The 57671-nt window shown below is 71.5% G+C and carries 51 protein-coding genes, 1 tRNA gene and 2 pseudogenes (1 of these 54 running past the window's edge); 47 read left to right on the forward strand and 7 right to left on the reverse strand.

The window, feature by feature from the left end; all coding sequences use genetic code 11:
- Positions 1-92 precede the first annotated feature (92 nt).
- From IE94_RS41090 to IE94_RS0117385, 4 genes and pseudogenes are all read left to right on the forward strand, one after another.
- Positions 93-269 (forward strand): annotated as a pseudogene (locus tag IE94_RS41090) (ABC transporter permease); the annotation flags it as partial.
- A pseudogene (locus tag IE94_RS35745) lies at positions 264-2620 on the forward strand (exo-rhamnogalacturonan lyase family protein); the annotation flags it as partial. The pseudogenes IE94_RS41090 and IE94_RS35745, both read left to right, overlap by 6 nt.
- A gap of 38 nt (positions 2621-2658) precedes the next feature.
- Entirely contained in the window at positions 2659-3117 is a 459-nt protein-coding gene (locus IE94_RS0117380) for an SRPBCC family protein (RefSeq protein WP_030184952.1), read from the forward strand.
- A gap of 39 nt (positions 3118-3156) precedes the next feature.
- Positions 3157-3228: transfer RNA gene (locus IE94_RS0117385), tRNA-Val, on the forward strand.
- Positions 3229-3293: 65 nt separating this feature from the next.
- On the opposite strand, the gene IE94_RS0117390 is transcribed toward IE94_RS0117385, so the two are convergent.
- Positions 3294-4019, reverse strand: a complete 726-nt coding sequence (locus IE94_RS0117390) for a 3'-5' exonuclease (RefSeq protein WP_030184953.1) — start codon at positions 4017-4019, stop codon at positions 3294-3296.
- A 171-nt stretch (positions 4020-4190) separates the two neighbouring features.
- Here IE94_RS0117390 and IE94_RS0117395 point away from each other — a divergent pair, with 171 nt between their 5' ends.
- The 4 genes from IE94_RS0117395 (at position 4191) to IE94_RS0117410 (ending at position 8748) form a co-directional block, all read left to right on the forward strand.
- On the forward strand, positions 4191-4757 hold the full coding sequence (locus tag IE94_RS0117395) for a DUF4365 domain-containing protein (RefSeq protein ID WP_030184954.1): 567 nt from the start codon (positions 4191-4193) through the stop codon (positions 4755-4757).
- Complete coding sequence (locus IE94_RS0117400) at positions 4754-6028, forward strand: hypothetical protein (protein ID WP_030184955.1); 1275 nt, start codon at positions 4754-4756, stop codon at positions 6026-6028. Before IE94_RS0117395 ends, IE94_RS0117400 begins: the two co-directional genes overlap by 4 nt.
- Before the next feature lie 92 nt (positions 6029-6120).
- The gene (gene thrS, locus IE94_RS0117405) at positions 6121-8097 is read left to right on the forward strand and encodes a threonine--tRNA ligase (RefSeq protein ID WP_030184958.1); all 1977 of its coding nucleotides are present in this window, start codon (positions 6121-6123) and stop codon (positions 8095-8097) included.
- Positions 8098-8187: 90 nt separating this feature from the next.
- Positions 8188-8748, forward strand: a complete 561-nt coding sequence (locus IE94_RS0117410) for an HIT family protein (RefSeq protein ID WP_030184960.1) — start codon at positions 8188-8190, stop codon at positions 8746-8748.
- Positions 8749-8835: 87 nt separating this feature from the next.
- Here IE94_RS0117410 and IE94_RS0117415 read toward each other — a convergent pair whose 3' ends face one another.
- Positions 8836-10491, reverse strand: a complete 1656-nt coding sequence (locus tag IE94_RS0117415; RefSeq protein ID WP_030184965.1) for a hypothetical protein — start codon at positions 10489-10491, stop codon at positions 8836-8838.
- Positions 10492-10730: 239 nt separating this feature from the next.
- Positions 10731-12929, reverse strand: a complete 2199-nt coding sequence (locus IE94_RS0117420) for an elongation factor G-like protein EF-G2 (protein WP_030184967.1) — start codon at positions 12927-12929, stop codon at positions 10731-10733.
- Between the two features lie 207 nt (positions 12930-13136).
- Between IE94_RS0117420 and pgsA the strand changes: the two genes are divergently transcribed.
- From pgsA to relA, 15 genes are all read left to right on the forward strand, one after another.
- On the forward strand, positions 13137-13862 hold the full coding sequence (gene pgsA / locus IE94_RS0117425; RefSeq protein ID WP_030184972.1) for a phosphatidylinositol phosphate synthase: 726 nt from the start codon (positions 13137-13139) through the stop codon (positions 13860-13862).
- Positions 13859-14788 (forward strand): phosphatidylinositol mannoside acyltransferase, encoded by a 930-nt coding sequence (locus tag IE94_RS0117430; RefSeq protein WP_030184973.1) that lies wholly within the window; start codon positions 13859-13861, stop codon positions 14786-14788. Before pgsA ends, IE94_RS0117430 begins: the two co-directional genes overlap by 4 nt.
- Positions 14785-15948 carry a glycosyltransferase family 4 protein gene (locus tag IE94_RS0117435; RefSeq protein WP_030184975.1) on the forward strand — a complete coding sequence of 388 codons (1164 nt, stop codon included), beginning with the start codon at positions 14785-14787 and terminating at the stop codon, positions 15946-15948. Before IE94_RS0117430 ends, IE94_RS0117435 begins: the two co-directional genes overlap by 4 nt.
- A 288-nt stretch (positions 15949-16236) precedes the next feature.
- On the forward strand, positions 16237-16779 hold the full coding sequence (locus tag IE94_RS0117440; protein ID WP_030184977.1) for a LemA family protein: 543 nt from the start codon (positions 16237-16239) through the stop codon (positions 16777-16779).
- 123 nt (positions 16780-16902) lie between these two features.
- Positions 16903-17814, forward strand: a complete 912-nt coding sequence (gene pdxS, locus IE94_RS0117445) for a pyridoxal 5'-phosphate synthase lyase subunit PdxS (protein WP_030184980.1) — start codon at positions 16903-16905, stop codon at positions 17812-17814.
- Positions 17815-17826: 12 nt separating this feature from the next.
- A complete protein-coding gene (gene pdxT, locus IE94_RS0117450; protein WP_030184982.1) occupies positions 17827-18435 on the forward strand; it encodes a pyridoxal 5'-phosphate synthase glutaminase subunit PdxT in 609 nt (202 codons plus the stop codon).
- Between the two features lie 49 nt (positions 18436-18484).
- Complete coding sequence (locus tag IE94_RS0117455; RefSeq protein ID WP_030184985.1) at positions 18485-19237, forward strand: YebC/PmpR family DNA-binding transcriptional regulator; 753 nt, start codon at positions 18485-18487, stop codon at positions 19235-19237.
- 109 nt (positions 19238-19346) lie between these two features.
- A complete protein-coding gene (ruvC, locus tag IE94_RS0117460; protein ID WP_030184987.1) occupies positions 19347-19904 on the forward strand; it encodes a crossover junction endodeoxyribonuclease RuvC in 558 nt (185 codons plus the stop codon).
- Complete coding sequence (gene ruvA / locus IE94_RS0117465; RefSeq protein ID WP_030184990.1) at positions 19901-20506, forward strand: Holliday junction branch migration protein RuvA; 606 nt, start codon at positions 19901-19903, stop codon at positions 20504-20506. Before ruvC ends, ruvA begins: the two co-directional genes overlap by 4 nt.
- Positions 20507-20553: 47 nt before the next feature.
- Positions 20554-21627 carry a Holliday junction branch migration DNA helicase RuvB gene (gene ruvB, locus IE94_RS0117470; protein WP_030184992.1) on the forward strand — a complete coding sequence of 358 codons (1074 nt, stop codon included), beginning with the start codon at positions 20554-20556 and terminating at the stop codon, positions 21625-21627.
- A 175-nt stretch (positions 21628-21802) separates the two neighbouring features.
- Complete coding sequence (yajC, locus tag IE94_RS0117475; RefSeq protein ID WP_030184996.1) at positions 21803-22315, forward strand: preprotein translocase subunit YajC; 513 nt, start codon at positions 21803-21805, stop codon at positions 22313-22315.
- Positions 22316-22456: 141 nt separating this feature from the next.
- Entirely contained in the window at positions 22457-24265 is a 1809-nt protein-coding gene (gene secD / locus IE94_RS0117480; RefSeq protein ID WP_063829717.1) for a protein translocase subunit SecD, read from the forward strand.
- 3 nt (positions 24266-24268) lie between these two features.
- A complete protein-coding gene (gene secF, locus IE94_RS0117485; protein WP_030185001.1) occupies positions 24269-25390 on the forward strand; it encodes a protein translocase subunit SecF in 1122 nt (373 codons plus the stop codon).
- Positions 25387-25935 carry an adenine phosphoribosyltransferase gene (locus tag IE94_RS0117490; RefSeq protein ID WP_030185004.1) on the forward strand — a complete coding sequence of 183 codons (549 nt, stop codon included), beginning with the start codon at positions 25387-25389 and terminating at the stop codon, positions 25933-25935. The genes secF and IE94_RS0117490 overlap by 4 nt, the downstream gene beginning before the upstream one ends.
- 184 nt (positions 25936-26119) lie before the next feature.
- On the forward strand, positions 26120-28663 hold the full coding sequence (relA, locus tag IE94_RS0117495; RefSeq protein WP_030185007.1) for a GTP pyrophosphokinase: 2544 nt from the start codon (positions 26120-26122) through the stop codon (positions 28661-28663).
- A 79-nt stretch (positions 28664-28742) separates the two neighbouring features.
- On the opposite strand, the gene IE94_RS0117500 is transcribed toward relA, so the two are convergent.
- Together IE94_RS0117500 and IE94_RS0117505 are read right to left on the reverse strand one after the other, a co-directional pair.
- Entirely contained in the window at positions 28743-29972 is a 1230-nt protein-coding gene (locus IE94_RS0117500; protein ID WP_030185009.1) for a DUF349 domain-containing protein, read from the reverse strand.
- A gap of 135 nt (positions 29973-30107) precedes the next feature.
- Positions 30108-30935 carry a peptidylprolyl isomerase gene (locus IE94_RS0117505; RefSeq protein ID WP_030185010.1) on the reverse strand — a complete coding sequence of 276 codons (828 nt, stop codon included), beginning with the start codon at positions 30933-30935 and terminating at the stop codon, positions 30108-30110.
- 183 nt (positions 30936-31118) lie between these two features.
- Between IE94_RS0117505 and IE94_RS0117510 the strand changes: the two genes are divergently transcribed.
- The 5 genes from IE94_RS0117510 to rpsD all read left to right on the forward strand — a co-directional run bounded on the left by IE94_RS0117510 (position 31119) and on the right by rpsD (position 36307).
- Complete coding sequence (locus tag IE94_RS0117510; RefSeq protein ID WP_030185013.1) at positions 31119-31835, forward strand: MBL fold metallo-hydrolase; 717 nt, start codon at positions 31119-31121, stop codon at positions 31833-31835.
- 11 nt (positions 31836-31846) lie between these two features.
- Positions 31847-33109 carry a histidine--tRNA ligase gene (hisS, locus tag IE94_RS0117515; protein WP_030185016.1) on the forward strand — a complete coding sequence of 421 codons (1263 nt, stop codon included), beginning with the start codon at positions 31847-31849 and terminating at the stop codon, positions 33107-33109.
- 200 nt (positions 33110-33309) lie between these two features.
- Positions 33310-33972, forward strand: a complete 663-nt coding sequence (locus tag IE94_RS0117520) for a vitamin K epoxide reductase family protein (protein ID WP_030185019.1) — start codon at positions 33310-33312, stop codon at positions 33970-33972.
- Positions 33973-34041: 69 nt separating this feature from the next.
- Complete coding sequence (locus IE94_RS0117525; protein ID WP_030185021.1) at positions 34042-35397, forward strand: replication-associated recombination protein A; 1356 nt, start codon at positions 34042-34044, stop codon at positions 35395-35397.
- A gap of 295 nt (positions 35398-35692) precedes the next feature.
- Entirely contained in the window at positions 35693-36307 is a 615-nt protein-coding gene (gene rpsD, locus IE94_RS0117530) for a 30S ribosomal protein S4 (protein WP_030185023.1), read from the forward strand.
- A gap of 33 nt (positions 36308-36340) precedes the next feature.
- Here the strand turns inward: rpsD and IE94_RS0117535 are convergent, their stop codons facing one another.
- Complete coding sequence (locus IE94_RS0117535) at positions 36341-38530, reverse strand: ATP-binding protein (RefSeq protein WP_030185026.1); 2190 nt, start codon at positions 38528-38530, stop codon at positions 36341-36343.
- A 165-nt stretch (positions 38531-38695) separates the two neighbouring features.
- On the opposite strand from IE94_RS0117535, the gene IE94_RS0117540 reads away from it, so the two are divergent.
- The 13 genes from IE94_RS0117540 (at position 38696) to nusB (ending at position 52014) form a co-directional block, all read left to right on the forward strand.
- Positions 38696-39145, forward strand: a complete 450-nt coding sequence (locus IE94_RS0117540) for a DUF948 domain-containing protein (RefSeq protein WP_076973493.1) — start codon at positions 38696-38698, stop codon at positions 39143-39145.
- 7 nt (positions 39146-39152) lie between these two features.
- The gene (locus IE94_RS0117545; RefSeq protein WP_030185032.1) at positions 39153-39509 is read left to right on the forward strand and encodes a hypothetical protein; all 357 of its coding nucleotides are present in this window, start codon (positions 39153-39155) and stop codon (positions 39507-39509) included.
- On the forward strand, positions 39509-42181 hold the full coding sequence (gene alaS, locus IE94_RS0117550; RefSeq protein WP_030185036.1) for an alanine--tRNA ligase: 2673 nt from the start codon (positions 39509-39511) through the stop codon (positions 42179-42181). The genes IE94_RS0117545 and alaS overlap by 1 nt, the downstream gene beginning before the upstream one ends.
- Positions 42182-42216: 35 nt before the next feature.
- Positions 42217-42681, forward strand: coding sequence for a Holliday junction resolvase RuvX (gene ruvX, locus IE94_RS0117555; protein WP_209441073.1), 465 nt, complete (start codon positions 42217-42219; stop codon positions 42679-42681).
- Between the two features lie 128 nt (positions 42682-42809).
- On the forward strand, positions 42810-44558 hold the full coding sequence (gene mltG / locus IE94_RS0117560) for an endolytic transglycosylase MltG (RefSeq protein ID WP_037922882.1): 1749 nt from the start codon (positions 42810-42812) through the stop codon (positions 44556-44558).
- On the forward strand, positions 44539-45378 hold the full coding sequence (locus IE94_RS0117565; RefSeq protein ID WP_030185044.1) for a shikimate dehydrogenase: 840 nt from the start codon (positions 44539-44541) through the stop codon (positions 45376-45378). The genes mltG and IE94_RS0117565 overlap by 20 nt, the downstream gene beginning before the upstream one ends.
- Before the next feature lie 440 nt (positions 45379-45818).
- A complete protein-coding gene (gene aroC / locus IE94_RS0117575; protein ID WP_030185049.1) occupies positions 45819-47003 on the forward strand; it encodes a chorismate synthase in 1185 nt (394 codons plus the stop codon).
- Positions 47000-47515: a shikimate kinase gene (locus IE94_RS0117580; RefSeq protein WP_030185052.1), complete on the forward strand. Its 516-nt coding sequence runs from the start codon at positions 47000-47002 to the stop codon at positions 47513-47515. Before aroC ends, IE94_RS0117580 begins: the two co-directional genes overlap by 4 nt.
- Positions 47512-48603: a 3-dehydroquinate synthase gene (gene aroB / locus IE94_RS0117585; RefSeq protein ID WP_030185055.1), complete on the forward strand. Its 1092-nt coding sequence runs from the start codon at positions 47512-47514 to the stop codon at positions 48601-48603. Before IE94_RS0117580 ends, aroB begins: the two co-directional genes overlap by 4 nt.
- Before the next feature lie 167 nt (positions 48604-48770).
- Positions 48771-49682, forward strand: coding sequence for a Pro-rich N-terminal domain-containing protein (locus IE94_RS35750; RefSeq protein WP_037922885.1), 912 nt, complete (start codon positions 48771-48773; stop codon positions 49680-49682).
- Between the two features lie 164 nt (positions 49683-49846).
- A complete protein-coding gene (locus IE94_RS0117595; protein WP_030185062.1) occupies positions 49847-50953 on the forward strand; it encodes an aminopeptidase P family protein in 1107 nt (368 codons plus the stop codon).
- A 63-nt stretch (positions 50954-51016) separates the two neighbouring features.
- The gene (gene efp, locus IE94_RS0117600; protein WP_030185065.1) at positions 51017-51583 is read left to right on the forward strand and encodes an elongation factor P; all 567 of its coding nucleotides are present in this window, start codon (positions 51017-51019) and stop codon (positions 51581-51583) included.
- A 2-nt stretch (positions 51584-51585) separates the two neighbouring features.
- Positions 51586-52014 carry a transcription antitermination factor NusB gene (gene nusB / locus IE94_RS0117605; protein ID WP_030185069.1) on the forward strand — a complete coding sequence of 143 codons (429 nt, stop codon included), beginning with the start codon at positions 51586-51588 and terminating at the stop codon, positions 52012-52014.
- Between the two features lie 124 nt (positions 52015-52138).
- On the opposite strand, the gene bldD is transcribed toward nusB, so the two are convergent.
- Positions 52139-52642 carry a transcriptional regulator BldD gene (bldD, locus tag IE94_RS0117610; RefSeq protein WP_007447547.1) on the reverse strand — a complete coding sequence of 168 codons (504 nt, stop codon included), beginning with the start codon at positions 52640-52642 and terminating at the stop codon, positions 52139-52141.
- 296 nt (positions 52643-52938) lie between these two features.
- Here bldD and pyrR point away from each other — a divergent pair, with 296 nt between their 5' ends.
- The 6 genes from pyrR to carB form a co-directional block, all read left to right on the forward strand.
- Positions 52939-53508, forward strand: coding sequence for a bifunctional pyr operon transcriptional regulator/uracil phosphoribosyltransferase PyrR (gene pyrR / locus IE94_RS0117615; RefSeq protein WP_030185072.1), 570 nt, complete (start codon positions 52939-52941; stop codon positions 53506-53508).
- Positions 53509-53622: 114 nt separating this feature from the next.
- A complete protein-coding gene (locus IE94_RS0117620) occupies positions 53623-54603 on the forward strand; it encodes an aspartate carbamoyltransferase catalytic subunit (RefSeq protein ID WP_003977339.1) in 981 nt (326 codons plus the stop codon).
- Positions 54604-54607: 4 nt separating this feature from the next.
- The gene (locus tag IE94_RS0117625) at positions 54608-55894 is read left to right on the forward strand and encodes a dihydroorotase (RefSeq protein WP_030185076.1); all 1287 of its coding nucleotides are present in this window, start codon (positions 54608-54610) and stop codon (positions 55892-55894) included.
- A complete protein-coding gene (locus IE94_RS0117630) occupies positions 55891-56466 on the forward strand; it encodes a PH-like domain-containing protein (protein ID WP_030185078.1) in 576 nt (191 codons plus the stop codon). The genes IE94_RS0117625 and IE94_RS0117630 overlap by 4 nt, the downstream gene beginning before the upstream one ends.
- Complete coding sequence (carA, locus tag IE94_RS0117635; RefSeq protein ID WP_030185080.1) at positions 56463-57605, forward strand: glutamine-hydrolyzing carbamoyl-phosphate synthase small subunit; 1143 nt, start codon at positions 56463-56465, stop codon at positions 57603-57605. Before IE94_RS0117630 ends, carA begins: the two co-directional genes overlap by 4 nt.
- Positions 57598-57671, forward strand: the beginning of a protein-coding gene (gene carB / locus IE94_RS0117640) for a carbamoyl-phosphate synthase large subunit (RefSeq protein ID WP_030185083.1). Its footprint extends 3235 nt past the window's final position; only the first 74 of its 3309 coding nucleotides appear in the window; the start codon lies at positions 57598-57600; its stop codon lies off the right edge, out of view. The genes carA and carB overlap by 8 nt, the downstream gene beginning before the upstream one ends.

Genomic DNA, 57671 nt, shown 5'->3' on the forward strand with positions numbered 1-57671 from the left:
TTGAGACGTCAGACACCTCGATCAACAGCTCGGGGGCCTCGCTCGTTGCGCTTGTCGGCCCATCACCCGATCGGTGGCGACCTCGAAGAAGCTCACTGATCGGCGCGAGCGTGTCCGTGGCCATCGTGTGGAAGGCGATCTTCTCGGACGACGCGGTCGTCGACCGTACGCAGCAGTTCTTCGGGATCGACGCCGGCGGCTGGACCGGTGACCCGGAACTGATCATCTACAGCCTGGTGGCGCTCACCGTCTGGCAGTTCGGCGCCCCGAGGAAGGTCACCGTCACCCGGCACGGCGCCACCATCGACATAGCGACCGGCGTCATCACCGCGAGCATCGGCACGTCCGGATCGGCGCTGGTCAAGTCGGTCACCCGGGGCTCCACCGAGATCGCCAAGAACGGCCGCCTCGTCCTGCTCCGCCAGCCCGAGATCGAGGACGGCGACCGGGGCACGGTGACGTGCGAACGCTTCGACGGCGCGATCGAGGAGGTGAAGGTCGAGCAGGAGGGCCCGGTCCGCGCCGTCGTCCACATCGACGGCAAGCACCGCAAGGGCCACCGCCGCTGGCTCCCCTTCTCCATCCGCCTCTACTTCTACGCGGGCGCCGACTCCTTCCGCATGGTGCACACCCTCACCTTCGACGGGCACCAGGAGCCCGGCAGGGCGAACGGCGACTTCATCCGGGGCCTCGGCGTCCGCTTCACCGTCCCGATGCGCGACGCGTCCTACGACCGCCACATCCGCATCGGCGGCGAGGGCACCGGCCTGCTCCGCGAGGCCGTCAAGGGCATCACCGGACTGCGCCGCGACCCCGGGGCGGACGTACAGGCGGCGCAGTTCGCCGGGGAGAAGCTGCCCGACCCCGCCACCTGGGACCAGCGGGTCACCACCCGCCTGGCGTACATTCCCGAATGGGGCGACTACACCCTCGCCCAGCTCTCCGCCGACGGCTTCACCCTGCGCAAGCGCACCAAGAAGGGCCACGGCTGGATCGGCGCGGGCGGCGGCCGGCGCGCCTCCGGCTTCGGCTACGTCGGCGGCGCGAGCGGCGGCCTCTCCTTCGGCCTGCGCGACTTCTGGGAGAAGTACCCCGCCCAGCTCGACATCCGCGACGCCCAGAGCGAAGAGGCCGAGGTCACCCTCTGGCTCTGGTCCCCCGAGGCCCAGCCGATGGACCTGCGCTTCTACCACGACGGCATGGGCCAGGACACCTTCCCCGAGCAGCTCGAAGCCTCAACATCACCTACGAGGACTACGAGCCGGAGTTCGGCACCCCCTACGGCATCGCCCGCACCTCGGAACTCCTCTTCTGGGCCAACGCCGCCACCCCGAGCGCCGAGCAACTCGCCGAACAGGTCGGGGCGGTGCGCGTCCTGCCGCAGCTCGCCGCCCCGCCCCCGCAGCTCATCAGGGCCGGGGTCTTCGGTCCCGGCCTCTACTCCGAGCCCGACCGGTCCACCCCCGCCAAGGCCAGGATCGAGGACCACCTCGACTTCCTCCTCGCCTACTACAAGGACCAGGTGGAGCAGCGCCGCTGGTACGGCTTCTGGGACTACGGCGACATCATGCACACCTACGACGCCGCCCGGCACACCTGGCGCTACGACATCGGCGGCTACGCCTGGGACAACTCCGAACTCTCCCCGGACCTCTGGCTCTGGTACGCCTACCTGCGCTCCGGCCGCGCCGACATCTTCCGCTTCGCCGAGGCCATGACCCGGCACACCGGCGAGGTCGACGTCTACCACCTCGGCCAGTGGGCCGGCCTCGGCACCCGGCACGGCGTCCAGCACTACGCCGACAGCGCCAAGCAGCAGCGCATCGCCAACACCACCTACCGGCGCTTCTACTACTTCCTCACCGCCGACGAACGCGTCGGCGACCTCATGCACGCCAACGTGGACTCCGACGAGACCTTCCTCGCCCTCGACCCGCTCCGCAAGATCCGCACCGACCCCTACACCCCCGACCGCAACGCCCTGTCCATCGGCTCCGGCACCGACTGGTGCGGCCTGGTCTCGGCGTGGCTCACCGAGTGGGAACGCAGGGGCCCGAAGTGGGAGAAGGCCAGGGACCGCGTCCTGTCCACCATGGAGACCATCGCCGCCCAGCCCAACGGCTTCGTCCAGGGCAGCGGCCTGTACGACCTGGACACCGGGCGCTTCGCCGTCGCCGACACGCCCAAGGTCGAGGTCTCCCACCTGTCCGCCGTCTTCGGCCTGAACGAACTGTGCGCCGAACTCGTCGACCTCGTCGACATGCCCGAGTTCGAGGAGGCGTACTACGACTACTGCCGCTACTTCAACGCGAGCAAGACGGAACAGGCGGAACGCTACGGATCGAACTTCGGCAGTCTCCTCCTCTTCCAAGGACACTCCCGCCTCGACGCCTACGCGGCCGTACGCACCGAAGACGACAAGCTCGCCACCCGGGCGTGGCAGAAGTTCCTCGACTCCGACGGCTACAAGGAGTCGGCGCCCTGGGCCACCCGGGAACTGGGCGGACCCCTCGCCCTGGTCCCGGGCAGCGAGGCGAGCTGGGTGTCCACCAACGACACCGCCCTCTACGGCCTCGCCGCCATAGAGAACCTCGCACTCCTGGGGGACAGGATGCCGTAACCGGCCCTGACCGGCGCGGGCGCGGGCACACTGCACGGGTGGACTGGAACCATTACCGCTTTCGCAGCCTGTGGCCGCTGCCCGCGCCCGCGGCGGACGTCTACCGCGCCCTGGAACGCGTCGAGGACTACCCCCGCTGGTGGCCGCAGGTCCGCGAGGTGACCCGGCTCGACGACACCAGCGGCCTCCTCCGGTTCCGCTCCCTGCTCCCGTACGAGCTGACCGCGACCGTGCGGGAGGGACGCCGGGAGCCGGCCGCGGGGGTGCTGGAGGTGGCGATGAGCGGCGACATGGAGGGCTGGGCGCGCTGGACGGTCGCCCCGCGCGGCTCTGCCGCCCTCGTCCGCTACGACCAGGAGGTCGTCGTGCGCAAGCCGCTGCTGCGCCGCCTCGCCGTGCCCGGGCGCCCCCTGTTCCGGGTCAACCACCGCCTCATGATGAGGGCGGGACGGCAGGGCCTGGCCGCGCACCTGGCAGGCGGTCGGCAAGCGGTTTGATGGAAGCGCCGGGGGCCCTGTATTGTTCACTGCGTTCCCGGGCGATTAGCTCAGTGGGAGAGCGCTTCGTTCACACCGAAGAGGTCACTGGTTCGAACCCAGTATCGCCCACCCGGGAAGAGCCGGTCCGTCACGCGACGGACCGGCTTCCTCGTGTTCCGGCGTTCCCCGTGTCATCACGCCGCCGCCGGCAGGTCCGGGCGCAGGGGCCAGGCGGGGTCCACCGGCTCCTCCGTGCCGTTGAGCGCGAACCACGCCTGCAGCCCGCGTGCCTGACCCGCGTGCCACACGGCCTGGAGGGTGTGCAGCTCGGCGGGGGAGAGGCGCTCCAGCCGTGCCTGGAAGCGGCGCCCCACCGCCCGCACGACCTCCAACGCCGCCTGGGCGTCGGCCGCCGCGTCGTGCGCGCCCTCCAGCTCCACGCCGTAGTGCGCGCACAGGTCGGTGAGAGTGCGGCGCCCCTTGCGGTAGCGGTCCAGGTGCTTGTCCAGCACCCGCGGATCCAGCACGTGCAGCGGCGTCCGCTCCAGCCAGCGGCCCAGCGACGAGGCGCGGTGCCGGCGCAACTCCCGGTCCAGCAGCGTGAGGTCGAACGGCGCGTTCATCACCACCAGCGGACGCCCGGCGCGGGCCTGCTCGGTCAGCGCCTCGGCTATCTCGTACATCACCGGCGCCGGCCACCGGCCGTGGCGCTGCACATGGTCCTGGGTCAGCCCGTGCACCGCCGTCGCCGCCTCGGGCACCGGCACCCCCGGGTTCACCAGCCACCGGGTCACCCGCGGGCGCAGTCCCGGTGCGTCCTGGACGACGAGGGCGGCCGACACGATCCGGTCGGTCTCGATGTCCACACCCGTCGTCTCCGTGTCGAAGGCGGCCAGCGGCCCCTCGAACCAGCTCGTCATACGGCACTCAACTCCTCGTCCGAGCACGGCAGCTGACGCGCCGTCCCTTGTCCCGGTTCGGTGATACCCGGGCTGTTTGCGACGTACGCCGGAAGGACACAACAGGAGTACGGGTCTTTGCAGTTCACAGACCCGCCACGGGGATTCACCAGTTCTGGAAGGCTGTTGGTCATGGCCATTGCGCAGCCCGAACGGGGCGGGCTGCTGCCCGAGCGCACCGCGCCCTCACGCGGCTCTCTCGCCACCACCGCCTGCATGGAGACCTTGCAGGTCGGCTACCTCCACGCGGTCGCCGCCGCGGCCGGCTGCTCGCTCTCCCAGCCCTTCCCGGACAACGGCATCGACTGGCACGTCAGCCACAGCGCTCCCGGGCACACCGTCGACGACGAGGTCACCATCAAGGTGCAGCTCAAGGCCACCTACCAGCTCGCCCCCGGACCCCCCGGCCGCTCCTTCTCCTTCACCCTCGACAACGACCACCTGGCGAAGCTCGCCCGCACCCCGGTGTCGGTGCACAAGATCCTGGTCGTGATGATCGTCCCCCGGTCCCGGGACCAGTGGCTGCGCGCCGGCCACGACCGGCTCGACCTCAGACACTGCTGCTACTGGACGAATCTCGCCGGGCACCCCGTCACGGGCCGGCGGCGCACCACCGTGCGGATACCGACCGCGCGGATCTTCGACGACCGTGCGCTGTGCGAGATCATGACGCGGGTCGGGACGGGAGGGAAACCATGACGCACCGCCCGACCGGCGAACCCCCGCGGTCCGTCGAGCCCCTGCGCTCCGTACGACCGCACCCCGCCGACGCCCTCGACGAGCTCCCCCGCGACGGCGGCCGGCCCGAGCCCGCCGCCGTCGACCCGGCCGTGCTGACGGCGCTGCTGCACCGGCACGGCTGGCGGCGGCGCGGCGGCGCCCCCGGCCGCTACGGCCGCTGGACCCCGCCCGGACCGGCCGCGGGTGTCACCAGCCTCCTGGTGCCCGTCAGCCGCGCCTTCCCCGACAGCGACGACCTGCTCGGCGAGGCGCTGCACGCCCTGTCCCGCAGCGGCACGCCCGACGCCCGCGAGATCCTGCTCTCCCTCGCCGTCCCCAGCGACGAGATCCGCTGGGAGCGCGACATACCGACGGGACCCGGCGACACCGCGTCCTGGACGGCACAGGAGCACCTGCGCTCCGCCGCCCGCCGGATGCTGCTCGCCGGAGCGCTCGCCACCCGCGCGCGGGCGGGCTACTACGGCGCCCGCCACCGGCGCGCCGCCTCGGCGGCGCTGGAGAACGTGGTGGTGGGCCCGGTCCCGGCCGGCCGCACCCTCACGGCGTTCCTGCCGGTCGGCACCGGCCGCCCCCTCGCCGTACGCCTGCACCAGGCCCTCCACGCCGCCCGTGAGGCCGTCGACTACCGGCGGGCCACCGGGGGCACGGAGGCCTTCGACTCGGCCGTCGCGGCGGGCGTCAGCCATGAGCTGACCGAGTCCCTCGTCGCCCTGGTCCGGGGCACCCAGGGCGCCCGGATCGCCGTCGGCTGGGCACCGGCCGCGGGCGTCCCCGAGGGCTGCGGCGCCCTCACCGAACCCGTCGAGTTCTCGCCCGGCGACCTGCCCGCCCTGCGCGAGGCCGCCGCCCGCTATCTGCGCGCGGAGCCTTCGGTGCCGGTACGGATCACCGGCACCGTCGTCCGCATGCGCCGGCCCGGACCGCGCGGCACGGGCACCGTACGGCTGCGGGTGCTGGCCGGCGCCGAGGTGCCGTACGTGCGGATCGCGCTGGACGAGGAGGGCTACCGGATCGCCGGGCACGCCCACCTCGTCGGGCTGCCGGTCAGGGTGCTCGGGCGGCTGGAGAGCCGGGGCGGGTTCCGCAGGCTCACCGGCGCCTCGGAGATCACCCCCGTACAGGTCGACGACGCGGAGCGGGACCGGCTGCTCAAGGCGGTCCAGGAACACGTGGAGGTCGCCGCCTTCCTTGAGGAGACCTGCGGGGACGGAGGCGAGGGCCGGTATTGATTTCGCGGTGGGCGGGCCCGGGTCGGTACGATCGCCCTCATGCGTGCGCTCCGGTATGGCGCCGCGGCCCCACCTTCAGTCAGGAGAGACCGGTGTCAGACGTCCGTGTGATCATCCAACGCGATTCGGAGCGGGAAGAACGCGTGGTGACGACGGGCACTACGGCCGCCGAGCTCTTCGCCGGCCAGCGCTCGATCATCGCGGCGCGCGTGGCCGGTGAGCTCAGGGACCTCGCCCACGAGGTCAAGGACGGCGAGACCGTCGAGGGCGTCGAGATCTCCTCCGAGGACGGCCTGAACATCCTGCGCCACTCCACCGCGCACGTCATGGCCCAGGCCGTGCAGGAGCTGTTCCCCGAGGCCAAGCTGGGCATCGGCCCGCCCGTCAAGGACGGCTTCTACTACGACTTCGACGTCGAGAAGCCCTTCCACCCCGATGACCTCAAGGCCATCGAGAAGAAGATGCAGGAGATCCAGAAGCGCGGGCAGCGGTTCTCTCGCCGCGTGGTCACCGACGAGGCCGCTCGCGAGGAGCTCGCCGACGAGCCGTACAAGCTGGAACTGATCGGTCTCAAGGGCTCCGCGTCCAGCGACGACGGTGCGGACGTCGAGGTCGGCTCCGGCGAGCTGACGATCTACGACAACCTCGACCCGAAGACCGGCGAGCTGTGCTGGAAGGACCTCTGCCGGGGTCCCCACCTGCCCACCACCCGGAACATCCCGGCCTTCAAGCTGATGCGCAACGCCGCCGCCTACTGGCGCGGCAGCGAGAAGAACCCGATGCTCCAGCGCATCTACGGCACCGCCTGGCCCACCAAGGACGAGCTGAAGGCGCACCTGGACTTCCTCGCCGAGGCCGAGAAGCGCGACCACCGCAAGCTCGGCAGCGAGCTGGACCTCTTCTCCATCCCGGAGCAGATCGGTTCTGGACTCGCCGTCTTCCACCCCAAGGGCGGCATCATCCGCCGGGTCATGGAGGACTACTCGCGGCGCCGCCACGAGGAAGAGGGCTACGAGTTCGTCTACACCCCGCACGCGACCAAGGGGAAGCTCTTCGAGACCTCGGGCCACCTGGACTGGTACGCCGACGGCATGTACCCGCCCATGCAGCTCGACGAGGGCGTGGACTACTACCTCAAGCCCATGAACTGCCCGATGCACAACCTGATCTTCGACGCGCGCGGCCGGTCCTACCGTGAACTGCCCCTGCGGTTGTTCGAGTTCGGCACCGTGTACCGGTACGAGAAGTCGGGCGTCGTGCACGGCCTGACCCGGGCCCGCGGCTTCACCCAGGACGACGCGCACATCTACTGCACCCGCGAGCAGATGTCGGAGGAGCTGGACAAGACCCTCACCTTCGTCCTGAACCTGCTGCGCGACTACGGCCTGAACGACTTCTACCTGGAGCTGTCCACCAAGGACCCGGAGAAGTTCGTCGGGTCCGACGAGGCCTGGGAGGAAGCCACCGAGACGCTGCGACGGGTCGCCGAGAAGCAGAACCTGGAGCTGGTGGCGGACCCGGGCGGTGCCGCGTTCTACGGCCCGAAGATCTCCGTCCAGGCCAAGGACGCCATCGGCCGCACCTGGCAGATGTCGACCATCCAGCTCGACTTCAACCTGCCGGAGCGCTTCGGTCTGGAGTACACCGCCGCGGACGGCACCAAGACCCGCCCGGTCATGATCCACCGCGCGCTGTTCGGCTCCATCGAGCGCTTCTTCGCGGTGCTCCTGGAGCACTACGCGGGAGCGATGCCGCCGTGGCTCGCTCCGGTCCAGGCGGTGGGCATCCCGGTCGGGGACGCCCACGTGCAGTACCTGGAGGAGTTCGCGGCCGAGGCACGGCGCAAGGGGCTGCGTGTCGACGTGGACTCCTCCTCGGACCGGATGCAGAAGAAGATCCGCACGCAGCAGAAGCAGAAGGTCCCCTTCATGATCATCGTCGGTGACGAGGACATGCACGGGGGCACGGTGTCGTTCCGCTACCGCGACGGTTCGCAGGAGAACGGCATTCCGCGTGACCGGGCGCTGGCGAAGCTCGTGGATGTGGTGGAGCGCCGTATCCAGGTGTGAGCAGGTGCCCGCGTCCGCGGGGTTCGGCCCCCGGGAGAAGCTCCCGGGGGCCCTTTCGGCTTCCCGGCGCGTACGCCATATGCTGCACGCATGACGAGTGAGCCGGAGCAGCAGCTGGGGGTGGGGACGCCGGACGCGTTCCAGCGTCTGTGGACGCCCCACCGGATGGCGTACATCCAGGGCGAGAACAAGCCGAGCGGCCCGGGCGCCGACGACGGCTGCCCCTTCTGCTCGATCCCGGCCAAGTCCGACGAGGACGGCCTGATCGTCCGGCGGGGCGAGCACGTGTACGCGGTGCTCAATCTGTACCCGTACAACGGCGGCCACCTGATGACCGTGCCCTACCGTCACGTCGCCGACTACACCGAGCTGACGGACGTGGAGACCGCGGAGCTGGCCGAGCTGACCAAGCAGGCGATGACGGCGCTGCGCACGGCCTCCGGGGCCCAGGGGTTCAACCTGGGGATGAACCAGGGCGCGGTGGCGGGTGCGGGCATCGCCGCTCACCTGCACCAGCACGTGGTGCCGCGCTGGGGCGGCGACACGAACTTCATGCCGGCGATCGGCCACACGAAGGTGCTGCCCCAGCTCCTGGGCGACACCCGCAAGATGCTGGCGGAGGCCTGGCCCTCCAGCCCGTCCGGCGTTTGAGGACGAGGCCGTCCAGGCCGAAGCGGGGGTCCGGGGGCGCGGCCCCCCGGGACGCCCACCCCGACGCCCCGCCCCACCGCCGGAGGCCTACGCGTCGTAGACGTCCGCCTTCTTCGGCACCGCCTCCTGCACCGCCCCGCTCAGGCCGCCCGCGCGGGCGCCGAACTTCTCCGTGTCCACGCCGTTCTCCTTCAGCACCTTGATCGCCGCCGAGTGCACCGCCCGCAGGACCGGGGTGGCCGCGCGCAGCGCGTCGTCGGCCATGAAGCGGTGCCGCCACGGCCGGTCCGCCCAGGCATGCCGCACGCCGAAGGGCTCGGGCAGCGTGAGCTTGCCGCCCAGCCAGTACAGCAGCGGGGGGTACCAGGTCAGCGGGGCCCGCGCGGCCAGCCGCACCACCTCGTCGGTGTCGACCAGCGGGAGCTTGACCGTGCGGGTCTCCCAGAACTTGACGGACTTCTGGACCGTCTTCTCCTTGGCCGCGGGCTTGCTGGTGAACAGGGAGTGCACCGGCCCCAGGGCGTGCCCGGTGACCTCGATGCGCAGCGTCTCGTGCAGCACCGTCACCGTGATCAGCATGGAGATGACCAACTGGCCGTCCCACAGCGTCCACTGCACGCCCAGGTAGTGCCGGTCGCCCGCGCCGAACTGCTGCTTGTCGCAGATCTCCTGTATCGCGTGCTGCTTGACCTGGTACGCCTCGACGTCCGTGCCCTCGGGCCGGGACACCGAGTCGGCGTTCTCCCCGATCGGGGTCACGATCCAGTGCCGCACCGTCGGCTTGGTGAAGCCGCCGGTGTGCAGCGGGCCGCGCTCCAGCATCCGCAGCCGGTCGTGGATGGCCTTGATGACGTCCCAGCTGCGGAACGGGTTGATCTCCCGGTCCGGGTCGGCGGGGACCAGCTCCTCCGCGAGCTGCCAGTTGCCCCAGCGGGTGCCCATGCCGAGGATCCCCTTGGGACCGGCGTAGAAGACCGAGTTGGACTGCTGCTCGGCGCTGAGCCGGGCCAGGGACTGCCGCAGCTCCTCGGCCGCCGTCTCGCCGGGGCTGCTCGGCACCGCCTCGGGCACCTTGGCGCCCACGCCCGCGCCGGACAGCAGGCCGCTCCAGCGCTCCCGGAGGTCCCGTGCCGTGCGCTCGCAGATCCGCTTGGCCCAGAACCAGCCGATCACCGGGGCGACGACGCAGGCGCGCGCGTACAAGGCCCAGAAGCCGCTGAAGGGCATCTTGAGCAGGAAGAGCACGGCGAGGACCGCCATCGCGAGCAGAAGCGCGGTGGCGAGCGCGCCGGCCCGCTTGTCCTCGCGCCGGCCGACGGAGGTGCGGATCTGGAAGACCAGGAGCCAGATCAGCAGTCCGGGCAGGAACAGCAGCCCGCACAGCACCATGACGGCGCTGAGCCAGTTGTCCCGGTCCCTGCGGATGCGGTGCGCCGCGAGACTGTGCTCCACCACGACCTGGGGCTGGGTGCCGAAGGACTGGATGAGCGGGGCCCGCTTGGGGCCCAGCATCCGGTCGATGATCGCCCGGGAGTACGCCTCGCCGAGATTGGGCCGGAACAGCTTGATCCGGGGCTTGCTCACGGACGACTTGTGCCACTCGCTGTTGGCCTTGAGTATCTCGTCGGCCTCGCTGTCCCGGTAGGCGGCCGAGGCCAGCGCGAAGGTGGCCGTCTGGCCGCCGTCGTCCGTGCGCGGCACCTGCGGTCCGAAGAAGTCCGCGTAACCGCCGTCAACGGTCATTCCCGCCCCCGATCGCCACCACTGTCGCTCCTGCGGCCTTCCCGACTTCCCTGCCCCGCACACCTGTTGATCTGGTCATCAGCGTATCCGTCGACAACGTCGTGCGTCACGGGACGCCCGAATACGCCCCCGCGCGCGGATCGAGCGCCGGGCCGCGCCGTCGCGCGCCGGGGCCGCGGACCCCGGCGCGGAGAACCCGGCCCCGGTACGGCGGACCCCGTACCGGGGACCGGGCCGCGCTAGGAGGCCGCCCGCACCTCCTCGCGCATCCGGTCCGCGACCTGGGCCGGCATCGGTTCGTGCCGGGCGTAGCGCCGGTCGAAGCGCGCCGTGCCGTGCGACAGGGAGCGCAGGTCGACGGCGTAGCGGCCGATCTCGATCTCGGGCACCTCGGCCCTGATCAGGGTCCGGCCGCCGCTGGTCTGCTCGGTGCCCAGCACCCTGCCGCGCCGTCCGGACAGGTCGCTCATCACCGCGCCCACGTAGTCGTCGCCGACCAGCACGCTCACCTCGGCCACCGGCTCCAGCAGGTGGATCCTCGCCTCGGCCGCGGCCTCCCTGAGCGCCAGCGCGCCCGCGGTCTGGAACGCGGCGTCGGAGGAGTCCACCGAGTGCGCCTTGCCGTCCCGCAGCGTGACCCGCACGTCGATCAGCGGGTGGCCCGCGGCGACGCCCTTGGCGGCCTGGGCGCGCACACCCTTCTCGACGGAGGGAATGAACTGCCGGGGCACCGCGCCGCCGACGACCTTGTCCACGAACTCGATGCCCGAACCGCCCGGCAGCGGTTCCACCTCGATCTCGCAGATGGCGTACTGGCCGTGCCCGCCCGACTGCTTCACGTGCCGCCCGCGCCCGGCCGCCGGGCCGCCGAACGTCTCGCGCAGAGGGACCCGGTGGGGCACGACGTCGACCTGGACGCCGTAGCGGCCGCGCAGCCGTTCCAGCGCCACGTCGGCGTGCGCCTCGCCCAGGCACCACAGGACCACCTGGTGGGTGTCCTGGTTGTGCTCCAGGCGCATCGTCGGGTCCTCGGCGACCAGCCGGGCCAGCCCTTGGGAGAGCTTGTCCTCGTCGGGTTTGCTGTGCGCCTCGATGGCGAGCGGCAGCAGCGGGTCCGGCATGTCCCAGGGGGCCATCAGCAGCGGGTCCTCCTTGGCCGAGAGCGTGTCCCCGGTCTCCGCGCGGGTCAGCTTGGCCACACAGGCGAGGTCGCCCGCGATCACGTGTGTGACCGGCCGCTGCTGCTTGCCGAACGGCGTCGACAGGGCGCCGATCCGCTCGTCGACGTCGTGGTCCTCGTGCCCGCGGTCGGTCAGACCGTGCCCGGACACGTGCACCGTCTGGTCGGCGCGCAGCGTGCCGGAGAAGACCCGGACCATCGAGATCCGGCCGACGTACGGGTCGGAGGACGTCTTGACCACCTCCGCGACCAGTGACTCCTCGGGATCGCACATCCGCAGTTCGCGCCCGTCGCCCTCGGGCGTGGTGACCCGGGGTGCCGCGCGTTCCAGGGGCGTGGGGAAGCCGCGCGTGATCAGTTCGAGCAGTTCGACCGTGCCCAGTCCCTGCCGGGCGCCCTCGGCGGCCGGGGCGGCGGCCAGGACGGGGAAGAACACCCCGCGTACCACGGCCCGTTCCAGGTCCTCGACGAGCGTCTTGACGTCGACCTGCTCGCCGCCGAGGTAGCGCTCCATGAGGGTCTCGTCCTCGCTCTCCGAGATGATCCCCTCGATCAGCATCGAGCGGGCCTCGTCGAGCTGCGGCAGGTCCGCCTCGCCCGGCTCCGACGCCACCCGCTCGCCGGACGCGTAGTCGAACAGCTTCCGCGACAGCAGTCCCACGAGCCCGGTCACGGGCGCGTGCCCGTCGGGGGCGGGCGGGCCGTGCAGCGGGAGGTACAGCGGCAGTACGGCGTCGGGGTCCTCGCCGCCGAAGGCCTCCGCGCAGATCCGCGTCATCTCCTCGAAGTCCGCGCGGGCGGCCTCCAGGTGCGTGACCACGATGGCGCGGGGCATGCCGACGGCGGCGCACTCCTCCCAGAGCATCCGGGTCGGACCGTCCACCCCGTCGGAGGCCGAGACGACGAAGAGGGCCGCGTCCGCGGCGCGCAGACCGGCCCTCAGCTCACCGACGAAGTCGGCGTATCCCGGAGTGTCCAAGAGGTTGATCTTGATGCCGTCCCATTCGACCGGCACCAGGGAGAGCTGTACGGAGCGCTGCTGGCGGTGCTCCATGTCGTCGTAGTCCGAGACGCAGCCGCCGTCCTCCACGCGGCCCGCCCGGTTCACCGCTCCCGCCGTCAGCGCGAGAGCTTCCACCAGGGTCGTCTTGCCCGATCCGGAGTGGCCGACCAGCACCACATTCCGTACGGACGTGGGGTGGTCGGCCGCCGTTGCCCTTCCGGCGGCTCCGGGATGGGTGTGTGCCTTGTCGCCCATGTACTTGCCTCCCGTACACGGTGAGGTCGCTGTGGGCGCGGACACGCGGGACCGCGTGCACTGGCGGCTCCGGCGACGCCCGCGGTCCTTCGAGCTTTCCACTCCCGTCACGCCGCGTCCATACGAAGGACCCGATCCCGCCGCCCACCCGCCGCTCACGAAGGGCTCAGGGTGCCCGGCCACCGCCCACGCGTGCGCGTGACTACGATGGGCCAGCCGGTGGCCAGCAAGGGCCGCGGCGCCACACCGACCGTCGGGAAGGCCATGCTGAACAAGTACGCGCGTGCATTCTTCACGCGTGTCCTCACACCGTTCGCCGCGTTTCTCATCCGCAGGGGCGTCAGCCCCGACACGGTCACGCTGATCGGCACCGCCGGTGTGGTCGCGGGCGCGCTGGTCTTCTACCCCATGGGTGAGTTCTTCTGGGGCACGGTGGTGATCACGCTCTTCGTCTTCTCCGACCTGGTCGACGGCAACATGGCCCGCCAGCTGGGCCGCTCCAGCCGTTGGGGCGCGTTCCTGGACTCCACCCTCGACCGGGTCGCCGACGGCGCGATCTTCGGCGGCCTCGCCCTCTGGTACGCGGGGATCGGCGACGACAACATCCTGTGCGCGGTGTCGATCTTCTGCCTGGCCAGCGGCCAGGTGGTGTCCTACACCAAGGCGCGCGGCGAGGCGATCGGCCTCCCGGTGGCCGTCAACGGACTGGTCGAGCGCGCCGAGCGCCTGGTCATCTCGCTGGTCGCCGCCGGATTCGCCGGACTGCACAAGTTCGGCGTGCCCGGCATCCAGTACCTGCTGCCGATCGCCCTGTGGATCGTCGCCGTCGGCAGCCTCGTCACGCTGGTCCAGCGGGTCGTCACGGTCCGCCGGGAGGCCGCCGAGGCGGACGCCGCCGCGCAGGAGAGCCAGGGCACCGAGGCGGCGAAGTGAGCGCTCGGGACCGCCTGACCGACGGTCTGTACGGCGCCGGCTGGGCCACCGTGAAGAAGCTCCCCGAACCCGCTGCCGTGCGCCTCGGCCGCACCGTCGCCGACATCGCCTGGAAGCAGCGCGGGGCGGGGGTGCGCCGCCTGGAGAGCAACTACGCGCGCGTGGTGCCCGGCGCGAGTGCCCAGCGGCTCTCCGCCCTCTCGCGCGCGGGCATGCGCTCGTACCTGCGCTACTGGATGGAGTCGTTCCGGCTCCCGGCGTGGAGCACCGAGCGGATCAAGAACGGCTTCGCCCCCGAGGATCTGCACCACCTCACCGACGGCATGGCCGCCGGCAAGGGCGTGATACTCGCGCTGCCGCACCTGGCCAACTGGGACCTCGCGGGCGCCTGGGTCACCACGAAGCTCGGCATCCCGTTCACCACCGTCGCCGAGCGCCTCAAACCGGAGACGCTGTACGACCGTTTCGTCGCCTACCGCGAGGGTCTCGGCATGGAGGTCCTGCCGCACAGCGGCGGCACCGCCTTCGGCACGCTGGCCCGGCGGCTGCGCGACGGCGGCCTGGTCTGCCTGGTCGCCGACCGCGACCTGTCCGCCTCCGGCGTGGAGGTCGACTTCTTCGGCGAGACGGCCCGGATGCCCGCCGGCCCCGCCCTGCTCGCCCAGCAGACGGGCGCGCTGCTGCTGCCGGTGACGCTCTGGTACGACGACTCGCCCGTGATGCGGGGCCGGGTGCACCCGGCGGTCGAGGTACCCGGGTCGGGCACCCGGGCCGAGAAGACGGCCGTCATGACTCAGGCGCTGGCCGACGCCTTCGCCACGGGGATCGCCGACCACCCGGAGGACTGGCACATGCTCCAGCGCTTGTGGCTCAAGGACCTCGACCCGGCCAAGGCGCCCGGGGCCCGCGAGCGGGGGGCCCAGTGAGGATCGGCATCGTCTGCCCGTACTCCTGGGACGTGCCGGGCGGCGTCCAGTTCCACATCCGGGACCTCGCCGAGTACTTCATCCGGCTCGGTCACGAGGTGTCCGTCCTCGCCCCGGCCGACGACGAGACCCCGCTGCCGCCGTACGTCGTCTCCGCGGGCCGCGCGGTGCCGGTGCCGTACAACGGCTCGGTGGCCCGGCTGAACTTCGGCTTCCTGTCGGCGGCCCGGGTCCGGCGCTGGCTGCACGAGGGCGCCTTCGACGTCATCCACATCCACGAGCCGACCTCGCCCTCGCTGGGCCTGCTGACCTGCTGGGCGGCGCAGGGGCCGATCGTGGCCACCTTCCACACCTCCAACCCGCGCTCGCGCGCGATGATCGCCGCGTACGCGATCCTCCAGGCGGCCCTGGAGAAGATCAGCGCCCGGATCGCCGTGAGCGAGTACGCCCGGCGCACGCTCGTCGAGCACCTGGGCGGCGACGCGGTCGTCATCCCCAACGGCGTCGACGTCGACTTCTTCGCCGAGGCGGAGCCCGAGCCCCGGTGGCAGGGCGACACGATCGGCTTCATAGGGCGCATCGACGAGCCCCGCAAGGGCCTGCCGGTGCTCATGCGGGCCCTGCCCGGGATCCTCGCCGCCCGCCCGCAGACCCGGTTGCTCGTCGCCGGTCGCGGGGACGAGGAGGAGGCCGTCGAGAGCCTGCCGAAGGAGCTGCGCTCCCGCGTGGAGTTCCTCGGCATGATCAGCGACGAGGACAAGGCCCGCTTCCTGCGCAGTGTCGACCTGTACGTGGCGCCCAACACCGGCGGCGAGAGCTTCGGCATCATCCTCGTCGAGGCCATGTCGGCCGGCGCTCCCGTCCTCGCCTCCGACCTGGACGCCTTCGCCCAGGTCCTCGACCAGGGCGCGGCAGGCGAACTCTTCCCCAACGAGGACGCCGACGCCCTCGCCGAGGCGGCCGTACGCCTGCTGGCCGACCCGGAGCGGCGTGCCGCGCTGCGGGAGCGGGGGAGCGCCCACGTACGGCGCTTCGACTGGTCCACCGTCGGCGCGGACATCCTGTCCGTCTACGAGACGGTCACCGCGGGAGCGGCGGCGGTGGCGGCTGACGACCGCGCGACGGGCCTGCGGGCCCGCTTCGGCCTGGCGAGGGACTGACCCACCGGGGACGCCGGGCCCGCGGGCGCGCTCGGCGACCGGCGGGCCGGGGTCGGCCGGGGCGGTACCGCCCGTCACCGTCGCGCGGGTCGGCCGGGGCGGTACCGCCGGCCACCGTCGCGCGGGTCGGCCGGGCGGCTCGCACCTCGGGGCCACCGCCGCGCACCGAGTCACCGGCGCGGGGGGCCACCGGCCCACGGAACGCGCACAGTGCCCGGACCCCGGGGCGGCGTACGCGGCCCACCGGACGGACGTGTCGCGGTCGGCCCACCGATAGGGTTGCGGCCCGTGACCGCAACCCTCATCTGGATCCTGGTCGTCCTCGTCGCCGTCGGCCTGTACCTCAGCTGGACGGCGGGCCGTCTGGACCGGCTGCACGCCCGGATCGACGCCGCCCGTGCCGCCCTGGACGCACAGCTGCTGCGCAGGGCGTCCGTGGCCCAGGAACTCGCCACCTCCGGCGTGCTCGACCCGGCCGCCTCCATGGTCCTCTACGAGGCCGCGCACGCCGCCCGGCAGGCCGAGGAGGAGCAGCGGGAGGTCGCCGAGAGCGAGCTGAGCCAGGCGCTGCGCGCCGTGTTCGCCGACGCGCAGCAGATGGACGTGGTGCGCGAGGCGCCCGGGGGAGAGGAAGCGGCCCACGAACTGGCGGAGGCCGTACGGCGGGTGCCGATGGCCCGGCGCTTCCACAACGACGCGGTGGGCGCCGCACGCAGACTGCGCGAACACCGCAAGGTCCGCTGGTTCCGCCTCGCCGGGCACGCGCCCTTCCCGCTCGCCTTCGAGATGGACGACGAGTCGCCGGCCGCCCTGGTGGAGCGGGCGGCGTAGCCCGTACCACCGGCACCGGGGACGAAAACGATCCACCGCCTTCCCATTGGCCCTTGCTGTGGCCTGCTCGCCTCACGTTTCCTCGTTGCTGCAGAAACCCCCTTCTCCTCAGCGAGGTAACCCGTGTCCAGCACGCTCTCCGAAAACCAGGCACCCGAGACCGGCACCGCCCGTGTGAAGCGCGGCATGGCCGAGCAGCTCAAGGGCGGCGTCATCATGGACGTCGTCACGCCGGAGCAGGCGAAGATCGCCGAGGACGCGGGCGCCGTGGCCGTCATGGCCCTGGAGCGGGTCCCGGCCGACATCCGCAAGGACGGCGGCGTGGCCCGGATGTCCGACCCGGACATGATCGAGGGCATCATCGGCGCCGTCTCGATCCCCGTGATGGCCAAGTCCCGCATCGGCCACTTCGTCGAGGCCCAGGTCCTTCAGTCCCTCGGCGTCGACTACATCGACGAGTCCGAGGTCCTCACCCCGGCCGACGAGGTCAACCACAGCGACAAGTTCGCCTTCACCACCCCCTTCGTCTGCGGCGCCACCAACCTGGGCGAGGCCCTGCGCCGGATCGCCGAGGGCGCGGCCATGATCCGCTCCAAGGGCGAGGCGGGCACCGGCAACGTCGTCGAGGCCGTCCGCCACCTGCGCCAGATCAAGAACGAGATCGCCCGGCTGCGCGGCTGCGACAACAACGAGCTGTACGCCGCCGCCAAGGAACTGCGCGCCCCCTACGAGCTGGTCAAGGAGGTCTCCGAGCTGGGCAGGCTCCCCGTCGTCCTGTTCTCCGCGGGCGGTGTGGCCACCCCGGCCGACGCCGCGCTCATGCGCCAGCTCGGCGCCGAGGGCGTCTTCGTCGGCTCCGGCATCTTCAAGTCCGGCGACCCCGCCAAGCGCGCCGCCGCCATCGTGAAGGCCACCACCTTCTACGACGACCCGAAGATCATCGCGGACGCGTCCCGCAACCTCGGCGAGGCCATGGTCGGCATCAACTGCGACACCCTCCCCGAGACCGAGCGCTACGCCAACCGCGGCTGGTAAGGCACCGACCCCATGAGCGACACCCCCGTCATCGGCGTCCTGGCCCTCCAGGGCGACGTGAGGGAGCACCTCGTCGCCCTGGCCGTGGCCGACGCCGTGGCCAGGCCGGTGAGGCGCCCCGAAGAACTCGCCGAGGTGGACGGCCTGGTCCTGCCGGGCGGCGAGTCCACCACCATCTCCAAGCTCGCCGTCCTCTTCGGAGTGATGGAGCCCCTGCGCGCACGCGTGCGGGACGGCATGCCCGTCTACGGCACCTGCGCGGGCATGATCCTGCTGGCCGACAAGATCCTCGACCCGCGCTCCGGGCAGGAGACGGTCGGCGGCATCGACATGATCGTGCGCCGCAACGCCTTCGGGCGTCAGAACGAGTCGTTCGAGGCCGCCGTCGACGTCAAGGGCGTCGAGGGCGACGCCGTGGAGGGCGTCTTCATCCGCGCCCCCTGGGTCGAGTCCGTGGGCGCCGCCGCCGAGGTGCTCGCCGAGCACGACGGCCACATCGTCGCCGTCCGCCAGGGCAACGCGCTGGCCACGTCCTTCCACCCGGAGCTGACCGGCGACCACCGGGTGCACCGGCTCTTCGCCGACATGGTGCGCGCCAACCGGGCGGCTCAGTCCTTGTAGGATTCCTGCGTTCGTTGCAGGAGATGGGTTACGCGAAGGAGACAGGCAGATGTCCGGCCACTCTAAATGGGCTACGACGAAGCACAAGAAGGCCGTGATCGACGCCAAGCGCGGCAAGCTCTTCGCGAAGCTGATCAAGAACATCGAGGTCGCGGCGCGCATGGGCGGCGTCGACGTCGAGGGCAACCCGACGCTGTACGACGCCATCCAGAAGGCGAAGAAGCAGTCGGTCCCCAACAAGAACATCGACTCCGCGGTCAAGCGCGGCGGCGGCCTGGAGGCCGGCGGCGCCGACTACGAGACGATCATGTACGAGGGCTACGGTCCGAACGGTGTCGCGGTGCTCATCGAGTGCCTCACCGACAACCGCAACCGCGCCGCCTCCGACGTCCGCGTCGCCATGACCCGCAACGGCGGCTCCATGGCCGACCCGGGCTCGGTGTCGTACCTCTTCAACCGCAAGGGCGTCGTGATCGTGCCCAAGGGCGAGCTGAGCGAGGACGACGTCCTCGGCGCCGTCCTGGACGCGGGGGCGGAGGAGGTCAACGACCTCGGCGAGTCCTTCGAGGTGCTCAGCGAGGCCACCGACCTGGTCGCGGTCCGCACCGCCCTCCAGGAGGCCGGCATCGACTACGAGTCCGCCGACGCCAACTTCGTCCCCACCATGCAGATCGAGCTGGACGAGGAGGGCGCGCGGAAGATCTTCCGGCTCATCGACGCCCTGGAGGACAGCGACGACGTGCAGAACGTCTTCGCCAACTTCGACGTCAGCGACGAGATCATGGAGAAGGTCGACGCGTAACGCGTCCCCTGCTCAACGGGCCGACGGGGACACACCCCGTCGGCCCGTCGCCTTGTCAGTGGCACCCGATAGCCTGCACAAACAGGTGATCGACGAGAGGGGCCGGCCGGTGCGAGTGCTGGGGGTGGACCCGGGGCTGACCCGCTGCGGGGTCGGCGTCGTGGAGGGCGTCGCGGGCAGACCGCTCACCATGGTCGGTGTCGGCGTCGTCCGCACCCGGGCCGACGCCGATCTCGGCCACCGTCTCGTCGCCATCGAGCAGGGCATCGAGCAGTGGCTCGACGAACACCGGCCCCAGTACGTCGCGGTGGAGCGCGTCTTCAGCCAGCACAACGTCCGCACCGTCATGGGCACCGCCCAGGCCAGCGCCGTGGCGATCCTGTGCGCCTCCCGCCGCGGCATCCCCGTCGCCCTGCACACGCCCAGCGAGGTCAAGGCCGCCGTCACCGGCAGCGGACGAGCCGACAAGGCGCAGGTCGGCGCCATGGTCACCCGCCTGCTGCGGCTCGCCGCCCCGCCCAAGCCGGCCGACGCCGCCGACGCCCTCGCGCTCGCCATCTGCCACATCTGGCGCGCCCCCGCGCAGAACCGCCTCCAGCAGGCTGTCGCCCTGCACTCCACCCGGGCCCCCCGGACCCCGCACGCCCCGAAAGGCCGTACGCCATGATCGCCTTCGTCAGCGGCACCGTCGCCGCCCTCGCACCCGACGCCGCGGTGGTCGAGGTCGGCGGCGTCGGCATGGCCGTCCAGTGCACGCCGAACACGCTCTCCACCCTCCGGCTGGGCAAGCCCGCCAAGCTCGCCACCTCCCTGGTCGTCCGCGAGGACTCGCTCACGCTCTACGGCTTCGCCGACGACGACGAGCGCCAGGTCTTCGAGCTGCTCCAGACCGCCAGCGGCGTCGGCCCCCGCCTCGCCCAGGCCATGCTCGCCGTGCACCAGCCCGACGCCCTGCGCAGAGCCGTCTCCACCGGCGACGAGAAGGCGCTCACCGCGGTCCCCGGGATCGGCAAGAAGGGCGCGCAGAAGCTGCTCCTGGAGCTGAAGGACCGGCTCGGCGAGCCCATCGGCGCCCCCGCCGTCGGCGCCCCGGTCAGCACCGGCTGGCGCGACCAGCTGCACGCCGCCCTGATCGGCCTCGGATACGCGACCCGCGAGGCCGACGAAGCCGTCTCCGCCGTGGCGCCCCAGGCCGAGGCCGCCGGCGGCACCCCGCAGGTGGGCCAGTTGCTCAAGGCCGCCCTGCAGACGCTGAACCGCGCCCGCTGACCACGCCCGCCACCACCGACCCGGTGCGCCACGGCAAGGAGAATCAAGTGAACTGGGACGACACGACCGACGCGGAGGCCGCCGCCGAGCGGCTGGTGGGCGCGGTCGCCGACGGCGAGGACCAGGCCGTGGAGGCGGCCCTGCGCCCCAAGGACCTGGGCGAGTTCATCGGCCAGGAGAAGGTCCGCGAGCAGCTCGACCTGGTGCTGCGGGCCGCACGCGCGCGCGGGGCGACCGCCGACCACGTGCTCCTCTCCGGCGCCCCGGGCCTCGGCAAGACCACCCTTTCGATGATCATCGCGGCCGAGATGGAAGCCCCCATCCGCATCACCTCGGGCCCCGCCATCCAGCACGCGGGCGACCTCGCGGCGATCCTCTCCTCGCTCCAGGAGGGCGAGGTCCTCTTCCTCGACGAGATCCACCGCATGTCGCGGCCCGCCGAGGAGATGCTCTACATGGCGATGGAGGACTTCCGCGTCGACGTCATCGTCGGCAAGGGTCCCGGCGCCACCGCCATCCCCCTGGAGCTGCCCCCCTTCACCCTGGTCGGCGCCACCACGCGCGCGGGACTGCTGCCGCCCCCGCTGCGCGACCGCTTCGGTTTCACCGCCCACATGGAGTTCTACGGACCGGCCGAGCTGGAACGCGTGATCCACCGCTCCGCCGGCCTGCTCGACGTCGGGATCGACCCGACCGGCGCCGCCGAGATCGCCGGCCGCTCCCGCGGCACCCCCCGCATCGCCAACCGCCTGCTGCGCCGGGTGCGCGACTACGCCCAGGTGAAGGCGGACGGCCTGATCACCCAGGAGATCGCCGCGGCCGCCCTCGCCGTCTACGAGGTCGACGCCCGGGGCCTCGACCGGCTCGACCGCGGCGTGCTGGAGGCGCTCCTCAAGCTGTTCGGCGGCGGACCGGTCGGCCTGTCCACGCTCGCCGTCGCCGTGGGGGAGGAGCGTGAGACAGTGGAAGAGGTCGCCGAACCCTTCCTCGTGCGGGAGGGTCTGCTCGCCCGTACCCCGCGCGGGCGGGTGGCCACTCCGGCCGCATGGGCGCACCTCGGGCTCACCCCGCCGCGCTCGCAGGGGTCAGGAAACGGACAACAGGACCTGTTCGGGGCGTGACGACCCGCTCACGCGGGGCACATTCGCCGGAGCAGGAACCCCGGTGCCATGCTGGGCGTTGTTCCATGCGCGCGGACTCGCCTAGACTCCGCCGATGCCGCCCTTGTCGGCGGCGTACACACCCCCAACCATCAGGCCGCTTCCCATCGCGGTCGTGTGAAGGAAGTACCGACCCGTGAGTCTCGTGACCCTCCTCCCGTTCATCGTGCTCATCGGGGCCATGTTCCTGATGACTCGGTCGGCGAAGAAGAAGCAGCAGCAGGCCGCCTCCATGCGGAACGAGATGCAGCCCGGAACCGGTGTCCGCACCATCGGGGGCATGTACGCCACGGTCAAGGAGGTCAACGACGACACGGTCCTCCTCGACGCCGGCCCGGGTGTGGAGCTGCTCTTCGCCAAGAACGCGATCGGCGCAGTCCTCTCCGACGAGGAGTACAACCGCATCGTCCACGGCATCGAGTACGACCTGAAGTCCGACTCGGACGTCGTCCCCGACGACGCCTCCTCCCTCACCGAGACCGACGCCCCCGCCGACGCCGCCTCCGACGACAAGTCCGTCGACCTCGGCAAGAAGGCCGACGCGCCCGCCGACGACACGGCCGACGAGCCGACCGTCGACGCCGCGCCCGCCGAGGCGAAGACGGACGAGCAGGCGAAGAAGTCCGACGGCGGTTCCGAGGCGAAGTAAGCCGTGCCCCAGGGTGCGCGGGACTCGGTTCCCGCGCGCCCCGAGTGACGCGCGGCTCGGCTCGCACGGATTTGGACACCATGTGATGGCCGCCGGTGACGCCTTCTGGGCGCCGAGCGGCCCGAGAGGGAGAACACAAAGGTGGTAGCACCTAAAAAGGGAAAGAGTGCGAGCGCTCAGAGTAAGCCCGGGCGCTCGCTGGCCCTGATCCTGATCGCCATCGTGGCGCTCACGGGGGGGATGTTCGCCTCCGGGCACACGACTCCGCGTCTCGGCATCGACCTGGCCGGCGGCACGAGCATCACGCTCCGGGCCGTGCCGGAGGCGGGCCAGGAGTCCGCGATCAACAAGACCAACATGGACACCGCGGTCGACATCATGAACCGCCGTGTCAACGGTCTGGGTGTGTCCGAAGCCGAGGTCCAGACCCAGGGCGACCGGAACATCATCGTCAACATCCCCAAGGGGACGAACTCGAAGGAAGCCCGGCAGCAGGTCGGCACCACCGCGAAGCTGTACTTCCGTCCGGTCGTCGCCACCGAGCTGTCCGGCGCCAACGCGACCGGCAGCCCCTCGCCGAGCGAGACGGGCGGCGCCTCGGACAAGGCCACCGACAAGGCCACCGACAAGGCCACGGAGAAGGCCACCGACGGCGACAAGGCCACCGACGGCGACAAGGCCAGCGGCACGCCGTCCGACTCCGCGTCGGCCAGTGCCACCTCCCAGGGCAGGGCCGCCAGCGACGCCCTGAAGGCCGACCCCAGCCCCTCCGCGAAGAGCTCCGGCGGCGCCTCCCCGTCCCCGAGCGCCAGCGCCTCCGGCGACGACGCCGCCGCCAAGGTGCAGCAGCAGTACGCGGCCCTGGACTGCACCGACAAGGGCGCCCGGGCCAAGGCGGGCGAAGGAGCCAAGCCCACCGACTCCACGGTGGCCTGCGGCCAGAACGCGCAGGGCCAGTGGCAGAAGTACATCCTCGGCCCCGCCGCGGTCGACGGCACCGACGTCAACAAGGCCGAGGCCGTCTTCAACACGCAGACGGCCGCGGGCTGGACCGTGACCATGAAGTTCACGGACAAGGGTTCCAAAAAGTTCGCCGACATCACCGGCAAGCTCGCGCAGAACCAGTCCCCGCAGAACCAGTTCGCGATCGTCCTGGACAACGAGGTCGTCTCCGACCCCTACGTCAGCCAGGCGCTCACCGGCGGCAGCGCGGAGATCTCCGGCAACTTCGACCAGGAGGAGGCTCAGGGCCTCGCCAACGTGCTGTCCTACGGCGCCCTGCCGCTGACCTTCAAGGAGGACAGCGTCACCACCGTCACCGCCGCGCTCGGCGGTGAGCAGCTCAAGGCCGGTCTGATCGCGGGTGCGATCGGCCTCGCCCTGGTCGTCCTCTACCTGCTGTTCTACTACCGCGGTCTGTCGTTCATCGCGGTGTGCTCGCTGCTGGTCTCGGCCGGCCTCACGTACGTGCTCATGTCGCTGCTCGGCCCGACCATCGGCTTCGCGCTCAACCTGCCGGCCGTGTGCGGTGCCATCGTCGCCATCGGCATCACGGCGGACTCGTTCATCGTGTACTTCGAACGCGTCCGCGACGAGATCCGGGAGGGCCGCACGCTGCGTCCCGCCGTCGAGCGGGCCTGGCCGCGCGCCCGGCGCACCATCCTCGTCTCCGACTTCGTGTCCTTCCTCGCCGCCGCGGTGCTCTTCATCGTGACCGTGGGCAAGGTACAGGGCTTCGCGTTCACGCTCGGTCTGACGACCCTGCTCGACGTGGTGGTGGTCTTCCTGTTCACCAAGCCGCTGCTGACGCTGATGGCCCGGCGCACGTTCTTCGCGAGCGGTCACAAGTGGTCCGGCCTCGACCCCAAGGCCCTGGGCGCCAAGCCCCCGCTGCGCCGCACGCGCCGTCCGTCCCGTCCCGCCGGCCCTGTCGACCCGAAGGAGGCGTGAGAGATGTCGAAGCTCGGCACACTCGGCGCCCGACTGCACCACGGCGAGGTCGGCTACGACTTCGTCAAGAATCGCAAGATCTGGTACGGCATCTCGATCCTCATCACCATCACGGCCATCGTCGGCCTGGCGGTGCGCGGCCTGCACATGGGCATCGAGTTCCAGGGCGGCGCGGTCTTCACCACCCCGAAGAACATGAGCGCCTCGGTCTCCCAGACCGAGACCTGGGCGGAGGACGCCTCCGGCCACGACGCGATCGTCCAGAAGCTCGGCGACGGCAGCCTCCGCATCCAGATCGCGGGCACCGACACCCAGCAGTCGGACCAGATCAAGGAGGACCTCTCCAAGAACCTGGACGTCCCCGCGGAGAAGATCAACGCCGACCTGGTCGGCCCCAGCTGGGGTGACCAGATCGCCAACAAGGCCTGGCAGGGCCTCGGGATCTTCATGGTCCTCGTGGTGATCTACCTGGCGATCGCCTTCGAGTGGCGCATGGCACTCGCCGCCTTCGTCGCACTGATCCACGACATCACCATCACGGTGGGCATCTACGCCCTGGTCGGCTTCGAGGTCACCCCCGGCACGGTGATCGGTCTGCTGACGATCCTCGGTTACTCGCTCTACGACACGGTCGTCGTCTTCGACAGCCTCAAGGAGCAGACCCGGGACATCACCAAGCAGACCCGCTGGACCTACGCGGAGATCGCCAACCGCTCGATCAACAGCACCCTGGTCCGCTCCATCAACACCACGGTGGTCGCGCTGCTGCCGGTGGCGGGCCTGCTGTTCATCGGCGGCGGTGTCCTCGGCGCCGGCATGCTCAACGACATCTCGCTGTCGCTGTTCGTCGGCCTCGCCGCGGGCGCCTACTCGTCGATCTTCATCGCCACGCCGCTCGTCGCCGACCTCAAGGAGGCCGAGCCGCAGATGAAGGCCCTCAAGAAGCGGGTCCTCGCCAAGCGCGCCCAGGCGGCGGCCAAGGGCGAGACCACGGACTCCGCGGCCGACGAGGGTGCCTACGACGCCGACGAGCCCGACGACGCCGCGCCCGCGGTCGTCGGTCCCCGCGACCAGCCCGCGTCCCGGGGCAGGGGCCGCGGCCGACCGTCGGGGAAGCGCCGATGACCGACACGACCGACCTCACCGGGCTGCTCCTGAGCCGCATCCGGGACGTGCCCGACCACCCGGAGCCGGGCGTGGTGTTCAAGGACATCACCCCGCTCCTGGCGGACCCGGCGGCGTTCACCGCCCTGACCGACGCGCTCGCCGAGGTCGCCGGGGACACCGGCGCCACCAAGGTCGTCGGACTGGAGGCCCGCGGCTTCATCCTCGGCGCCCCGGTGGCCCTGCGGGCGGGCCTCGGCTTCATCCCCGTACGCAAGGCGGGCAAGCTCCCCGGAGCCACGCTCAGCCAGAGCTACGACCTGGAGTACGGCTCCGCCGAGATCGAGGTGCACGCCGAGGACCTCACCGCGGGCGACCGCGTCCTGGTCGTCGACGACGTCCTCGCCACCGGCGGCACCGCCGAGGCCTCGCTGGAGCTGATCCGCCGGGCCGGGGCCGAGGTCGCGGGCCTCGCCGTGCTGATGGAGCTGGGCTTCCTCGGCGGGCGGGCCCGGCTGGAGCCCGCTCTGGCCGGGGCGCCGCTGAAGGCACTGCTCACGGTCTGAGAGCGGGCCGGGCACACATCACGGCACCCTTGGGGCGGACCCGGAGGAATCCGGCGTCCGCCCCAGGCGTTGCAGGGGTTGACGGCCCTCACATTGGCCAGAAGGCGATCCTGGAGGGCAGGATCGCTACCATGGGGTATCCGGAGCCTCACCGGGGGACCCGGATCGCGCACGAGGAGTCCTCTTGCCAGACGAGGCCCAGCCACTGACCGCCGCAAAGCCCGAGTCCGCCTCGGCGTCCGCGGCGAAGCCCGCGCCGAGCGCGCCCCAGGCGAAGAACGACACGCGTGGGCCGATCCAGCACGCTCCCTCCACGCCGGTCGACAAGCCCGCGGAGCAGCAGCCGCGTCCCAAGACGCTGCCGGCCGAGCGCCCGCAGAACGCGCCCGTGGTCCGCACCCCCGCCGGGCAGCCTGCCCGCTCCGGCTCCTCCAACCGCGTCCGCGCCCGCCTCGCCCGCCTCGGTGTACAGCGGGCCAACCCGTACAACCCGGTCCTGGAGCCCCTGCTGCGCATAGTGCGCGGCAACGACCCCAAGATCGAGACGGCGACGCTGCGCCAGATCGAGCGCGCCTACCAGGTCGCCGAACGCTGGCACCGGGGCCAGAAGCGCAAGAGCGGCGATCCGTACATCACCCACCCGCTCGCCGTCACCACCATCCTCGCCGAGCTCGGCATGGATCCGGCCACGCTGATGGCCGGGCTGCTGCACGACACCGTCGAGGACACCGAGTACGGCCTGGAGGACCTGCGCCGTGACTTCGGCGACGTGGTCACCCTGCTCGTCGACGGCGTCACCAAGCTCGACAAGGTCAAGTTCGGCGAGGCCGCGCAGGCCGAGACCGTGCGCAAGATGGTCGTCGCCATGGCCAAGGACCCGCGCGTCCTGGTCATCAAGCTCGCCGACCGCCTGCACAACATGCGCACCATGCGCTACCTCAAGCGCGAGAAGCAGGAGAAGAAGGCGCGCGAGACCCTGGAGATCTACGCCCCGCTCGCCCACCGGCTGGGCATGAACACCATCAAGTGGGAGCTGGAGGACCTCGCCTTCGCGATCCTCTACCCCAAGATGTACGACGAGATCGTCCGCCTGGTCGCCGAGCGCGCCCCCAAGCGCGACGAGTACCTGGCCGTCGTCACCGACGAGGTCCAGCAGGACCTGCGCGCCGCCCGCATCAAGGCGACCGTCACCGGCCGCCCCAAGCACTACTACAGCGTCTACCAGAAGATGATCGTCCGCGGCCGTGACTTCGCGGAGATCTACGACCTGGTGGGCATCCGCGTCCTGGTGGACACCGTCCGCGACTGCTACGCGGCGCTCGGCACGGTCCACGCCCGCTGGAACCCGGTTCCCGGGCGGTTCAAGGACTACATCGCGATGCCCAAGTTCAACATGTACCAGTCGCTGCACACGACGGTCATCGGGCCCGGCGGCAAGCCGGTCGAGTTGCAGATCCGCACCTTCGACATGCACCGCCGCGCGGAGTACGGCATCGCCGCGCACTGGAAGTACAAGCAGGAGGCCGTCGCCGGCGCCTCCAAGGTGCGCACCGACGCCCCGAGGTCCTCCGGCAAGAGCAAGGACGACCACCTCAACGACATGGCGTGGCTACGCCAGCTGCTCGACTGGCAGAAGGAGACCGAGGACCCCGGCGAGTTCCTGGAGTCCCTGCGCTTCGACCTCTCGCGCAACGAGGTCTTCGTCTTCACCCCCAAGGGCGACGTCATAGCGCTCCCCGCCGGGGCCACCCCGGTGGACTTCGCCTACGCCGTCCACACCGAGGTCGGCCACCGCACCATAGGGGCACGGGTCAACGGGCGGCTGGTGCCGCTGGAGTCGACCCTGGACAACGGCGACCTGGTGGAGGTCTTCACCTCCAAGGCGGCCGGCGCGGGCCCCTCCCGCGACTGGCTGGGCTTCGTGAAGTCGCCGCGCGCCCGCAACAAGATCCGCGGCTGGTTCTCCAAGGAGCGCCGCGACGAGGCGATCGAGCAGGGCAAGGACGCCATCGTCCGCGCGATGCGCAAGCAGAACCTGCCGATCCAGCGCATCCTCACCGGCGACTCCCTGGTCACGCTCGCCCACGAGATGCGCTACTCGGACATCTCCGCGCTGTACGCGGCGATCGGCGAGGGCCATGTCGCCGCGCAGAACATCGTGCAGAAGCTCGTCTCGGCGCTCGGCGGCGAGGAGGCGGCCACCGAGGAGATCGACGAGTCGGTCCCGCCGGCCCGCGGCCGGGGGCGCAAGCGCCGAACCAGCGCCGATCCGGGCGTGGTCGTCAAGGGCGTCGACGACGTCTGGGTCAAGCTGGCCCGCTGCTGCACGCCCGTGCCCGGCGACCCCATCATCGGCTTCGTCACCCGCGGCAGCGGCGTCTCCGTCCACCGCAGCGACTGCGTCAACGTGGACTCGTTGTCCCGCGAGCCCGAGCGCATCCTCGAGGTCGAGTGGGCGCCCACCCAGTCCTCCGTCTTCCTGGTCGCCATCCAGGTCGAGGCGCTGGACCGCTCCCGGCTGCTGTCGGACGTCACACGGGTGCTGTCCGACCAGCACGTCAACATCCTCTCGGCGGCCGTCCAGACCTCCCGCGACCGCGTGGCCACCTCCCGCTTCACCTTCGAGATGGGGGACCCGAAGCACCTCGGGCACGTCCTGAAGGCCGTGCGCGGCGTGGAGGGCGTCTACGACGTGTACAGGGTGACTTCGGCACGCAGGCCGTCGTAGAGGGCCGCACAGGCGCACACACGAGAGGGGCTCCCGTACGCACCGTACGGGAGCCCCTCTCGTGCGTGGTCCGGGACCGTCAGCCGCCGAACTCGTGCAGCCCCTTGAGCGCCTGGTCCAGCAGCGCCTGGCGGCCCTCCAGCTCACGCGCGAGCTTGTCGGCCTTCGCGTCGTTGCCCTGGGCACGCGCCTGCTCGACCTGGGAGCGCAGCTTGTCCACGGCGGCCTGGAGCTGACCGGTCAGGCCCTCGGCACGCGCGCGGGCCTCCGGGTTGGTCCGGCGCCACTCGGCCTCCTCGGCCTCCTGGAGGGCCCGCTCGACCGCGTGCATCCGCCCCTCGACCTTCGGCCGGGCGTCGCGCGGCACGTGGCCGATGGCCTCCCAGCGCTCGTTGACCGAGCGGAAGGCGGCACGGGCCGCCTTGAGGTCGGTGACCGGGACGAGCTTCTCGGCCTCCTCGGCCAGCTCCTCCTTGAGCTTCAGGTTCTCCGTCTGCTCGGCGTCCCGCTCGGCGAAGACCGAGCCGCGGGCGGCGAAGAACACGTCCTGGGCGCCGCGGAAGCGGTTCCACAGGTCGTCCTCGTGCTCGCGCTGGGCGCGGCCCGCGGCCTTCCACTCGGACATCAGGTCGCGGTAGCGCGCGGCCGTCGGTCCCCAGTCCGTCGAGTTCGACAGCGCCTCGGCCTCGGAGACCAGCCGCTCCTTGGTCCGCCGGGCCTCCTCGCGCTGCGCGTCGAGCTGCGCGAAGTGCTGCTTGCGGCGCTTGGAGAACGCCGAGCGCGCGTGCGAGAAGCGGTGCCACAGCTCGTCGTCGGACTTGCGGTCCAGGCGCGGCAAACCCTTCCAGGTGTCCACCAGGGACCGCAGCCGCTCACCGGCGGCCCGCCACTGGTCGGAGCGGGCCAGCTCCTCGGCCTCCGCGACCAGGGCCTCCTTGGCGCCGCGCGCCTCGTCGGACTGCTTGGCCCGCTGGGCCTTGCGCTCCTCGCGCCGTGCCTCCACCAGCGCGACGAGCTTGTCCAGCCGGGCCCGCAGGGACTCCAGGTCGCCGACCGCGTGGTGCGCGTCCACCTGCTCGCGCAGGTGGCCGATGGCGGTCTGGGCGTCCTTGGCCGACAGGTCGGTGGTCTTCACCCGCTTCTCGAGGAGGCCGATCTCCACAACCAGGCCTTCGTACTTGCGTTCGAAGTAGGCCAGTGCCTCCTCGGGGGAGCCTGCCTGCCAGGATCCGACGACCTTCTCGCCGTCGGCCGTACGCACGTACACGGTCCCCGTCTCGTCGACGCGGCCCCACGGGTCGCTGCTCACAGCGCCTCCTCCACATGATGCCTGCGGAGGGCTTCGCTACCCCCGGGCATCGTCCACAGTTTCGTCACGGCCAACATAGGCGACCGGCGGGGGGCCTGTCCGCACCCGCGCGAGTCGAACTTTCGCTGATGAGGGTCAGGATTTCGTGACGGTGGCCTTGTCGATCACGACCGTCGCGTTGGGCGCCCCGTCCCCCTGACCGGTGCTCTCCCCGGCGTCCGCGATCTTCTTCAGCACGGCCATGCCCTTGTCGGAGATGGTCCCGAACGGCGTGTAGCTCGGCGGCAGCGGGCTGTCCTGGTACACGAGGAAGAACTGGCTGCCGCCGGAGCCCGGCTGCCCCGTGTTCGCCATGGCCACCGTGCCCGCCGGGTACGTGTTCGACTTGAGGCTCTTGTCCTTCAGGTTCTCGTCCGGGATGTTGTAACCCGGGCCACCGTTGCCCTGCCCCGTCGGGTCGCCGCACTGCAGCACGTAGATGCCGTTGGTGGTGAGGCGGTGGCAGGGGGTGTGGTCGAAGAAGCCCTTGCCCGCCAGGAAGTCGAACGAGTTGACGGTGTGCGGCGCCGCTTCCGTCTTCAGCGCGATGTCTATGTCACCGCAGGTGGTCGCCAGCTTCATCGTGTACTTCGCCGACTTGTCGATGGTCAACGCAGGTTCCTTCTTCCAGGTCTGCGTCTTGACCTTGCCCTCGGCGGGCTTCTCGCACGGGTCCGGCGCCTTGCTCGGTGCCGAGGCGCTCGGCGTGACCTCCGCGCTCGCGTTCGTCTTGCTGTCGTCGTCGTCCCCCAGGACCACGCCGGTCGTGTACAGCGCGACGCTGCCGATCAGAATCACGCCGAGCACCGACGCGATCGCGGCGTTGCGCATGCGCGCCTTGCGTCGAGCGGAGGTACGTCGCTGCTGCTGCCGCAAGAACTTCTCCCGGGCGAGCTGACGCCGCCGCTGCTCCTGGGTGACCACCGGGTTCTCTCCTCATGCGTCTTCGTGTGCCGACCGGTACGCGTGGGTGCGATGAGCCGACCGTGGGCGTGTAGCCCCGTACCGTATATGGGTTCGCTGAGGAATCGGCACCGCCGGTAGGCTCTGACCATGGGCGCGGCCGGTTCGCAAGCCCATCCGTACCGACACAAACGAAGGACGATCGTGCTCATTGCCGGGTTCCCCGCCGGTGCCTGGGGGACGAACTGTTATCTCGTCGCCCCTGCCGCCGGTGAGGAGTGCGTGATCATCGACCCGGGCCACCAGGCGGCCCCCGGAGTCGAGGAAGCGATCCGCAGGCATCGGCTCAAGCCCGTCGCCGTCGTCCTCACCCACGGCCACATCGACCACGTCGCCTCGGTCGTCCCGGTGTGCGGCGCCCACGACGTGCCGGCCTGGATCCATCCCGAGGACCGCTACATGATGAGCGACCCCGAGAAGGGCATCGGCCGCAGCATCGGCATGCCGCTCATGGGTGAGCTGACCGTCGGGGAGCCCGACGACGTCAAGGAGCTGACCGACGGCGCGAAGCTGGCGCTGGCGGGCCTGGAGCTGACCGTCGCGCACGCCCCGGGCCATACCAAGGGGTCGGTGACCTTCGGCCTGCCCGAGGCGGCGGACATCCCGCCGGTGATGTTCTCGGGCGACCTCCTGTTCGCCGGCTCCATCGGACGCACCGACCTCCCCGGCGGCTCCATGGACGACTTGCTCGAGTCCCTGGCACGCGTGTGCCTGCCGCTCGACGACGCGACCGTGGTGCTGTCCGGACACGGCCCCCAGACGACCATCGGCCAGGAGCGCGCCACCAACCCGTACTTGCGGCAAGTGGCCGCGGGCGGCCAAGGGAACAGCGCTGCCGAGGCTCCCCGACGAGGAATGTGACGAGACCTTCCGTGAGCACCTTCAAGGCCCCCAAGGGCACGTACGACCTGCTGCCGCCGGACTCCGCCAAGTACCTGGCCGTCCGCGAGGCGATCGCCGCCCCGCTGCGCAACTCGGGCTACGGCTACATCGAGACGCCCGGCTTCGAGAACGTCGAGCTGTTCGCGCGCGGCGTCGGCGAGTCCACCGACATCGTGACCAAGGAGATGTACGTCTTCGAGACCAAGGGCGGCGACCGCCTCGCCCTGCGCCCGGAGACCACCGCTCCGGTACTGCGCGCGGTCCTGGAGGCCAACCTGCACAAGGCGGGCAACCTGCCGGTAAAGGTCTGGTACTCGGGCTCGCAGTACCGCTACGAACGCCCCCAGAAGGGCCGTTACCGCCACTTCTCCCAGGTCGGCGCCGAGGCGATCGGCGCCGAGGACCCGGCCCTGGACGCCGAACTGATCATCCTGGCCGACCAGTCGTACCGCGCGCTCGGCCTGCGGGACTTCCGCATCCTGCTCAACTCCCTGGGCGGCCAGGAGTGCCGTCCCGTCTACCGGGCCGCGCTGCAGGACTTCCTGCGCGGTCTCGACCTGGACGAGGACACGCTGCGCCGCGCCGAGATCAACCCGCTGCGCGTCCTGGACGACAAGCGCCCCGACGTCCAGAAGCAGCTCACCGACGCCCCGCTGCTGCGCGACTACCTGTGCGACGCCTGCAAGGCGTACCACGAGGAGGTGCGCGAGCTGATCACGGCGGCGGGCGTGGTCTTCGAGGACGACCCGAAGCTGGTCCGCGGCCTGGACTACTACACCCGCACGACGTTCGAGTTCGTCCACGACGGTCTCGGCTCCCAGTCCGCGGTGGGCGGCGGCGGCCGCTACGACGGCCTCTCCGAGATGATCGGCGGCCCCTCCCTGCCGTCGGTCGGCTGGGCCCTCGGCGTCGACCGCACCGTCCTCGCCCTGGAGGCGGAAGGCATCGAGCTGGACATCCCGTCCGCCACCTCCGTCTTCGCGGTCCCTCTGGGCGAGGAGGCCCGCCGGATCCTGTTCGCCAAGGTCACCGAGCTGCGCAAGAACGGCGTCGCGGCCGACTTCTCCTACGGCGGCAAGGGCCTCAAGGCGGCGATGAAGGCGGCCAACCGCTCCGGCGCCCGGTACACCCTGGTCCTGGGCGAGCGCGACCTGGCCGACGGCGTCGTCCAGCTCAAGGACATGGAGTCCGGCGAGCAGAGCGCGATCGGCGTCAACGAGATCGTGGCGGAGCTGGAGTCACGGCTCGGCTAGCGGCCGGGTGTCCCCGTCCCCTCCAGGGGCGCGCGTTTCGTTCGCGTGTGCCCCTGGAGAACGGGTGGTGGCCCGAAAGCGCCGCTCCGGAGTGATCGCCGAACCGTTCATAGGCTCATCGAACGGTGCCCCTACAGGGTCGTGCGGCACAATGGCCCCTGCCCGAAGCAGTCCCACTCCCCAGTGACGGAATCGGCGTGATGAGCAAGACGACAGTGAAGGACGTCTCCACCGTGACAGAGTCGTCGCCGGACAGCGGCACCCGCACCCCGCGCACCGAGGGCGGCAGCCGCGCGCTCGCGCTGCTGCTGGTGATCACGGGCGCGGCCGGCCTGCTCGCCGCGTGGGTCATCACGATCGACAAGCAGAAGATCCTCGAGGCCAAGGTCGCCGGCACCACCTTCACGCCCGGCTGCAGCCTGAACCCGGTCGTCTCCTGCGGCAACATCATGGAGAGCGACCAGGCCTCGGCCTTCGGCTTCCCCAACCCGATGCTCGGCCTCGTCGCCTACGGCATCGTCATCTGCGTCGGCATGAGCCTGCTCGCCCGCGCCACCTTCCCGCGCTGGTACTGGCTCACCTTCAACGCGGGCTGCCTCTTCGGCATCGCCTTCGTCTCGTGGCTCCAGTTCCAGTCCCTGTACCGGATCAACTCGCTGTGCCTGTGGTGCTGCCTGGCCTGGGTCGCCACGATCCTGATGTTCTGGTACGTGACGTCCTTCAACGTCCGCAAGGGCTTCCTGCCCGCGCCGGGCTGGCTGCGCGGCTTCTTCGGCGAGTTCACCTGGGTCCTGCCGGTGCTGCACATCGGCATCATCGGCATGATGATCCTCACTCGCTGGTGGGACTTCTGGACCAGCTGACCGGCCTTCCGCGAGGGCGGGCCCACCGGGCCCGCCGCGTTGTCGGTGCGGTCCTTTAGGGTTCAGGGCGTGGAGCCCGATCTGTTCACCGCCGCAGCCGAAGAACGCCAGGAGAAGGACCCGACCGGCAGCCCCCTCGCCGTGCGGATGCGCCCGCGCACCCTCGACGAGGTCGTCGGCCAGCAGCACCTGCTCAAGCCCGGATCGCCCCTGCGCCGCCTGGTCGGCGAGGGCGCGTCCGGCCCCGCGGGGCCCTCCTCGGTCATCCTCTGGGGCCCGCCGGGCACCGGCAAGACGACCCTGGCCTACGTCGTCTCCAAGGCCACCAACAAGCGCTTCGTGGAGCTCTCGGCGATCACCGCGGGCGTCAAGGAGGTCCGCGCGGTCATCGACGGCGCCCGCCGCGCGGTCGGCGGGTACGGCAAGGAGACCGTCCTCTTCCTGGACGAGATCCACCGCTTCAGCAAGGCCCAGCAGGACTCCCTGCTCCCCGCCGTCGAGAACCGCTGGGTCACCCTGATCGCCGCCACCACCGAGAACCCGTACTTCTCGGTGATCTCCCCGCTGCTCTCCCGCTCCCTCCTGCTCACCCTCGAACCCCTCACCGACGACGACGTGCGGGACCTGCTCCGCCGCGCCCTGAGCGACGAGCGCGGCCTGCGGGACGCCGTCGCCCTCCCCGAGGACACCGAGGAGCACCTGCTGCGGATCGCCGGCGGCGACGCCCGCCGCGCGCTCACCGCCCTGGAGGCCGCCGCCGGGGCCGCGCTGGACAAGGGCGAGACGGAGGTCTCCCTGACCACGCTGGAGGAGACGGTCGACCGGGCCGCGGTGAAGTACGACCGCGACGGCGACCAGCACTACGACGTCGCCAGCGCCCTGATCAAGTCCATCCGCGGCTCCGACGTCGACGCCGCCCTGCACTACCTGGCCCGGATGATCGAGGCCGGCGAGGACCCCCGCTTCATCGCCCGGCGCCTGATGATCTCCGCCAGCGAGGACATCGGCCTGGCCGATCCGAACGCGTTGCAGATCGCCGTCGCCGCCGCCCAGGCCGTCGCCATGATCGGCTTCCCCGAGGCCGCCCTCACCCTCAGCCACGCCACCATCGCCCTGGCGCTGGCCCCCAAGTCCAACGCCGCGACCACCGCCATCGGCGCCGCCCTGGACGACGTGCGCAAGGGGCACACCGGCCCGGTCCCCGCCCACCTGCGCGACAGTCACTACAAGGGCGCCGGAAAACTGGGACACGGACAGGGGTACGTGTACCCGCACGACCTGCCCGAGGGCATCGCCGCCCAGCAGTACGCCCCGGACGGACTGAAGGAGCGGACGTACTACACGCCGACCCGGCACGGTGCCGAGGCCAGGTACGCGGACGCGGTGGAGTGGACCCGCGGGCACCTCGGTCGCAAGCCCTCCTGAGCAGCCTGTAGAATCGCCCGGAGCGCCGAGTCCCGTGCAGTCAGAACGGGACAACCGGCCGGAACCCTCCGGGGTTCCAGGAGCGTCGCGCACCGTCGATCGGTGTCGCGGGCAGCCCACCACCACCCGGCTTCCGGGAGCGGTCGGTGGGCCACTCGCGTGCTGCACGTATGTGCCCAGACCAGGGGAGCGGCTGCCCGGCGGGTCCCGAGCGGACCGGACGGGTTTCCCCGGCTGCGGATTGCGACCTCCCTCAACCCTGACAAGCCGGAAATCTAGAGAAGAGACACAGACAGTGGCGAACCAGTCCCGCCCCAAGGTCAAGAAGTCGCGTGCCCTCGGCATCGCGCTGACCCCGAAGGCCGTCAAGTACTTCGAGGCCCGCCCCTACCCGCCGGGTGAGCACGGCCGCGGCCGCAAGCAGAACTCGGACTACAAGGTCCGTCTGCTCGAGAAGCAGCGTCTGCGCGCGCAGTACGACCTCAGCGAGCGCCAGCTCGTCCGCGCCTACGAGCGTGCCTCCAAGACCAACATGAAGACCGGCGAGGCCCTGGTCATCGAGCTCGAGCGCCGTCTCGACGCGCTGGTCCTGCGTTCGGGCATCGCCCGCACGATCTACCAGGCCCGCCAGATGGTCGTGCACGGCCACATCCAGGTCAACGGCCAGAAGGTCGACAAGCCGTCCTTCCGCGTCCGCCCGGACGACGTCGTGCAGGTGCGCGAGCGCTCCAAGGAGAAGACGCTCTTCACGATCGCCCGCGAGGGTGGTTTCGCCCCCGACGGCGAGACCCCGCGCTACCTCCAGGTGAACCTCAAGGCCCTGGCGTTCCGCCTGGACCGCGAGCCGAACCGCAAGGAGATCCCGGTGATCTGCGACGAGCAGCTCGTCGTCGAGTACTACGCCCGCTGATCCCAGCCCCGGCGCAGTACCACCCGCGGTACCTCAGCCCGCCGTCTCCCCGCCCTTCCGGGTGGGCGAGGCGGCGGGCTTCGCCGTCCGGGCGCCCGCCGCGGCCCGCCCCCCGGCGGTCGGGCGCGGCGCCGGCAGCGAGACGGGCACCCCGGGCCGGCGCAGCGCCCGCGCCACCGCCTCCCGCCGCCCGAGCCGCGTACCGTGCCGCACGCACTCCTCGTACCGCTCATCGCCGAGCCGGTCCCTCGACGCCGCCTCGCACAGCTCGTGGGGGGCGTTGTAGTACGCCGAGCCGAACAGCGGCAGCCCCACCGACGGCCACATGCGATCCGCCGCGCCCTGCAACACCGCCGCCTCCGCCGCGTCGCCCTCCGCCACCGTGACCAGGGCGAGCAGCTCCACCGCCAGCACCGAGCCCAGCTGGTCGCGGAAGCGGTGCGCACTGCCCAGGCAGTCGGCCAGCAACTCGCGGGCGCGCACCGGCTCGCCCTCGCTCCAGGCCGCGTAGGCCAGCACGTACAGGGCGTACCCCCGCGCCCAGCGCTCCCCGTGGTCCTCGCACACATGGCGCACGTCCTCGCACAGGCGCACCGCGTCCGGCAGGTCGCCCTGGAACGCCCGGGTCATCGCCAGCTCCACCTGGCCCATCAGCACATTGCTGTTGAGCTCGCCGATCTCCCGGTAGCGGTGCAGCGCGGAGCGCAACAGCCGCTCCGCGCGCGGCATGTCGTCGGCCACCAGCGCCAGACAGCCGGTGCGGTGCTCCGCGTAGGCCACCGCCGTGGGGTTCGCCGAGCGCTCCGCCTCCTGGCGGCACTCCTGGAGCGCCGCCAGCGCGGCCACCGTGTCGCCCTGGAGGATCGCCACGTAGGCGAGCACCCACAGCGCCTTCAGCCGGGACTGCTCGCCCGCCGTCGGCTCTGCGTCCAGCCGCACCGCCTGCTCCAGCCAGTGCCGCCCCTCCGCCAGCCGACCGCAGCCGACCCAGTGGAACCACAGGGCGCCCGCCAGGTACTGGCCCAGGTGGGCGCCGTCCGGCTCGTCCAGGCAGTGCTCCAGGGCGCCGCGCAGATTCGGCAGCTCGGCGTCCACCCGCGCCGCGACCTCGCCCTGGCGCGGCGAGAACCACTCCAGCTCGCACCAGGTGGCCAGGCCGACGTACCAGTCCCGGTGCCGCCGCCGCAGCCGGACCGCGTCGCCGGTGGCCTCCAGCCAGTCGGCGCCGTACGCCCGTACCGTGTCGAGCATCCGGTAGCGCACCCCGGCCGGGGACTCCTCGCGGGTCAGCACGGACTGCGCGAGCAGCGCGGAGAGCACGTCGAGCACGTCGTCGGCCGGCAGTCCGTCCCCGCTGCACACGTACTCGGCGGCGTCCAGGTCGAAGGGCCCGGCGAACACCGAGAGCCGCGCCCACAGCAGCCGTTCCGGCGGGGTGCACAGCTCGTGGCTCCAGCCGATGGCCGTGCGCAGCGTCCGGTGCCGGGGCAGCGCGGTGCGGTCCCCGCCCGTCAGCAGCCGGAACCGGTCGTCGAGGCGCCGCAGCACCTGCCCCGGCGACAGCGCGCCCAGGCGCCCCGCCGCCAGCTCGATCGCCAGCGGGATGCCGTCCAGGCGCCGGCACAGCTCGCGCACCTCCCGCTGGTCGGCGTCCGGGTCGGCGGCGTAGCCGCAGGTGACGCTCCGCTGCCCGGCCCGGACCGTCAGCAGCTCCATCGCCTCCTCCGTGCCCAGCGGCGCCAGCGCAAAGAGCCGCTCCCCGGCCACGCCCAGCGGTCTGCGCCCCGCCGCCAGCACCCGCAGCCCCGGGGCACGGGCGAGCAGGTCGCTGACCAGCGCCGCGCAGGCGTCCACCAGGTGCTCGACGCCGTCCAGGAGCAGCAGCAGCTCCCGCTCGGCCAGGTGCGCGAGCAGCGTCTCGCGCGGGAGCCGGGTCGTGTGGTCGGTCAGACCCAGCGCCTCCACGACCGCGTAGTCGACGAACTCCTCGTCCCGCACCGGCGCGAGTTGCACCCGCCACACCCCGTCCCGGGGCGAGCGGCGCGCGGCCGCCCGCGCTGCCAGCCGGGACTTGCCGACGCCACCGGTGCCGGTGACGGTCACCAGCCGGGCCGAGTCCAGCGTCCGGGCCAGCTCCGCCAGTTGCGCCCCCCTGCCCACGAACGTGTCGAGCTCCAGCGGGAGGTTGCCGTTCGGGATGCCGTCGCGCCGATGGTCTCGCATGAAACACGGAGCGTACTGAACCGTATTCACTCCGTACAATCGGTGCGCCGAACTCCACCGCACCGCGCCGCGCGCGACGGGGAATCCGGTACGGAGCCGCGCGCCCGGCGCGATAGGCTCGGTGCACGACTTTCCCGATGTCCGATCACGTCTTCAAGGGAGCGGGTGCACACAGTGTCCGGTGGCGAGGTGGCCGGGATCCTGGTGGCCGTCTTCTGGGCGATCCTGGTCTCCTTCCTCGCCGTCGCACTGGCGAGGCTGGCCCAGACGCTCAGGACGACCACCAAGCTCGTGGCGGACGTGACCGACCAGGCCGTCCCGCTGCTGGCCGACGCCTCCGCGGCGGTGCGCAGCGCGCAGACCCAGATCGACCGGGTCGACGCGATCGCCTCCGACGTCCAGGAGGTCACCTCGAACGCCTCCGCGCTCTCCACCACCGTGGCCTCCACCTTCGGCGGCCCGCTGGTCAAGGTCGCGGCGTTCGGGTACGGCGTGCGCCGGGCACTCGGCGGTCGCAAGGAGGACATGTCCGCCCCCGCCGCCCAGGCGCGGCGTACCGTGATCGTGGGCCGCACGCTCCCGGCCGCGCGGCGGACGAAGCGGAAGAAGGGCTGACCGAGCGATGTTCCGCCGTACGTTCTGGTTCGGCACCGGCGTGGCCGCCGGTGTGTGGGCCACCACCAAGGTCAACCGGAAGCTCAAGCAGCTCACCCCCGACAGCCTCGCCGCGACCGCGGCGAACAAGGCGCTGGACGTGGGCACCCGGGTCAGGGACCGCGCGGTGGGCTTCGCGCTCGACGTCCGCGACAACATGGCCCAGCGGGAGGCCGAACTGGACGACGCGCTGGGCCTGAACGCCCCCGTCGACCGTGAACTGCCCGCCCTGAGGCACCACACCGCCATCGAGAACAGCAAGGACCCGAAGTACGTCGTCGACGACCACGCGACGTACTCGTACAACCGGAATGAGGACCACTGATGGAGTCGGCCGAGATTCGTCGCCGCTGGTTGAGCTTCTTCGAGGAGCGCGGTCACACCGTCGTCCCTTCGGCGTCGCTCATCGCGGACGACCCGACTCTGCTCCTCGTCCCGGCCGGCATGGTGCCCTTCAAGCCCTACTTCCTGGGAGAGGTCAAGCCGCCCTTCGACCGGGCGACCAGCGTCCAGAAGTGCGTGCGCACGCCGGACATCGAAGAGGTCGGCAAGACCACCCGCCACGGCACGTTCTTCCAGATGTGCGGCAACTTCTCCTTCGGCGACTACTTCAAGGAAGGCGCCGTCAAGTACGCCTGGGAGCTGCTCACCAGCCCCCAGGACAAGGGCGGTTACGGCCTCGACCCCGAGCGCCTGTGGATCACCGTCTACCAGGACGACGACGAGGCCGAGCGCATCTGGCACGACGTCGTGGGCGTCCCCTCCGAGCGCATCCAGCGCCTCGGCAAGAAGGACAACTACTGGTCCATGGGCGTCCCCGGCCCCTGCGGCCCCTGCTCCGAGATCAACTACGACCGCGGCCCCGAGTTCGGCGTCGAGGGCGGCCCCGCCGTCAACGACGAGCGGTACGTGGAGATCTGGAACCTCGTCTTCATGCAGTACGAGCGGGGCGAGGGCATCGGCAAGGAGGACTTCGAGATCCTCGGCGAGCTGCCGAGCAAGAACATCGACACCGGTCTCGGCCTGGAACGCCTCGCGATGATCCTGCAGGGCGTGCAGAACATGTACGAGATCGACACCTCCATGGCCGTCATCAAGAAGGCCACCGAACTGACCGGTGTGGCCTACGGCGACGCCCAGGCCTCGGACGTCTCCCTGCGCGTGGTCACCGACCACATGCGCACCTCCGTGATGCTCATCGGCGACGGCGTCACCCCCGGCAACGAGGGCCGCGGCTACGTGCTGCGCCGCATCATGCGCCGCGCCATCCGCAACATGCGCCTGCTCGGGGCCACCGGTCCCGTCGTCAAGGACCTGATCGACGTCGTGATCGGCATGATGGGGCAGCAGTACCCCGAGCTGATTACCGACCGCGAGCGGATCGAGAAGGTCGCCCTCGCCGAGGAGAACGCCTTCCTGAAGACGCTGAAGGCCGGCACCAACATCCTCGACACCGCCGTCAGCGACACCAAGGCCGCCGGTGGCTCGGTCCTCGCCGGTGACAAGGCGTTCCTGCTCCACGACACCTGGGGCTTCCCGATCGACCTCACCCTGGAGATGGCCGCCGAGCAGGGGCTGTCCGTGGACGAGGACGGGTTCCGGCGCCTGATGAAGGAGCAGCGGGAGCGCGCCAAGGCCGACGCCCAGGCCAAGAAGACCGGCCACGCCGGTGCCGGTGCCTACCGGGAGATCGCCGACAAGGCCGGCGCCACCGACTTCGTCGGCTACACGGACACCGAGAGCGAGTCCACGATCGTCGGCATCCTCGTCGACGGAGCGTCCTCCCCGGCCGCCACCGAGGGCGACGAGGTCGAGATCGTCCTGGACCGCACCCCGTTCTACGCCGAGGGCGGCGGCCAGATCGGCGACACCGGCCGGATCCGGGTCGACACCGGCGCCGTGATCGAGATCCGCGACTGCCAGAAGCCGGTCCCGGGCGTGTACGTGCACAAGGGCGTCGTCCAGGTCGGCGAGGTCACCGTCGGTTCCAAGGCCCAGGCCTCCATCGACGACCGCCGCCGCAAGGCCATCGCCCGCGCCCACTCGGCGACCCACCTCACCCACCAGGCGCTGCGCGACGCCCTCGGCCCGACGGCCGCCCAGGCCGGTTCCGAGAACCAGCCCGGCCGCTTCCGCTTCGACTTCGGCTCGCCGTCCGCCGTGCCGACGGCCGTGATGACCGACGTCGAACAGAAGATCAACGAGGTGCTCGCCCGCGACCTCGACGTGCGCGCCGACGTCATGGGCATCGACGAGGCCAAGAAGCAGGGCGCCATCGCCGAGTTCGGCGAGAAGTACGGCGAGCGCGTGCGCGTCGTGACCATCGGCGACTTCTCCAAGGAGCTGTGCGGCGGCACCCACGTGCACAACACCGCCCAGCTCGGCCTGGTCAAGCTGCTCGGCGAGTCGTCCATCGGCTCGGGCGTGCGCCGCATCGAGGCCCTGGTGGGCGTGGACGCCTACAACTTCCTCGCCCGCGAGCACACGGTCGTCGCCCAGCTCCAGGAGCTGATCAAGGGCCGCCCGGAGGAGCTGCCGGAGAAGGTCTCGGCGATGCTCGGCAAGCTCAAGGACGCCGAGAAGGAGATCGAGAAGTTCCGCGCCGAGAAGGTCCTCCAGGCCGCCGGCGGTCTCGCCGACTCCGCCAAGGACGTGCGCGGCGTGGCCCTGGTGACCGGGCAGGTCCCGGACGGCACCACCGCCGACGACCTGCGCAAGCTGGTCCTCGACGTGCGCGGCCGCATCCAGGGCGGCCGGGCCGCCGTCGTGGCGCTGTTCACCACGGTGAACGGCAAGCCCCTCACCGTCATCGCCACCAACGAGGCGGCCCGCGAGCGCGGCCTCAAGGCCGGTGACCTGGTCCGCACCGCCGCCAAGACCCTCGGCGGCGGCGGTGGCGGCAAGCCGGACGTCGCCCAGGGCGGTGGCCAGAACCCGGCCGCCATCGGTGACGCCGTTGACGCCGTCGAGCGCCTCGTGGCGGACACCGCCAAGTGAGCACGCCCGAGAAGGGACAGGCGGACGGCCCGGTGATGCGCCGCGGCCGCCGCCTGGCCGTCGACGTCGGTGACGCCCGTATCGGGGTGGCGTCCTGCGACCCCGACGGGATCCTCGCCACTCCGGTGGAGACCGTCCCCGGCCGCGACGTCCCGGCCGCGCACCGGCGCCTGGGGCAACTGGTCGCGGAGTACGAGCCCGTCGAGGTCGTCGTCGGTCTCCCGCGCTCCCTCAAGGGGGGCGAGGGCCCGGCCGCGGCCAAGGTCAGGCGCTTCGCGCAGGAGCTGGCCAAGGGCATCGCGCCGGTCCCGGTCCGGCTGGTGGACGAACGCATGACGACGGTCACCGCCAGCCAGGGGCTGCGCGCCTCGGGAGTGAAGTCGAAGAAGGGCCGGTCCGTCATCGACCAGGCCGCCGCCGTGATCATCCTCCAGCAGGCACTGGAATCCGAACGGGTGTCAGGCAGGCCACCCGGCGAGGGCGTCGAAGTGGTCATCTGATCGCGGTACGGTAACGTTCCGCGCGATGCGGAGGCATTCGAACAGCCACCGCACAGCAAGAGGCGGAACGGAAGCGGGCCCTTCGGCAAGGGCCCCGGTCCCCGTCGCCTCGCGGCTCTAGGGGATCGATGACTGAGTATGGCCGGGGCCCAGGCTCCGAACCGTGGCATCCGGAGGACCCGTTGTACGGGGACGGCGGATGGGGCGGACAGCAGGCCCACGCGGGTCAGCAGTCCCCCTACGGCGGCCAGCCGCAGCAGTATCCGGAGCAGCAGGCGCAGCAGGGTTACGGCGACTGGAGCAACGGAGGCCAGTCGTCGTACGGCGGCGGCCAGCCGCAGTACGACCAGTACGGCCGTCAGCACCCCGAGCCGCAGTACGACCAGTACGGTCAGCAGCAGTACGACCAGCACCCGTACGGCGGACAGCAGTACGACCAGCAGTACGCGCCCCAGGCCCAGCCCCAGCCCCAGCAGGGTTACGACAACGGTGGCTGGGGCAGCGGGGCACAGCCGCAGGCGCAGTACCCGGCCGACCCGTCCGACCCCTACGGACAGCAGACCGGCGGCTACGGCGCCGAGCAGCCCGACTTCTACGGCACGCCCGAGGCGTACCCGCCGCCGGAGCCGCCCACCCGCCGGCGCGCCGAGCCCGAGCCGCAGCGCACCGACTGGGACCCCGGGCCGGACGAGGGCGAGCACGCCTTCTTCGCAGGCGGGGACGGTGAGGACGAGGCGGCGGACGACGGCCGCGAGGCTCCCCAGGACCGCAGGTCCCGGGGCGGCGGCAAGCCCAAGAAACGCCGCAGCGGATGCGCCTGCCTGGTGGTCTGCCTGGTGCTCGGCGGCGGCGTGGCGGGTGTCGGCTATTTCGGTTACCAGTTTTACCAGGATCGTTTCGGCACGGCCCCGGACTTCGCGGGCGACGGCAACGGCGAGCAGGTGACCGTCACCATCCCCAAGGGGGCGGGCGGCTCCACGATCGGCCAGGAACTCAAGCGGCAGGGCGTGGTGAAGAGCGTCGACGCCTTCATCGCCGCCCAGCAGAGCAACCCCCGCGGCAAGAGCATCCAGGACGGCGTGTACACGCTGCAGAAGGAGATGTCGGCCGACAGCGCGGTCGAACTCCTGCTCAGTCCGAAGAGCCGCAGCAACCTGATCATCGCCGAGGGCAAGCGCAACGCCGACGTCTACAAGCTCATCGACAAGCGCCTCGGAGTGAAGAGCGGCACCACCGCCGAGGTCGCCAAGTCCGACTACAAGGACCTCGGCCTGCCCGACTGGGCGCTGAACCACAAGGACGTGAAGGACCCGCTGGAGGGGTTCCTCTATCCGTCCAGCTACTCGGCGGCCAAGGGGCAGAAGCCCGAGGACGTGCTGAAGCAGATGGTGGCGCGCGCCAACGAGCAGTACGAGAAGATCGGCCTGGAGGAGAAGGCGGAGGGCCTCGGCCTGGAGGGGCCGTGGCAGTTGCTCACCGTGGCGAGCCTCCTGCAGGCGGAGGGCAAGACCCACGACGACTTCCGCAAGATGTCCGAGGTCATCTACAACCGGCTCAAGTCCTCCAACACCGAGACGAACCAGAAGCTCCAGTTCGACTCGACGTTCAACTACCTGATGCGCCAGAGCAAGATCCACATCAGCGTGTCCGAGATCCAGACCAACCCGGACCCGTACAACACCTACTACCACCGGGGCCTGCCGCCCGGACCCATCGGCAACCCCGGCGAAGAGGCCCTGCAAGCGGCGCTCAACCCCACCGAGGACGGCTGGATCTACTTCGTGGCGACCGACGGCGTGCAGAAGACCGAGTTCGCCAAGACCCACGCCGAGTTCCTGAAGCTGAAGGACAAGTTCGATGCCAGCTCCCGCGACTGACCGGCGCCGGGCCGCCGTACTCGGCTCCCCGATCGCCCACTCCCTCTCCCCGGTGCTGCACCGCGCCGCCTACGCGGAGCTGGGCCTCGCGAACTGGACCTACGACCGCTTCGACGTCGACGAGGCGGCGCTGCCGGCTTTCGTCGAGGGGCTGGGGCCCGAGTGGGCGGGTCTTTCGCTGACCATGCCGCTCAAGCGCGCCGTGATCCCGCTGCTCGACTCGGTCAGCGAGACCGCGGCCTCGGTGGACGCGGTGAACACCGTCGTCCTCACCGAGGACGGCCGCAGGACCGGTGACAACACCGACATCCCCGGCATCGTCGCCGCCCTGCGTGAGCACGGCATCGAGAAGACCGAGACCGCCGCGGTCCTCGGCGCCGGCGCCACCGCCTCCTCCGCGCTCGCCGCGCTGTCCCGGATCTGCACCGGCGAGATCGCCGTCTACGTGCGCAGCGCGGCCCGCGCCGACGAGATGCGGGGCTGGGCCCAGCGGCTGGATGTCGACGTGCGCATCGCGGACTGGACGGACGCCGAGGAGGCCCTGCGCGCCCCGCTGGTCGTGGCCACCACGCCGGCCGGCGCCACCGACGCCCTCGCCGCCGCGGTCCCCGAGCGGCCGACGACCCTCTTCGACGTGCTCTACGACCCCTGGCCCACCGCGCTCGCCGCCCGCTGGTCGACGTACGGCGGTGCCGTCGTCAGCGGGCTCGACCTGCTGCTCCACCAGGCGGTGCTCCAGGTGGAGCAGATGACCGGCCGGTCTCCCGCGCCGCTGGCCGCCATGCGAAAAGCGGGGGAGCGCGCGCTCGCGGATCGTTAGGTCCCCTCCCGGTTCCGCAGGGGCGAGCGGGAGGGGTGCGGATCACGGTGCTCGCCCCGATCGTGCTCGCCGTCGTCGCGAGCCGGGTGGTCGAGGCGCGGCACGGGCAGGCACCGGCGCCGATCACCTCGGACCCTCGGCGCCGCCGCGGCCGAGGGAGCGCGGCGCGGGACTTCCTCGGTGCGTTCGCCCCGGCTCCGCCTCGGCGGCGGGGCGACCGATCCGCCCGACGCCGCCCGGGTCGGCGTGCGCGTCGCGTCGGCGCGTCCGTCCGCGCGTCCGTCCTCGCGTCCGTCAAATGGACCGCCGACCGGGTCGGGCGGCCGAACGTGGGAGGATCGGAGGCGGCGGACCGGGGCCGCGCACCCGGTCGGACCGTCCCGTACGCGGAGAAGACGCGTACGCGGGGCATACCGGGGCGCGAGCACTGAGGAGCACCGTTGAGCAGGTTGCGCTGGCTGACCGCGGGGGAGTCCCACGGTCCCGCACTCGTCGCGACGCTGGAGGGACTGCCCGCCGGCGTGCCGATCACCACCGAGATGGTGGCGGACCACCTGGCGAGGCGGCGGCTCGGCTACGGTCGCGGTGCGCGGATGAAGTTCGAGCGCGACGAGGTCACCTTCCTCGGAGGCGTCCGGCACGGTCTGACCATGGGCTCCCCGGTCGCCGTCATGGTCGGCAACACCGAGTGGCCCAAGTGGGAGCAGGTCATGGCGGCCGACCCGGTGGACCCGGAGGTGCTGGCCGGCCTCGCGCGCAATGCCCCGCTGACCCGGCCGCGCCCCGGTCACGCGGACCTCGCCGGCATGCAGAAGTACGGCTTCGACGAGGCCCGGCCGATCCTGGAGCGCGCCTCCGCCCGGGAGACGGCGGCCCGTGTCGCGCTGGGCGCGGTGGCCCGGTCGTACCTGAAGGAGACGACCGGCGTCGAGATCGTCAGCCATGTCGTCGAGCTGGCCGCGGCGAAGGCACCGCGCGGTGTGTACCCGACGCCGGCCGACGTGGAGAGGCTGGACGCCGACCCGGTGCGCTGCCTGGACGCGGACGCGTCGAAGGCGATGGTCGCCGAGATCGACCAGGCCCACAAGGACGGTGACACCCTCGGCGGTGTCGTCGAGATCCTCGCCTACGGTGTGCCGGTGGGCCTCGGCTCGCACGTCCACTGGGACCGCAAGCTCGACGCGCGCCTCGCGGGTGCCCTCATGGGCATCCAGGCGATCAAGGGCGTCGAGATCGGCGACGGCTTCGAGCTGGCCCGCGTGCCCGGGTCGCAGGCCCACGACGAGATCGTCGGCACGCCGGAGGGCATCCGCCGGGTCTCCGGCCGCTCCGGCGGTACCGAGGGCGGCCTCACCACCGGTGAGCTGCTGCGGGTGCGCGCCGCGATGAAGCCGATCGCGACCGTGCCGCGCGCCCTGAAGACCGTGGACGTGACCACCGGCGAGGCCGCGCAGGCCCACCACCAGCGCTCCGACGTGTCCGCCGTGCCCGCCGCCGGGATCGTCGCCGAGGCCATGGTGGCCCTGGTCCTCGCCGACGCCGTGGCGGAGAAGTTCGGCGGCGACAGCGTGACCGAGACCCGCCGCAACGTGCGGTCCTACCTCGACAACCTGGCCATCCGATGAGCGCACCACTGATCGTCCTGGTCGGCCCGATGGGGGTCGGCAAGTCCACCGTCGGGCAGCTGCTCGCCGAGCGGCTGGGCACGGGATACCGGGACACGGACGAGGACATCGTCGCCGCCCGCGGGCGGACCATCGCCGAGATCTTCGTGGACGAGGGCGAGGCGGCCTTCCGGGCCCAGGAGAAGGAGGCCGTGCGCAGCGCGCTCGGCGAGCACGACGGCGTCCTCGCCCTCGGCGGCGGCGCGATCCTGGATGCCGAGACCCGCGCGCTGCTCGCCGGACAGCGGGTCGTCTACCTCTCGATGGACGTCGAGGAGGCGGTCCGGCGCACCGGCCTCAACGTCGCGCGTCCGCTGCTGGCGGTCAACCCGCGCAAGCAGTGGCGCGAACTGATGGAGGCCCGTCGGCACCTCTACGAGGAGGTCGCCACGGTCGTCGTCGCCACGGACGGCCGCACGCCGGACGAAGTCACCCGAGCCGCCCTGGACGCACTGGAGTTGAAAGAGACATGAGCGAGGCAGTCACCCGGATCCAGGTCGGCGGCACCGCCGGGTCCGATCCCTACGAGGTCCTGGTGGGCCGTCAGCTCCTGGGTGAGCTGGGCGGGCTGATCGGAGACAGGGCGAAGCGGGTCGCGGTGATCCACCCCGAGGCGCTCGCCGAGACCGGTGACGCCCTGCGCGCCGACCTCGCCGAACAGGGCTACGAGGCGATCGCCATCCAGGTGCCCAACGCGGAGGAGGCCAAGACCGCGGAGGTCGCCGCCTACTGCTGGAAGGCGCTCGGCCAGTCCGGGTTCACGCGGACCGATGTCATCGTCGGGGTCGGCGGCGGTGCCAGCACCGACCTGGCCGGCTTCGTGGCCGCGACCTGGCTGCGCGGGGTGCGCTGGATCGCGGTCCCCACCACCGTGCTGGCCATGGTGGACGCGGCCGTGGGCGGCAAGACCGGCATCAACACCGCCGAGGGCAAGAACCTGGTCGGCTCCTTCCACCCGCCCGCCGGTGTCCTGTGCGACCTGGCCGCCCTGGACTCGCTGGCGGTCAACGACTACGTCTCCGGGCTGGCCGAGGTCATCAAGGCCGGCTTCATCGCCGACCCGGTGATCCTGGACCTGATCGAGTCCGACCCGCAGGCCGCGCGCACCCCGGCCGGACCGCACACCGCCGAGCTGATCGTGCGTTCCATCGAGGTCAAGGCCGAGGTCGTCTCGTCCGACCTCAAGGAAGCGGGCCGCAGGGAGATCCTCAACTACGGCCACACCCTCGGCCACGCCATCGAGAAGAACGAGCGCTACAAGTGGCGCCACGGCGCCGCCGTATCGGTCGGCATGCACTTCGCCGCCGAACTCGGCCGCCTCGCGGGCCGCCTGGACGACGCCACCGCGGACCGCCACCGCAGCATCCTCGAAGCGGTCGGGCTGCCGTTGCACTACCGCTACGACCAGTGGCCCAAGCTGGTCGAGAACATGAAGGTCGACAAGAAGTCCCGCGGCGACCTGCTGCGCTTCATCGTCCTGGACGGCCTCGCCAAGCCCACCGTGCTGGAGGGCCCCGACCCGGCCGTCCTCCTCGCCGCCTACGGCGAGGTGGGCGAGTAGTACCCCGGTGCGCCGTTCCGCCCGATTCACCGTGCGGGACGGGCACTTCGGGCCGCCCCCGGCCGTTCACCAAACGACGGCCGGGGGCGGTACCGTTCGGTGGCAGGACGGCGGGCACCCTTCCCGCCGTCAGCGCCCATCGCCTGTACGAGACGGAGTGGCACCGGATGCAGCACCCAGTGGGTTCTCCGCTGCCGCCGCCCCACCAGCCGGGGCAGGGACCGGCCCTCGGCTGGTCCCCGGCCGCACACCACCCTGGCCCGCCCCAGGGACCCGCCCCCGTACCGCCCGCCGCGCCGGGATACCCCACGGCACCGCGGCAGGCCCCGGTCCCGCACCCGGGTCCCGGCCCGGCCCCGCACCAGCCGCCCCCCGCGCCGGCACATCATCGGCCGGCTCCCGCCCCGCCCGCCTCCGCCCCGCCCGTGCCGGACACCACCGGGCATGTGCCGCTGCCGCCCGGCGGCCCGGTCGCCGTGCCCAGCGTGCCGCCCGCCACCGCCGCCGCGCCCGACCCCACCACGACCACCCTCGCGGTGCTGCTCATCGGCCCCGCGGGCGCGGGCAAGACCAGCGTGGCCAAGTACTGGGCGGACCACCGACGGGTCCCGACCGCGCACATCAGCCTCGACGACGTCCGCGAATGGGTCCGCTCCGGCTTCGCCGACCCCCAGACCGGGTGGAACGAGCACTCGGAGGCTCAGTACCGCCTCGCCCGCCGCACCTGCGGCTTCTCCGCGCGCAACTTCCTCGCCAACGGCATCTCCTGCATCCTCGACGACGCGGTCTTCCCGGACCGCCCGGTCGTCGGCCTCGGCGGCTGGAAGCGGCACGTCGGCCCCGGCCTGCTCCCCGTCGTCCTCCTGCCGGGCCTGGACATCGTCCTGGAGCGCAACGCCGAACGCAGCGGCAACCGACGCCTCACCGACGAGGAGGTCGCCCGCATCCACGGCCGCATGGCCGGCTGGTACGGCTCCGGCCTCCCCATCATCGACAACTCCCAACTGGACGTCCCGGAGACCGCCCACCTCCTCGACGAGGTCCTCTCCCGCTCGATAGCAAGCCCCCCGGCCTGGTAAGCGCCCCGCAGGGGCGCGGGGAACTGCGCGACAAGCCCCCACCGGCCTGTCAGGCGCCATACGACAAGAAGACCCACCCCAGTCGGCGCACCCCGCGTCCCCGGGCCCCGCCCACTCGGCCCACCCAAGCGGCACACCAACCGGCGGAGCCATACGCTCGGCTCATGTCAGAGGTCTACGCGGCCCGCCGGACGCGCCTACGGGAACGCTGCAACGCGGGCGGCAGCGCGGCGGCGCTCGTCTCCCGGCCCGCCAACGTGCGCTATCTCGCGGGCGCCGCCCCGCACGGCGCCGTGCTGCTCCTCGGCAGGACCGAGGACCTGCTGGTCTGCTCGGGCCCGCCCGACGACCGGCCGACCGAAGGCCGGCCCGACGAGTCGCTCCAGGTCCGCACCCTGCCCGGCCCCGGCGGTGATCCGGCCGTCACGGCCACCGGCCTCGCCGTCGACCAGGGCACCGAGTCCCTCGCCACGGAGGACCACCACCTCACCGTGGGCCGGCACCGTGCCATGCGCTCGGTCGCGCCGACGCTGCGCCTGACCGACCTCGGGCAGGCCGTCGAGCAGCTGAGGGTGGTCAAGGACGAGGAGGAGATCTCCTGCCTGCGCATCGGCGCCGAGATCGCCGATCAGGCCCTCGGCGAGCTCCTGGAGTCCATCCTGGTCGGCCGCACCGAGCGGCACCTCGCCCTGGAGCTGGAACGCCGCCTCGTCGACCACGGCGCGGACGGCCCCGCCTTCCCCACCTCCGTCGGCACCGGACCGAACTCGGGACGCCGCGGTCACCGGCCCACCGACCGCCGGGTGGAGGAGGGCGACTTCCTCTCCGTGTGCCTGGGCGCGACGTACCGCGGTTACCGCTGCGAGATCGGCCGCACGTTCGTCATCGGCACCTCGCCGGCCGACTGGCAGATCGAGCTGTACGACCTCGTCTTCGCCGCCCAGCGGGCCGGACGCGAGGCCCTCGTACCCGGCGCCGCCTGCCGTGATGTGGACCGCGCGACCCGCCAGGCACTGGACTCGGCGGGGTACGCGGAGAACCTCCCGGCCCTCACCGGACACGGTGTCGGACTCGAAATCGACGAGGACCCTCAGTTGGCCCCCGCGGCCATGGGTAAACTGGACGCTTGTGTGCCGGTCACCGTCGAACCGGGGGTCCACCTCCCGGGCCGGGGCGGGGTCCGGATCGATGACACGCTCGTCGTGCGCCCCGAGGCGGACGGCGGACCCGAGCTACTCACCATCACGACCAAGGAGCTGCTCGCGCTCTAGCCTCGCGCTGTGCGTACGCTCCCGGGTCGTCCACGTCAGTCCAGTCCAGGAGATTCCGCAACCGTGGCTTCCACGAACGACCTCAAGAACGGCCTGGTGCTCAAGCTCGAAGGCGGCCAGCTCTGGTCCGTCGTCGAGTTCCAGCACGTCAAGCCCGGCAAGGGCCCGGCCTTCGTGCGCACCAAGCTCAAGAACGTGCTTTCCGGCAAGGTGGTCGACAAGACCTTCAACGCCGGCGTCAAGGTCGAGACGGCCACTGTCGACAAGCGTGACATGCAGTTCTCGTACATGGACGGCGACTACTTCGTCTTCATGGACATGGAGACGTATGACCAGCTGATGATCGACCGCAAGGTCGTCGGCGACGCCGCGAACTTCCTCATCGAGGGCTTCGAGGCCACCGTCGCGCAGCACGAGGGCGAGGTGCTCTTCGTCGAGCTGCCGGCCGCCGTCGAGCTGACCGTCCAGGAGACCGAGCCCGGCGTCCAGGGCGACCGCTCCACCGGCGGCACCAAGCCCGCCGTCCTGGAGACCGGTCACCAGATCAACGTCCCGCTCTTCATCACCACCGGTGAGAAGATCAAGGTCGACACCCGTACGAGCGACTACCTCGGCCGGGTGAACAGCTAACCGTGGCTGCTCGCAACACGGCCCGCAAACGCGCCTTCCAGATCCTCTTCGAGGGCGATCAGCGCGGCGCCGACGTCCTGACGGTGCTCGCCGACTGGGTCCGGCACTCCCGGTCCGACACCCGGCAGCCGCCGGTGAGCGAGTACACGATGGAGCTGGTCGAGGGCTACGCCGAGCGCGCGAAGCGCATCGACGAGCTGATCGCGCAGTACTCGGTCGACTGGACGCTCGACCGGATGCCGGTCGTCGACCGCAACATCCTGCGCCTGGGCGCGTACGAGCTGCTCTGGGTCGACGGGACCCCGGACGCCGTCGTCCTGGACGAGATGGTGCAGCTGGCGAAGGAGTTCTCCACGGACGAGTCGCCCGCGTTCATCAACGGCCTGCTCGGACGACTGAAGGACCTGAAGCCCTCGCTGCGCCGCGAGTAGCTCCGAGGGTTCTGCGCGCCCTGACGGCGTTGCCCGCACGCAGTGCAGAAACCGCCGGGGTGGCCGGGACCGAACGAACGGTTCCGGCCACCCCGGCGGCACGTTTCTGCTGGGGTGGTGGAGCTCAGAGCTCCTCGTGGGACGCCACCGCGCGGCGCGCGTCCGCGTCCAGGACGCCCCAGCTGATCAGCTGCTCGGTGAGGACCGAGGGCGACTGGTCGTAGATGACGGCGAGAGTGCGCAGGTCGTCCTGGCGGATCGAGAGCACCTTGCCGTTGTAGTCACCGCGCTGCGACTGGATCGTGGCCGCGTACCGCTGGAGCGGGCCCGCCTTCTCGGCCGGCACGGTGGCCAGCCGCTCCAGGTCCAGGACCAGCTTCGGCGGCGGCTCGGCGGCGCCGCCCGGGGTGGTGCCCGGCAGCAGCTCCTGCACGGGAACGCCGTAGAAGTCCGCCAGCTCGGCGAGGCGCTGCACGGTCACGGCACGGTCGCCGCGCTCGTACGAGCCGACCACGACGGCCTTCCAGCGGCCCTGGGACTTCTCCTCGACACCATGGAGGGAAAGGCCCTGCTGGGTGCGGATGGCCCGGAGCTTGGCCCCGAGCTGTTTGGCGTATTCGCTGGACATATGGCTCCCCGGACAAGGTGTCGACGCGGCTGCCTGTTGTCCGCCGCGCGGCTGGTAACTCACTGTGAGGTTACGCAGCGTTACTCTGCCGCGTCAAGCCGAATGGTCCGCACCGACTCTTCCGTGGTAACCGCCCTTCGTTACTCCGGACGGGTGATCGATGTGCGGCAGAAGGGTGACAGGGGAGTGTCCGGGGGGGCCGCCGGGGAGGTTCTGTGGGCCTGCTACTGTAGGTGGCGCATATCCGACGTCCTTTAAAGTCCGTCCCGTGAGGCGGAGAAGGGGGTCCGTTTCGTATGGACAAGCAGCAGAATGCCCGGCCCGTCCTCGAGGGGCCCGACATCGCGCGGGTGCTGACCCGCATCGCCCACGAGATCGTCGAACGCGCCAAGGGCGCCGACGACGTGGTGCTCCTCGGCATCCCGACCCGCGGCGTCTTCCTCGCCCGGCGGCTCGCCGACAAGCTGGAGCAGATCACCGAGCGCAAGATGCCGGTCGGCTCGCTCGACATCACCATGTACCGCGACGACCTGCGCATGCACCCGCCGCGTGCCCTGGCCCGCACCGAGATCCCCGGCGACGGCATCGACGGCCGCCTCGTCGTCCTCGTCGACGACGTGCTCTTCTCCGGCCGCACCATCCGCGCCGCCCTCGACGCGCTGAACGACATCGGGCGCCCGCGCGCGGTGCAGCTCGCCGTCCTCGTCGACCGCGGCCACCGGGAACTGCCCATCCGCGCCGACTACGTCGGCAAGAACCTCCCGACGTCGCTGCGGGAGACGGTCAAGGTCCAGCTCGCCGAGGAGGACGGTCGCGACACCGTCCTGCTCGGTGCCAAGCCGGCCGCCCCGGGCGCCCACCCCTAGCACCCCGCGTACGCGCCCAGCCGTGCCGTGCGCGTGCTCGGCGCGCCCCCGTACGCGCCCGGCCGCCCGAATTAGCCCGCTCTTCCGCATGACTCGCCCTACGGAGCCTGACAGATGCAGCGTCATCTCATCTCGGCCGCCGACCTCACCCGCGACGACGCCGTCCTCATCCTCGACACCGCCGAGGAGATGGCCCGGGTCGCGGACCGGCCGATCAAGAAACTGCCCACCCTGCGCGGCCGTACCGTCGTGAACCTCTTCTTCGAGGACTCCACCCGGACCCGGATCTCCTTCGAGGCCGCCGAGAAGCGGCTGTCCGCGGACGTCATCAACTTCACCGCCAAGGGCTCCAGCGTCTCCAAGGGCGAGTCCCTCAAGGACACCGCCCAGACCCTGGAGGCGATGGGCGTCGACGCCGTCGTCATCCGGCACAGCGCGTCCGGCGCCCCCTACCGCCTGGCCACCTCCGGCTGGATCGACGCCGCCGTGGTCAACGCCGGGGACGGCACCCACCAGCACCCCACCCAGGCGCTGCTCGACGCCTTCACCATGCGCCGCCGCCTGGTCGGCCGCGACGCCGGGCTCGGCAAGGACCTGGACGGCCGCCGGATCACCCTCGTCGGCGACATCCTGCACAGCCGCGTCGCCCGCTCCAACGTCGACCTGCTGCACACCCTCGGCGCCGAGGTCACCCTCGTCGCCCCGCCGACCCTGCTGCCGGTCGGCGTCGAGACCTGGCCCTGCGAGGTCTCCTACGACCTCGACTCCACGCTGCCCAAGTCCGACGCGGTGATGCTGCTGCGCGTGCAGCGGGAGCGGATGAACGCCGCGTTCTTCCCCACCGAGCGCGAGTACTCCCGCCGCTACGGCCTCGACGGCGACCGCATGGCGAAGATGCCCGACCACGCCATCGTGATGCACCCCGGCCCGATGGTGCGCGGCATGGAGATCACCGCCGAGGTCGCCGACTCCGACCGCTGCACGGTCGTCGAGCAGGTCACCAACGGCGTCTCCATCCGGATGGCCGTCCTGTACCTGCTGCTCGGCGGCAACGAGCCCGCCGTGTCCCACGCCCGCCCCACCGAGGAGAAGTAAGAACATGAGCAAGACCCTGATCCGCGGTGCGAAGGTGCTCGGCGGCGAGCCGCAGGACGTCCTGATCGACGGCGCCGTCGTCGAGGCGGTCGGCCGGAACCTGTCCGCCGAGGGCGCGGAGGTCGTCGAGGCCGACGGCAAGGTGCTGCTGCCCGGCCTGGTCGACCTGCACACCCACCTGCGCGAGCCCGGCCGCGAGGACTCCGAGACGGTCCTGACCGGCACCCGCGCGGCGGCGAGCGGCGGCTACACCAACGTCTTCGCCATGGCCAACACCTTCCCGGTCGCCGACACCGCCGGTGTCGTCGAGCAGGTCTGGCGGCTCGGCCAGGAGTCCGGCTACTGCGACGTGCAGCCCATCGGCGCCGTCACCGTCGGCCTGGAGGGCGCCAAGCTCGCCGAGCTGGGGGCCATGCACGAGTCCGCGGCCGGTGTCACCGTCTTCTCCGACGACGGCAAGTGCGTCCACGACGCCGTGATCATGCGCCGTGCCCTGGAGTACGTGAAGGCCTTCGGCGGCGTCGTCGCCCAGCACGCCCAGGAGCCCCGGCTGACCGAGGGCGCCCAGATGAACGAGGGCGTCGTCTCCGCCGAGCTGGGCCTCGGCGGCTGGCCCGCCGTCGCCGAGGAGTCGATCGTCGCCCGGGACGTGCTGCTCGCCGAGCACGTCGGCTCCCGCGTCCACATCTGCCACCTGTCGACCGCCGGGTCCGTCGAGATCGTCCGCTGGGCCAAGTCCCGCGGGATCGACGTCACCGCCGAGGTCACCCCGCACCACCTCCTCCTCACCGACGAGCTGGTCCGGTCGTACGACCCGGTCTTCAAGGTCAACCCGCCGCTGCGCACCGAGCGCGACGTCATGGCCCTGCGCGAGGCACTCGCCGACGGCACGATCGACATCGTCGCCACCGACCACGCCCCGCACCCGCACGAGGACAAGGACTGCGAGTGGGCCGCCGCCGCCATGGGGATGGTGGGCCTGGAGACCGCGCTGTCGGTGGTGCAGGCGACCATGGTGGACACGGGCCTGCTGGACTGGGCCGGCGTCGCCGACCGGATGTCCTTCAAGCCCGCGCAGATCGGACAGGCCACCGGACACGGCCGTCCCGTCTCGGCTGGTGAGCCCGCCAACCTCACCCTGGTCGATGCGGCATACCGTGGCCAGGTGGACCCCGCGGGCTTCGCCTCGCGCAGTCGCAACACCCCCTACGAGGGGCGTGAGCTGCCGGGCCGTGTGACGCACACGTGGCTGCGGGGCAAGGCCACGCTCGTCGACGGGAAGCTCACGTGACATCTGTAGCACCGGTAATCCTGCTGGCCGCCGAGAAGGAATCGGCGGAAGTGACCGACTGGGCCGCCCGCGTCGGCTGGGTCGTCGGCCTGGGCCTCTTCGTGGCGCTCGTCTACTGGCTGATGCGCGAGGGCTGGAAGTGGCGCGGCACGCTCCAGGGCGACCTCCCCGAGCTGCCCGGCGCGCCGGACGAGCCGGGCACGGCGAGACTGGTGCTGAGCGGCCGCTACCACGGTTCCACCACCGCCGGTCAGTGGCTGGACCGCATCGTCGCGCACGGCCTGGGCACCCGCAGCCGGGTCGAGCTGACCCTGACCGACGCGGGACTGGACGTCGTACGCCCCGGCGCCGCCGACTTCTTCGTCCCCGTCGCCGCGCTGCGCGAGGCCCGGCTGGACAAGGGCATCGCCGGCAAGGTCCTCACCGAGGGCGGCCTGCTGGTCGTCACCTGGGCCCACGGCGACAAGCTGATCGACTCCGGCTTCCGCTCCGACCACGCGGCCGAGCACAACGAGTGGGTCGACACCCTGAACGACATGATCAACAAGACGGAAACGGAAGGCGCACGATGACGACCTCCAGCAGGGGAGCCCACCGGACTCCCGCCGTACTCGTCCTGGAGGACGGCCGGATCTTCCGCGGCCGCGCCTACGGGGCCGTGGGGGCCACCTTCGGCGAAGCCGTGTTCTCCACCGGCATGACCGGCTACCAGGAGACCCTCACCGACCCGTCCTACCACCGACAGGTCGTCGTGATGACCGCCCCGCACGTCGGGAACACCGGGATCAACGACGAGGACATGGAGTCCAGGAAGATCTGGGTCTCCGGCTACGTCGTGCGCGACCCCGCGCGCGTGCCTTCCAACTGGCGCTCGACGCGCTCCCTCGACGAGGAACTGACCGCCCAGGGCGTCGTCGGCATCTCCGGCATCGACACCCGCGCCCTCACCCGCCACCTGCGCGAGCGCGGCGCCATGCGCGTCGGCATCTTCTCCGGCCAGGCGCTGCCCGACGAGGGCACCATGCTCGCCGAGGTCCGCCAGGCCCCCGAGATGAGCGGCGCCGACCTCTCCGCCGAGGTCGCCACCACCGAGGCGTACGTCGTCCCGGCGATCGGCGAGAAGAAGTTCACCGTCGCCGCCGTCGACCTCGGCATCAAGGGCATGACCCCGCACCGGATGGCCGAGCGCGGCATCGAGGTGCACGTCCTGCCCGCCACGGCCACCGTCGACGAGGTCTACGCCGTCGAGCCGGACGGCGTGTTCTTCTCCAACGGCCCCGGCGACCCCGCCACCGCCGACCACCCGGTCTCGGTCATGCAGGGCGTCCTGGAGCGCGGCACCCCGCTCTTCGGCATCTGCTTCGGCAACCAGATCCTGGGCCGCGCGCTCGGCTTCGGCACCTTCAAGCTGAAGTACGGCCACCGGGGCATCAACCAGCCCGTGCAGGACCGTACGACCGGCAAGGTCGAGGTCACCGCGCACAACCACGGATTCGCCGTCGACGCCCCGCTCGACCAGGTCTCCGACACCCCCTACGGCCGCGCCGAGGTCTCCCACGTCTGCCTCAACGACAACGTGGTGGAGGGGCTCCAGCTCCTCGACCGGCCGGCCTTCAGCGTCCAGTACCACCCCGAAGCGGCGGCCGGCCCGCACGACGCCGCCTACCTGTTCGACCGCTTCGTGAAGCTCATGGAGGGCCAGCGTGCCTAAGCGCACCGATATCCAGTCCGTCCTGGTCATCGGCTCCGGCCCGATCGTCATCGGCCAGGCCGCCGA

Origin of the sequence: Streptomyces violaceorubidus (genome assembly GCF_000717995.1) — a bacterium.
In the GTDB taxonomy this organism is placed as follows: domain Bacteria; phylum Actinomycetota; class Actinomycetes; order Streptomycetales; family Streptomycetaceae; genus Streptomyces; species Streptomyces violaceorubidus.

Coding starts and splice junctions, on each gene's coding strand:
- IE94_RS0117565 (WP_030185044.1), top strand. CDS start 44,539: ATGCCAGCTCCCGCGACTGACCGGCGCCGGGCCGCCGTACTCGGCTCC.
- ruvX (WP_209441073.1), top strand. CDS start 42,217: ATGCGCCGCGGCCGCCGCCTGGCCGTCGACGTCGGTGACGCCCGTATC.
- IE94_RS0117390 (WP_030184953.1), bottom strand. CDS start 4,019: ATGACGAGCTGGTTCGAGGGGCCGCTGGCCGCCTTCGACACGGAGACG.
- IE94_RS0117580 (WP_030185052.1), top strand. CDS start 47,000: ATGAGCGCACCACTGATCGTCCTGGTCGGCCCGATGGGGGTCGGCAAG.
- IE94_RS0117455 (WP_030184985.1), top strand. CDS start 18,485: ATGTCCGGCCACTCTAAATGGGCTACGACGAAGCACAAGAAGGCCGTG.
- pgsA (WP_030184972.1), top strand. CDS start 13,137: ATGGGCCAGCCGGTGGCCAGCAAGGGCCGCGGCGCCACACCGACCGTC.
- IE94_RS0117520 (WP_030185019.1), top strand. CDS start 33,310: ATGAGCAAGACGACAGTGAAGGACGTCTCCACCGTGACAGAGTCGTCG.
- secF (WP_030185001.1), top strand. CDS start 24,269: ATGTCGAAGCTCGGCACACTCGGCGCCCGACTGCACCACGGCGAGGTC.
- IE94_RS0117545 (WP_030185032.1), top strand. CDS start 39,153: ATGTTCCGCCGTACGTTCTGGTTCGGCACCGGCGTGGCCGCCGGTGTG.
- IE94_RS0117535 (WP_030185026.1), bottom strand. CDS start 38,530: ATGCGAGACCATCGGCGCGACGGCATCCCGAACGGCAACCTCCCGCTG.
- IE94_RS0117395 (WP_030184954.1), top strand. CDS start 4,191: ATGGCCATTGCGCAGCCCGAACGGGGCGGGCTGCTGCCCGAGCGCACC.
- ruvA (WP_030184990.1), top strand. CDS start 19,901: ATGATCGCCTTCGTCAGCGGCACCGTCGCCGCCCTCGCACCCGACGCC.
- IE94_RS0117415 (WP_030184965.1), bottom strand. CDS start 10,491: ATGACCGTTGACGGCGGTTACGCGGACTTCTTCGGACCGCAGGTGCCG.
- aroB (WP_030185055.1), top strand. CDS start 47,512: ATGAGCGAGGCAGTCACCCGGATCCAGGTCGGCGGCACCGCCGGGTCC.
- IE94_RS35750 (WP_037922885.1), top strand. CDS start 48,771: ATGCAGCACCCAGTGGGTTCTCCGCTGCCGCCGCCCCACCAGCCGGGG.
- pyrR (WP_030185072.1), top strand. CDS start 52,939: ATGGACAAGCAGCAGAATGCCCGGCCCGTCCTCGAGGGGCCCGACATC.
- IE94_RS0117595 (WP_030185062.1), top strand. CDS start 49,847: ATGTCAGAGGTCTACGCGGCCCGCCGGACGCGCCTACGGGAACGCTGC.
- IE94_RS0117410 (WP_030184960.1), top strand. CDS start 8,188: ATGACGAGTGAGCCGGAGCAGCAGCTGGGGGTGGGGACGCCGGACGCG.
- IE94_RS0117420 (WP_030184967.1), bottom strand. CDS start 12,929: ATGGGCGACAAGGCACACACCCATCCCGGAGCCGCCGGAAGGGCAACG.
- carA (WP_030185080.1), top strand. CDS start 56,463: ATGACGACCTCCAGCAGGGGAGCCCACCGGACTCCCGCCGTACTCGTC.
- pdxT (WP_030184982.1), top strand. CDS start 17,827: ATGAGCGACACCCCCGTCATCGGCGTCCTGGCCCTCCAGGGCGACGTG.
- alaS (WP_030185036.1), top strand. CDS start 39,509: ATGGAGTCGGCCGAGATTCGTCGCCGCTGGTTGAGCTTCTTCGAGGAG.
- IE94_RS0117625 (WP_030185076.1), top strand. CDS start 54,608: ATGAGCAAGACCCTGATCCGCGGTGCGAAGGTGCTCGGCGGCGAGCCG.
- IE94_RS0117490 (WP_030185004.1), top strand. CDS start 25,387: ATGACCGACACGACCGACCTCACCGGGCTGCTCCTGAGCCGCATCCGG.
- bldD (WP_007447547.1), bottom strand. CDS start 52,642: ATGTCCAGCGAATACGCCAAACAGCTCGGGGCCAAGCTCCGGGCCATC.
- mltG (WP_037922882.1), top strand. CDS start 42,810: ATGACTGAGTATGGCCGGGGCCCAGGCTCCGAACCGTGGCATCCGGAG.
- IE94_RS0117620 (WP_003977339.1), top strand. CDS start 53,623: ATGCAGCGTCATCTCATCTCGGCCGCCGACCTCACCCGCGACGACGCC.
- IE94_RS0117400 (WP_030184955.1), top strand. CDS start 4,754: ATGACGCACCGCCCGACCGGCGAACCCCCGCGGTCCGTCGAGCCCCTG.